The organism is Citricoccus parietis, from assembly GCF_042433045.1.
Taxonomy (GTDB): domain Bacteria; phylum Actinomycetota; class Actinomycetes; order Actinomycetales; family Micrococcaceae; genus Citricoccus; species Citricoccus parietis.
In genome coordinates this window covers 1-53,337 of record NZ_JBHLWH010000048.1, presented here as the reverse complement: position 1 = coordinate 53,337, position 53,337 = coordinate 1, and the positions used below count along the sequence as shown (strand labels likewise).

The following is a 53,337-nucleotide window of genomic DNA, read 5'->3' as shown; positions in this document are numbered from 1 at the left end:
CCGGTGCCGGGCCGACCGCGATGATCGGCGACGGCATCAACGATGCCCCGGCCCTGGCCGCCGCCGAGGTCGGCATCGCCATGGGCGCCACCGGCTCGGACGCGGCCATCGAATCCGCCGACGTCGCCTTCACCGGCCACGACCTGCGCCTGATCCCCCAGGCCCTGGCGCATGCCCGCCGCGGTCGGGCCATCATCAACCAGAATATCGTCCTGTCACTGTTGATCATCGCCGTCCTGTTGCCGCTGGCTATCACCGGCGTCCTGGGTTTGGCCGCCGTGGTGCTGGTCCACGAGGTCGCCGAGGTCATCGTCATCCTCAACGGCCTGCGCGCTGCCGCCAGCCGGCGCACCACCCTGGAGCCCCTTGCTGACCGGCAGGCTCAGCCCGCCACCGTGGGATGAGCTCCCACCGTGCCTGCGGAACAGAGACTCCGCAGGCACGGTGGGAGCTGACATGTCGGGCCATCCGGAACCCTCCAGTGACTCCACAGGTCGCGCGGAGGGCAGCAGATCCACTGAGTCGCCGGGAAACGGGCGCATCGCGAAAGGACACGAATGAACCACCAGCGCAGGTACCCCCTGGTGCTCTTGACCATTGCGATCGGGGCCGGCGTAGCGGTCCTGGACCAGGGGACCAAGTGGTGGGCGGAGAGCAACCTGTCCACGGGGGAGCGAGTCCCGCTCCTCGGGGACCTGCTCGGGCTCCAGCTGGCCTACAACCCCGGCGCGGCCTTCTCACTCGGCACCGACGCGACCTGGATCTTCACCATCATCTCAGCTGTGGCAGTCGCCGCGGCGATCTGGTTCACCCTCCGGGTCCGTACCGTGCTCTGGGCCATCGTGATCGGGTGCCTCGGCGGCGCGGTGACCTCCCACCTGGGCGACCGGCTCCTGCGCCCACCCTCGTTCGGGCAAGGCCACGTCGTGGACTTCATCGCCTACGGGAACTGGTTCATCGGCAACATCGCGGACATCTTCATCGTCGGCGGGATGCTGACCGTGGCCCTGCTGACCGCCACGAGTCCCGACCGCGACACCGCAGAAGCCCCACAGTAACCGCCAACTGGACGCCCCTGCGCCCCCTGCAGCGGCCGGCAACCCCACGGAGCCAGCCCGTGGGCGTCGGATGGGGCTACAGGGATGTCTTGTCTGGGCAGGAACGGTGTGACAGGTTGGGGGCATGCCTCGTACAACGCGGAGCGGCGATGAAGCAGAAGTGCCGACCCTGGGCGCGGTAGACCACCTCCGCGTCCTGACCCGGGTGCTCCTGGGCCCGGTGGTCAAGGGGCCGATCGTGCGCAGGCCGACAGCCGTCGGCCTGGCCGAACGCCTCGATACCGATGCCGCCGGCGTCGCCGAAATGCAGCGCCTGCGGTCCCGTTACGGCACCGGCCCGGTCCAGCTGCGGATCCCGGGCCGCCGGATCGCGCTGCTGCTGGACCCCGCCGATGTGCACCGCGTGCTCAACGACAGCCCCACCCCCTTCTCACCGGCCACGCTGGAAAAGCGCGGGGCGCTGAACCACTTCGAGCCGGCCGGCGCCCTCGTCTCGACCCCGCAGCAACGGCTCTCACGCCGTCCGTTCAACGAACAGGTCCTGGAAACCCCGCGCCCCGTCCACAGCCATGCCACAGCGATGACGAAGGTCATCACCGAAGAGGTCTCCGCGCTGCTGGGTCACGTGGACTTCACCGGCACCCTGGACTGGGAGGCCTTCGCGGTGATGTGGGGGCGCCTGGTCCGGCGCATCGTGCTGGGCGCCAGCGCCCGCGATGACGACCAGGTCACCGACGACCTGCGCCGGTTGCGTCAGCGCGGCAACTTCTCGTACCTCATGCCGCAGAACCGCCGCCTGCGTGAACGTTTCCTGCGCCGACTGCAGCACTACATCGAGCTGGCCGAGCCCGGCAGCCTGGCCGCCCTGGTCGCGCAGACCCCTGCCCCGGACGAGGCCGTCCCCCACCAGCAGGTCCCGCAGTGGCTCTTCGCCTTCGACGCCGAGGCCTGGGCCACGTTCCGGGCCCTGTCGTTGCTCACCAATCATCCGGGCGCTGTCGAGACGGCACGATCGGAGATGGCCCACGCTCCGGACTTGCCGTTCCTGCGCGCCACCGTGTTGGAGTCCCTCCGGCTGTGGCCGACCACCCCCCTGATCCTGCGCGATAGCACCGCGGCGACGCACTGGCGCAACGGCACCCTGCCACCGGGCACCGCGCTGGTCATCTACGCCCCGTTCTTCCACCGTGACGACGAGAACCTGCCCCAAGCCCACCGCTTCAGCCCAGAGCTGTGGTCTCAGGACCGCGAGGACAGCGACTGGCCGCTGGTGCCCTTCAGCGCCGGCCCCGGCATGTGCCCGGGCCGCAACGTGGTCCTGCTGACCTCGTCCCTGGTGCTGGGCGAACTGCTGCGCCAACACGACTTCACGGCCCAGGAACCGCTGGACACCAGCCAGCTGTCCGGCACACTGAGCCCGTTCTCCTCGCACTTCACCGTGCGCCACGACTGAACTGGCACGTCCTCGGATCCCACCGCCCAGGGCCGGCGCCTGTGGTGCCGCGCCGGGGGGCCGGTCGTCGCTGATCAGAAACTAGTCGCCATTTCGGTGCTGTTAGCCGGCTTCACCCCGGTCACCTGCTCACCGCGCTGATCCTGTCCCGGCCGCCGCGCCAGCGGACCGGCCCCGGACCGGATCCGCCTCCCGACAGGGGTGGGCCTCACCGGTATGGTTCGCCGCTGCCCTACGAGGGCAGGCCGGCGTAGGAGTGCAGGCCCGGGAAGTAGGTGTTGACGATGGTGAAGTTGAACACGATGCAGGAGTAGCCGATGATCGAGAGCCAGGCCGCCCGGTCCCCGGTCCAGCCGCGGGTGGCGCGGGCGTGCAGGTAGCCGGCGTAGACCACCCAGATCACGAAGGTCCACACCTCCTTGGTGTCCCAGCCCCAGTACCGGCCCCAGGACGCCTCGGCCCAGATGGCGCCGGCGATCAGCGTGAAGGTCCACATCACGAAGCCCACGGCGTTGATGCGGTAGGACCAGTTCTCCAGGCTCAGCGCGGACGGCACCAGCCGCATGAAGACCAACCCGCCGGTGGTGCCGGCGCGGGCCTTGGCCTCGCGGCGATGCTGGAGCAGCTGCAGGATGCTCATGGCGAAGGTCAGGGTGAACAGGGCCGAGGCCAGCACGGCGATGGAGACGTGGATGATGATCCACGGGGACTGCAGCGCGGGCTGCAGGTGCGCGATGGGCGTGGGGAAGCCGATGGTGGCCGCGGCCATCATGATCACCACGAGCCCGGCGACGAAGGTGCCCAGGAAGCGGATGTCCTTGCGGGTCAGGAACAGCAGGTACACCACGGAGACCAGCATCGCGCCGGTGGTGCAGAACTCGTACATGTTGCCCCACGGCACCCGGGAGGCGGCCACGGCGCGGGCGATCACGGCGAAGGCGTGCAGGGCGGCGGCGATGACCATCAGCGCCACCGCGACGTTGGCCACCGGGCGGGCGGTGGTGCCCAGGTAGTCCATGTCCTCATCCACCAGCTCGCTCCCGTCGGCACCGGTGTCGGCGCCGGTGCGGTTCGGGCGGGCGCCGGGGACCGTCGTCGAGCCCGTCCCGGCCTCCCGGGCCGAACTCCCGCCCCCGGCGCCCACCAGGTGCTCCCGGAGTACCGGGGATTCGGTGGTGTCGGTGGTGTCGATGTCGCGTTCTCGGGCCAGATCGGTCTCCAGGGCGCGGATGGTCTTGGAGGAGGTGGCCAGGTCCAGGGCGAAGAGGATGAAGGCGGCGGCGTAGACCAGCGCGGCGATGAGCATGAACAGGTCGCTGTAGCCGGCCAACTGATAGTTAATGGGTTGCATGGGTTACTCCGGTCGGTTCTGAACGGCACGGGCGGGGTGGTCCGGGGTGGTGCTGGGACTCCCTGCGGTGGCTGAGGCAGTGGTGGACGACGTGCTGGAGGCCGTGGGCGTCGAGGCGGTGGAGGATGAGGACGGCCCGGGTTCCTGTGGCGCGGTGACGGGCCAGAGCTGTTCGAACTTCCGGCGCAGGGCGAGGTTCTCCTCGCGCAACCTGAAGTCCTCGCCGCGGGCCAGCAGCCCGTACTCGACCACGGTGGAACCGTCGGGCCCGGTGGCGCCCCGGACCCAGACCCGGCGGCGGCGCACGAACAGGCTCACCACCAGGGCGATCAGGGCCAGCACGGCAAACACACCCACGCCCCACTTGCCCGGATCGTAGAGGATGTCCAGGCCGACATAGGGCTTGACCCCGTCGAAGGAGATCGAGCCCTTGCCTTCGGGTAGCTCGTAGGATTCCCCCACCGACAAGGTGACTCCCCCGGTGTCGAGATCGCGGTTGTTCAGCTCGGTGAGGTTCTCGGTGTCCAGGACGTAGACGTTCTGCGGCTTCCCCTCGTCCAGGCCCAGGTCCCCGTGGTAGGAGTTCAGGTTCAGCTCCGGGTTGAACAGCTCGGGGTCGATCGAGACGGCCACCCCGTCCTCTCCCGTATAAGAAGTCGGCAGGAAGAAGCCCACGAACCCGAGCTGGTCGGGTTGGGCGTCGGGGACCTTGATGGTCAGCAGCGAGGTGTACACCTCGTCCTGGACCTGGCCGACCACCGGGCCCTGGAAGGCGATGTCCCCGTTGCCGTCCCGCACGGTGACCTCCGGGGCGTAGCCGTTGCCGACCAGGTAGACCCGGGTGCCGCCGAACGCCAGCGGGTGGTTGACCTTCAGGATCCGCTCCTGGGGCTCGCCACCGGTGCCGTCCTGGACCTCCATGACCGCGGTGAAGTCCAACGGCTGGCCGTAGTGGGTCTCCGACTCCCGGTCGAAGACCTTCTCGAAGCTCTTCAGGGACATCGAGAACGGCACCAGGCTGTCCTCGGAGAAGGCACCGCCGGGGGTGAAGGCGTCGTAGGAGACGAGGGTGTTGGCGAAGCCCTCCTCCCCCTCCACGAGGATCTTCTGCCCGGAGTAGCTCAACAAGCCGCCCACAGCCATGAAGGCCAGCACCCCGATCAGGGACAGGTGGAACACGATGTTCCCGACCTCGCGGACGTAGCCGCGCTCGGCCCCCACGGAGGCCCCGCCGCCGGGCTCCTGTCGGACCTCGACCCGGTAGCCGCGCCTGCGCAGGTACGCCGCGGCCTGGTCCACCGCCGCGGCCGGGGACGGGCCGGAGGGATCCAGCAGCACGGTGCCGTATTCGGGCAGCCGGGACAGCCGCCGCGGGGTGCGCGGCGGGGCCGAGCGCAGCACCTTGGCGTGCTTGACGGCCCGCGGGGCCACGCAGCCGATCAGGGAGACGAACAACAGGATGTAGATCGCCGAGAACCACACCGAGGAGTACACGTCGAACAGCTGGAACCGGTCCAGCCACTCCCCCAGCACCGGGTTGTCCTCCAGGTACTGGTTGACGATCTCCGGACCCGCCGGGCGCTGCGGGAACAGCGAGCCCGGCACCGCGGCCACCGCCAGCAGCAACAGCAGCATCAGCGCGGTGCGCATGGACGTCAACTGCGTCCAGGCGAACCGCAGCGTGCCGGTGACACCCAGGGCGGGCAGCTGGACCTCGGGCTGCTGGGGCTGGTCGTGCCGGGACGGCTCGGTGCGGGCGTCCTCGTCCCGGGCCACCCGCACATTGTCCTGCTGGCTCACCGCGGCCGCCTCTCGTCACTGGACTGCTTCTGGGCACTGTGGCACGGAGCCGGCAGTTGCACCGCCCGGGTGTGCCCGGCCCCGGCGGCCCCCCGGCAACGGGCGCGCGCCCGCGGGGCCGAGCCGGCAGGGTGGTTCTCGTCGCTGGGGTCCTCCGCCGCCGTCCCGGTGGCGGCCAGGGGCAGGGTCCGGTCGCTCACGGGCCGCTCAGGCCTGTTCATCCAGGACGGTGGCGATCAGGGTGCGCAGCGTGGAGGGCTCGGCGATCCCCAGGATCCGGGCCGAGACCCGCCCCTGTCGGTCCAGCACGATCGTGGTCGGCACGGCCTGCGGCGGCACGTAGTCCGTCATCGCCAGCAGCACCTGCCCGCCGCGGTCCTCCACCGAGGGGTAGGTGATCCCGAAATTGCGTTCAAAGGCCTCGGCGGTGGCCACCGTGTCCCGGACATTGATGCCCAAGAACCGCACCCCCTCGGGGGCGAACTGCTCGTGCAGGGCCTGCAGGTCCGGGGCCTCCACCCGGCACGGGGCACAGGCGGCATACCAGAAGTTCAGCACCGCCGGGTCCCCGGCCAAGTCCTCGGTGCTGACCGGCTCCCCGGAGAACAGGGTGGAGCGGAACCGCACCGGCTCCCCGCGCTCGGCCGGGGCGATCTCCAGGACCGACCCGTCACCGGCGATGTAGTTCTTGCCATCGGCGTTGCCGGCCTGGGCGGCCAACGGGTCGTCCGAACTGCAGGCCGCCAGCAGCGGCAAGGACACGACCCCGGCCAGCCCGGCCAGAACCCGACGGCGTGAGGGGGTGGACAACGGCGGACGGGAGGGCATACGGCAGGCACTACTTTCAGAACTCGATACCGGGACCACGGCAGGGATCGGGGCTTCCCGGATTCTACCGGTTGTAGAAGAACGGGCCGAACTCCGGGCTACACCGCCGGCAAGGCTGAGCGATGACAGCCCGACGGGGCTTCCGGTCGGCGGATTGGTGGCACGGGCGCTGAGTCTGCTCAATGGTCAAGGCGCGCAACGCAATTTGCGGCACGGGGAAGGCGGGGCCGAGCCGCTCGGGGTGAATGCCCGGCCCCGTAGCTCAGAGCCCGAAAGCTCCACCGCTGATGAGGATGAAGACGCCCAGGCCGATCAGCACGATGGGGAACAGGATGTGCTCCCAGCGTTCCAGCACCTCGGCGATGGGCCGGCGGGTGGCGACAAATTTAGCCAAGCCCACCAGTACCGCCACCAGCGCGAGGAACACGATGCAGTAGGCGACCACGGCGCCCGGGCCGACGCTGAGGAAGACCGGGACGTAGACGCCGATGTTGTCCCCGCCGTTGGCGAAGGTCACCCCGGCCACGGTCCAGACGCCGACCTTCTTGCCCTCGATCTTGGCATCGTCATCGTCATCGTCGTCCCCGCGCCAGGCCTTCCAGGCTGCCCACAGACCCAGCCCCAGCGGGATCAGCCCGAAGTACGGGATGACCTCCGGGGGCAGGAACGCCCCCGCGCCCAGGGACACGAGCACGGCCGCGCCCAGGATGCCGGCAAAACCCAGGTACTGGCCGACCAGGATCCGGGCGGTGGTCCCCCGTTGACCGGCGCCGCGGGCGAAGAACAGGGAGAGCACGATGATGTCATCGATGTTCGTGACCAGAAACAGGCCGATCGCCTGCAGGACTGAAGACAGGATCATGCCGCAGCCTCCGTATCGTCGCAGCCTGGCACCGAGCACGCCGGGTCCAGGCACGGGGCGCTCTCATCCACCGCCAGGGCGATATCGACCAGGCCGGTCAACGCCCGCGTCAGGTGCGCATCGGCGAGCTCATACCGGGTCTGGCGGCCCTCGGCCACCGCGACCGCCATCCCGCAGTCCCGCAGGCACGCCAGGTGGTTCGACACGTTCGAGCGCGTCAATCCCAGGTCCCGGGCCAGCTCGGCCGGGTAGGCCGGGCCCTGCAGCAGGGTCAGCAGTATCCGTGACCGGGTCGGGTCGGCCATCGCCCGCCCCAACCGGTTCATTACATCCAAACGAGAATTTATAATCATCACTCGCTGAACTATACAGTGCGCACTGAACCGACCCCGGCGGGGGGCGGTGCGCGGATCACGGAGAGGCGTCTCTTTGTCGAAGCCCGGGGTCGCCACCGGGATCACCCTGCGCCCGGGGGCAAGGCCGCAGGGCCGTCTCCTAGGGTGGAGGGGTGAACGACTCGACGGCAGCGGCGTGGATGGAGCGGCACCAGATCGCCCTCTACGTGGCGGCGATTGTCGTCGGCATCGCGGCCGGGTGGTGGGCCCCCGGGGCCTCGGCGCTGGAGGCGGCGATCAACCCGGTACTGGGTCTGTTGCTGTTCGCCACATTCCTGGCGGTGCCGTTCACCGCGATCGGGCGGGCCTTCACGGACCTGCGGTTCCTGGGTGCGGTGCTGGTGCTGAACTTCGTGGTGGTCCCGGCGATCGTCTTCGCCCTCTCCCGCATTGTCGCCGACCATGAGGCGCTGCTGCTGGGGGTGCTGCTGGTGCTGCTGGCCCCGTGCATCGACTACGTGATCGTCTTCGCCGGGCTGGCCGGCGGGGCCCCCGACCGGTTGCTGGCCGCGGCCCCCTTGCTGATGCTCGTCCAGATGGTGCTGCTGCCTGTGTACCTGTGGGCCTTCGCCGGGACCGAGACGGTCGCGCTGGTGGAGATCGGCCCGTTCGTGGAGGCCTTCGTGGTGCTCATCCTCCTCCCCCTGGGCGCGGCCGCGTCCGTGCAGTGGGCCGCGCCCCGCAGGACGGCGGCCCGGACGGTGGAGTCGGCGATGACCGTGGCGATGGTTCCGCTGATGATGGCGACCCTGTTCACCGTCATCGCCTCCCAGGTCCGCGGGGTGGGTGAGCAGTTCGGGGCGCTGGCGGCGGTGGTGCCCCTGTACGTGGCGTTCCTGGTGGTGATGATCCCGATCGGCATCCTCACCGCCCGCACCGCGCGCCTGGACGTGCGCTCCGCCCGGGCGCTGGTGTTCACCGGGGCCACCCGTAACTCCCTGGTCGTACTGCCCCTGGCCCTGGCCCTGCCGGCCTCCCTGAACCTGGTGCCGTTGGTCGTGGTCACCCAGACCCTGGTGGAACTGATCGGCATGGTCATCTTCGTCCGCCTGATCCCCCGCCTCCTCCCCGAACCCCAGGCCACCCCCAGCACTGCCTGACCACCGCCGCTCGACACAGAGCTCCTGTCGGCAGCCCGGCCACGCGCCCCTATAGGGTGGCGGCGTCAGCCTTCCCCGCCGCCCGGAAGAGAAACCATGCCCGCCCCTGATGACGCCACGCGGTCCGCCCACGCTGCCGTGACCACCCGCCTGGTTGAAGAGGTGCTGGTCGGCGGGAACCTGGGGATGCTGGACCGGCTCTACACCCCGGCCCTGGCCCCGGTGGCCCACCGCTGGATCGCCCCGTTCCACACCTCCTTCCCTGACGTGCGCATGCAGATCGTGCAACTGGTCCGCGAGGAGGACACGGTGGCCGCCCGGTTCCGCTGTTCCGGCATCCAGCTGGGCCCGTGGCGCGGCCACGCCCCCACCGGGCGACGCTTCGAGAACATCGACGAGGCGTACCTCTTCACCTTCCGCGAGGGGCTGATCGCCAAGGCCTGGGGCCTGGCGGACACCCTGGAACGCTTCCGCCGGCTCGGCCTACGCCCCTAACACGGCAACACCCTCACTGTCGGATGGAGCCGCTGATCCGGCCGTCCATGGTGCCGGCGATCCGGGTGGACTTCCACCCCGGCATGAGCCCTGCTGCTGGCTGTGGCCAGCGCCGGCGCCCGACGCTAGAGGTACTGGCAGATCGTGTCCGGCGGGCAGTCGGCCGGGTCCAGGGCGGCCGCGCGTTGCCGGAGGTCGGTGACGGCCTGTTGCAGTGCCCTCAGGTCGGCGATCTGACGATCGAGGGCGCCCAGGCGGGCGTCCAGCAGGTCCGCGACGTGCCCACAGGGGGCGGACCCGCCGTCGCGCAGGTCCAGGATCTGACGGACCTGGGCCAAGGTCAGCCCGGCGGCACGGCCGCGGCGGACGAAGTCCAGGCGCGCCAGGACCGCCGCGGGGTCGGGGTAGTGCCGGTAGCCGTTGACGGTGCGCTCAGGGGCCGGGAGCAGCCCGGCGTCCTCGTAGAAGCGCAGCGTCTTGGCGGTGGTCCCGCCGGCCTGGGCCAGCTCACCGATGCGCACCCCACCACCTCCGCCTCTCGGGTCCGGGCCGGTCGGTCTTGACCTTACCCCGCACTGGAACGTTCAGGATGGTGACCAAGGAAGCAACGACGAGAAGGGCATCGCACAACATGGACGAGAAGTACGAGGTCGATCTGGCCGTGGTCGGTTCCGGGGGCGCCGCGATGTCCGCGGCGATCGCCGCCCGGCAGGCCGGGCACACGGTGGTGCTCATCGAGCGCGGCGTGCTCGGCGGCACCTGCGTGAACATCGGCTGCGTACCCTCCAAGACCCTGCTCGCCGCGGCCGGCGCCCGGCACACCGCGCTGGCCAACCCCTTCGGCGGGGCCCCAACCGGTGCCGGGCCGGTTGACCTGACCGCCCTGGTGCGGCAGAAGGACGAACTCATCGAGCACCTGCGCGGGGCCAAATACGCCGACGTGGCCGCCGCCCACGGCTTTGAGATCCTCCCCGGGCAGGCCCGCTTCCTCGACGGGCGCACCATGGCCGTGGACGGTAGGCCTCTGCGCGCCCGAACCTACCTGGTGGCCACCGGGGCCGAGCCCGCGGTGCCGAACCTGCCAGGCCTGGAACAGGTGGAACCACTGACCTCGACCACGGCCATGGAACTGGACCAGGTGCCCGAGTCCCTGGTCGTCATCGGCGGCGGGTACGTGGGCCTGGAACAGGCCCAGCTGTTCGCCCACCTCGGCGCCCGGGTGTCCCTGGTGGGACGGGTCGCGCCCCGGGCCGAACCGGAGCTGGCCGCCCGGCTCCGGGAAATCTTCACCCAGGACGGCATCACCGTCATCGAGGAGCACGCCGGATCCGTCGCCACCGAGGGCGGGCAGGCGGTCGTGACGACCGTCTCCGGCCGGCAGGTCAGGGGCGCCCGGGTGCTGCTGGCCACCGGACGGGCCGCCCGCACCGACGGGCTGGGCCTCCAGTCGGCAGGGGTGGAGGTCGACGCGGCCGGCTTCATCGCCGTCGACGCACACCAGCGCACCACCAACCCGCGCATCTACGCCGCCGGGGACGTGACCGGCGCCCCCCAGTTCGTCTACGTCGCCGCCGCCACCGGCCGGGTCGCCGCGCGCAACGCCCTAGCCACCGACGCCGAGGACGCCCTCTCCCAGGTGGACTACGCGGGCCTGCCCGCGGTGGTGTTCACCCGCCCGCAGCTGGCCTCCGCCGGGCTGACCGAGGCCCAGGTACTGGCCCGAGGCCGGGCCTGTGAGTGTCGGGTCCTGGACCTGTCCGAGGTGCCCCGGGCCCTGGTCAACCACGACACCCGCGGGGCGGTCAAGATCGTCGCAGACGCGACCACCGGCACCGTCCTCGGCGTGCACGCCCTGGCCGACGGGGCCGGGGAAATCATGTTGGCCGCCACCTACGCCATCAAGGCCGGCATGAGCGTCGACGACCTGGCCGACACCTGGGCCCCGTACCTGACCATGGCCGAGAGCCTGCGCCTGACCGCCGGCCTGTTCCGCAACCAGATGCCCACCTCCTGCTGCGCCTGACGCTTCAGGCATCAGCGTCAAGACATGATTGTCAGACACGGGTACACCCTCTTTTACACCTCTCGCCCTGTCATTTTCAGAAGTTGACTGCACTCTCGGGCCCGTCAACCCGGGGGTGGTGTCGTCGACTTCTGAACTCTGGTCGTTCAGTAGTCGTGTGCACTAGGGTCGCGTCTGCTCAGTAGTCCTGTTCTCTATGAGGAGGCGGGCGTGGACGGCGACCAGGATGAGATGGCTGGACCGGGCGTGCTTGCGGTGCCCGAGCTTGAGTGGGAGCAGGCCCGGTTGCGGGCCGGGGTGATCGGTCGACTGGCCGAGCACGATCCAGTGGGACTGGCTGCCGTCGACGAAGCCGCGGTGGAGCTGGGGATCTCCCGGCGCCGGGTGTACGTGCTGCTGGAGCGGTACCGGCAGGGCTCGGGCCTGGTCACTGATCTTGTCCCCCGGCGATCGGATGGTGGCAAGGGTGGGGGCCGGCTGGCGGAGCCAGTGGAGCAGATCATCCGTGAGCTGGTGCGCCAGCGGTACTTGACCCGGCAGAAGCGCAGCATTGCCTCGCTGCATCGGGAGATCACGCGGGCCTGCGCCGTGCAGGGGCTGCCGGCTCCGGCACGGAACACGGTGGCCGCGCGGATCGCCCGGATGAATCCGGTCGAGGTGGGCCGGCGGCGCGAGGGGGCCGAGAGCGTCCGGCCGTTGCAATCGGCCGGCGACGAGGTTCCGGTTGTCGAGTCGATCCTGGACCAGGTGCAGATCGATCACACGGTCATAGATTTGATCGTGGTCGATGACCGTGACCGCCAGCCGATCGGACGGCCGTATCTGACGGTGGCCATCGACGTGTGCAGTCGGTGTCTGGTTGGAATGGTGGTGACCTTGGAGCCGCCCTCGGCGGTGTCGGTGGGGTTGTGCCTGGCCCATGCGGCGGGTGACAAGCGGCCCTGGCTGGAGCGGCTCGGAATCGACGCGGCCTGGCCGATGAGCGGCAAGCCGAAGGCACTGTATGTGGACAATGCCCGGGAGTTCAAGAGCGAAGCGCTCACCCGCGGGTGCGACCAGCACGGTATCAGTCTCGACTACCGCCCGCTGGGCCGGCCGCATTACGGCGGGACCGTCGAGCGGGTCATCGGCACGGCCATGCAACAGATCCACGAGCTGCCGGGGACCACGTTCTCGAATCCAGTCGAGCGTGGGGCGTACGACGCCGAGAAGATGGCCGCGCTGACCATGGCCGAGTTGGAGCGGTGGCTGGTGTTGGCGGTGGCGACCTACCACGGCACGGTGCACTCCACACTGGGCCAGACCCCGGCCGGACGGTGGGCCGACGGGGTCGCAGCGACCGGTACCCCGGTGCTGACAGCTAACCCGACGGCGTTCCTGGTGGATTTTCTGCCCGTGTTCCGCCGCAAGCTCACGCGCACCGGGTTCGTCATAGACCATGTCCACTATTTCGCCAACGCGCTCAAGCCGTGGATCGCACGCCGCGAGGCCCTGGAGCGGTTCCTGATCCGTCGGGATCCGCGCGATATCAGCCGGATCTGGGTGCTGGACCCCGAGGGCACCGCATACATCGAGGTCCCGTACCGGACGATGTCGAACCCGACGGTCAGCGTGTGGGAACACCGCCAGGCCCTGGCCCGGCTGCGCGAGCGTGGGGCCACCGAGGTCGATGAGGCGGGCCTGTTCCGGATGATCGAGCAGATGCGCACCATCGCCGAGACCGCCCAGAAGACCACCAAGCGCACCCGCCGCGAGAGACAACGCCGCGCCCAAGCCGGGACGGCCAATACGAGGCCGACGCCCCCGGTGCCGGAACTGCCTGTCGTACCGGCGGACTCGGAGGCGGCCGGTCGATCGGTGGCCCGGTTCGGGGAGATCGAGCAATGGTGAACGCCGACGAGTACGAGCCGCTGGAGCTGTCCCACCTGCACCCGGCCGCGCAGCCGGTGGCGCGACTGCCGGCGGCCGAGCGCATCCAGCGGATCCGCGCGGACCGCTGGATCGGTTATCCGAGGGCGGTCGAGGCCGTCGAGCGTCTGGAGACCCTGCTCGGCTGGCCGCCGAAGCAGCGCATGCCCAACCTGCTGCTGGTGGGCCCGACGAACAACGGCAAGTCGATGATCATCGAGCGCTTCCGCCGGCAGCACCCGCCCAGCTCCGAGCTGGACCGGGAACAGGTCCCGGTGGTGTGCGTGCAGATGCCCTCGGAACCCTCGCCCTTGCGGTTCTACACCGCGATCCTGTCCGCCCTGGGCGCACCATTGCGGCCCCGGCCCCGCGTGGTGGAACTCGAACGCCTCGCTTTGTCCCTGCTGCGCGAGGTCGGGGCGCGGATGCTGGTCGTCGATGAGCTGCACAACGTGCTGGCCGGCCGCGGGGACACCCGGCGGGAGTTCCTGAACCTGCTGCGATTCCTGGGCAACGAACTGCGCATCCCCCTGGTCGGGGTCGGCACCCGCGAGGTCTACCTGGCGGTGCGCTCGGACGACCAGCTGGAGAACCGCTTCGAGCCCTTCGTGCTCCCGCTCTGGGAGGCTGACGACCAGGCAAGGTCCCTACTGGCCAGCTTCGCCGCCTCCTTCCCGCTGCGGAAACCCTCGGTGATCGACACCGAGGACATGGCTCGCTACCTGCTGGCCCGCAGCGAGGGCACCATCGGGGAACTGGCCCACCTGCTCACTGCGGCCGCGGTGGCCGCGGTGGAGTCGGGCCTGGAGGAGATCGACCACCGGACGCTGACGATGGCGGACTATCTCGGCCCGGCCGGACGCCGACGGGTCTTCGAACGCGAGCTGCTGTGAGGACCCGGTGGCCGGTGCATCCGGCCCCGGTCACCGGTGAGGCACTCACCTCCTGGCTGCGCCGAATCGCCCACCGCTACGGGGCCGAGGTCGAGGACCTCGTTCTCGATACCGGGTTCTGCTTCCCCCGTCCCGGGGACCTGGACGTGGCTGCCCCGGAGGGGTTCATCGACCAGCTGGCTGCGCGCACCGGGGCCAGAACCGACACCATACGGGCCATGACCTTCGGAGGGCAGACCCCCTGGCTGCTGGACCAGCTCGAGCCAGCGGCGGAGGCCTACACCACCTACACCCGACAGCTGGCGGTGCTGCTGCCCCGGGGAAGGAGACGGGACCGTACCGTGGAGGACTGGCGGGCCTGGTTGCCGACGGTTGCCGGTTGGCGCCATCGGGCCTGTCCGCGCTGCACCACGGAATCAACCCCGCCGTGCCCGTACCAGCTGGCGTGGCTGGTGCCCCTCATGCTCTCCTGCCCCGTCCACCACTGCCGACTCGAACTCCACGACGGCCCGTTGGGATACCACGACTTCTGGCACACCTCGTCGGGTGGGCCCGAGCCGCGACCGGTCGGGGAGGCGATCCGGAGCATGGACCAGCGGACCTGGCAGGCCCTGACGACCGAGGCTGTAGAACTCCCCAGGCATCGGGTGCACGCTGGGACCTGGTTCCGCCTGCTGCGGACGCTTCTCGATGAGCTCGGCGCGACCATCACCGAGAGCGGCGCACCCGGCCGGCTGACACGCCAGGTGTGGGACCGCACCGGCCATCCGGTCCGCGCCGGACAGGGCCCGTGGCGCCCCTACGAGGAACTCTCCGACCAGCGCCAACTCCAATCCCTTGAAGCCGCCGCCACCGCGATACACCTGCTCGAAACCCGGGCCATGGCCTGCTTCGGACGCGAAGCCGAGGTGTTCCTGCCCCAGCCGGACTTTTCCCGCGACCCCGGTCGCCCCGACCAGACCACGGACCCCACCGCCCTGCGGTGGCAGGAGATCAAGGAGAGCTTTCAGGCCGTCGTCGAGGAAGCCCAGACCACCCCGGAGACCGCCCGTCAGCTTTTCAACTTCTGCACGATGTACCGTCGCGACAACGACGAAGTGGTCCAAGGCGTCCGGGGCAATTTCGTCGAGCTCGGCATACCTTCGGACTACCTGTCACCATAGCTGCGTCACGACCGTCTGCGAGACGTAGAATAGATGGCGGGATACGTGACAGTTTTTCTCAACACCTCGTATGACTTTCAGAGATAAGTGGCGGCATTCTGTGGAAGCTAAATGACGGTACGGACTGTCCAGAAGCGTCGCCATCTGTGGACCCAGGCAAGGCGCCCCGAGACGGCGAACGTCCGAAGCCCTTTCCGGGCCGGGGCCGCGGGGTGCCGAACTCAGGCGTACTGACATCCGTTGGGCGCGGCCGCCGGGGGCCCTTATGTGTTGGGGGCTTCCTGGTTCCCGGACAGTTGTTGCTGGTGCCGATAGAGGGTGGCCCGGCTCCAGCCCACGAGCCGGGCGGCGTCGGCGGCGGTGCGGCCCTTGGCGCGGGCGGCGTTGACGATGGCAAGTTTGTCGGCGATGTCGGTCGGGTCGAGGGGCGGGCGGCCGAACCGAGTGCCCCCGGCGCGGGCGGCGGCGATACCGGCATTGACGCGTTCGACGATCAGTTCGCGTTCGTACTCGGCGAGGGTGGCGAGCATGTTCAGCATCAGCCGGCCCGTGGACGTCGAGGGATCGATGCCGTCGGCGATGGACTTCACCTGCACGTCCCGGTCGCGCAGCAGATTGACGGTGTTGAGGACGTCAATGAGGGACCGACCGAGCCGGTCCACGCGCCAGACCACGACGGTGTCCCCGGGCTCGGCGTAGTCGAGCAGCTTGCGCATGCCAGGCCGGTCCACCGCGTTCCTGCTCCCGGAGGTGACTTCGGCGAAGATGTCTCGTTTCTGGACCCCTGCGGCGAGGAGTGCATCGACCTGGAGTTGGGCGTCCTGGCCGGCGGTGCTCACGCGCGTGTAGCCGAGTTGTCTCACAAACCCATCTTGCCTCACAAAGGGGGTCTCGGTGGGATTTCGAGACACTACGCGTTGAGACGACTTATCGAGACACCGCGGGGGCCAGGATCCCGGTCTTCGATGGCGCACGCCGGGAGGCAGATCCGGTGTCTTGGAAAGCTGTCCATTAATAAGACACGCATCGTGGCCTTTGCCCAAGGTCTGAGATTGCGTGAGGGCACGCTCCGGGGACACGCTGCTGGTGTGGAAGCTCGAGCGGCTCGGTCGGGATCTGCGCCACCGGGTCAACATCGTCCACAACCTCACCGAGCGGGGCGCGTGCCGTACGGCGCCCCGTCACCGGACAAATCACCGGACGGGGGCTACGGGACGCCCCCCGAGGCGTGCTTGAGCGTGCCCAGGTCACAAGCGGTGTGTCCGGTGGGGGTTCCCTTTACGGGATCCTGCTCAGTGACCGATCTGGGGCCCTTTGTCGATTTCAGAAGCCGGCGACACGGACGTCAGGAGTGGCCTGCACTAATTTCCTAGGTGAGGCCACGGTTGCCATTAGCGGACGATCCCTCGGTCAGTCCCATGTCGGCCTGAGTTGTTTCATGTGGATGGCGGTGCACGCCGCTGTGTGAGCACCCGCACTTCAAGCGTTCTCTGCAGGCAGGTTCACCACCGGGTATGCCCGTCCCGCAGGAGTGTCCAGCGACCTGGTGTGCTGCGGACGGACGTGTCCAGTCCAGGACGCGTCGTGGTGCCAGGCAATGGCCGGGTCCACACCGCCGCCTGCGCGGCATCCGGGCACTGGCGGTAAGGCGACGGGCGTAGGGGCGCCCGTCAGGTTCAGTGGACCGGGTCGGAGTCCGGGCGTGCGGGGCCTGTGCGGCCGAGGCTGGCCAGGGCGGCGCGCAGGCGGGTGTCGGCGTCGTCGGCGACCTCGCGGACCTGGGGGCTGTCGCTGAGGCGGACCATGGTCTGCGGGTCGATGGCCTCGATGAGGGTGTGCTGGTCATCGGACCCGCGGCGGACCACGACGTTGCAGGGCAGCAGGGCGCCGAGCTGGGGTTCGGCCGCCAGGGCGCGGCTGGCCAGTGTCGGGTTGCAGGCTCCGAGGATCACGTAGTCGCCGAGGTCTGCGGCGGCCTCGGGGCCGAGCTTGGCGGTAAACGTGGCGGTGATGTCGGCCTCGGTGAGGACGCCGAAGCCCTGCTCGGCCAGGGCCTGACGGGTGCGTTCCACGGCCTGCTCGTAGGTCAGGGGGACGGTGATCGAGTGGGTATAGGCCATTCTGAGCTCCTTCGTGAACGATGAGGGGTGTTCTCAGCCTGCCCGAGACAGGGCCGGTCAGGCCAGGGAAAGGAAGAGCTTCTCCAGGTCCTTCTTGTCCAGGTTCTCTTCCGGGTTGGCCAGGCACTGCTCGAGCCCGCTGGCGATGATGGCGAAGCCGGCGCGATCCAGGGCCTTGGACACCGCCGAGAGCTGGGTGACGACGTCCTTGCAGTCCCGGCCCTCCTCGAGCATGCGCACCACGGCGGTGAGCTGGCCTTGGGCGCGCCTGAGGCGGTTGAGTACGGGGGTCATCTCGGTGGCGTCCAGTTGCACGTGGTCTCCTGAGGTCGGGGCGTGCCATCCATTCTATACCCCAGGGGGTGTCTTGCATACCCCTGGGGGTATCGTGCATACTGAGTCGAGACAGGCTCTGCCTGTGACCGGATACCTGCTGGACAGCCCGGCTTTGGCCTAAGCGCCACGGATCCGTCCCCTTTGATGTCCCCGATACGTTGAGGAGTAGTCATGTCCGAGATCACCGTTGCCCAGGCCGATGAGCGCCGAGCCCAGGACCAGATTCTGGATGTGCGCGAGGATTTCGAGGTAGCCGAGGGGATGATCCCCGGCGCCCTGCACATTCCCATGGACCAGCTCGGTTCCCGGCTGCAGGAGCTGGACCGGTCCCGCCCGGTGATCGTGGTGTGCCGCAGCGGCAACCGCAGCGCCCGGGTGGCCGAGGCGCTCAATCAGGCCGGCTACACCGCCGACACCATGACCGGCGGGATGGTCGCCTGGCAGGGCGCCGGACTGCCGGCCCACTGAGCCCGGCCTCCGACCGATGACTGCTGACCGCCGACTGACAAGGACGCTGCCATGACGCTCACCCTTCTTCTGACCCTGCTGCTCTCGGTGTTGATCGGGCTCTCCCTGGGCCTGCTCGGCGGCGGCGGATCGATCCTGACCGTGCCGATCCTGACCTACGTCGCCGGTCTGGATCCCAAGGAGGCGATCGCCGCGTCCCTGTTCGTCGTCGGAGTCACCTCCGCCTTCAGCGCCATCACCCACGCCCGCAACCAGCGGGTCAAGTGGCGCACTGGGCTGATCTTCGGTGCCGCCGGCATGGCCGGGGCCTTCGGTGGCGGCCTGCTGGGCGGATACATCCCCGGTACCGTCCTGATGATCGCATTCGCCCTGATGATGGTGGCCACCTCGGTGGCCATGATCCGTGGCCGCAAGAACAAGGCCGCGACGACCCACGAGGGCGAACTGCCGATCCTCAAGGTCCTGGCCGAGGGCCTGGTCGTCGGTTTGGTCACCGGCCTGGTCGGCGCCGGTGGTGGCTTCCTCATCGTGCCCGCCCTGGCCCTGCTGGGCGGGTTGTCCATGCCCGTGGCAGTGGGCACCTCCCTAGTAGTGATCGCGATGAAGTCCTTCGCCGGACTGGCCGGGTACCTGACCACCGTGTCCCTGGACTGGGTGCTGGTCGGGGCTGTGACCGCCGCCGCGATCGCCGGATCGGTGCTCGGGGCCCGGCTGGCCGGGCGGATCCCGGAGGCCGCCCTGCGTAAGGGCTTCGGGGTGTTCGTGCTCATCATGGGCGTCTTCGTCCTGGTCCAGGAGTTGCCCGGGGCCACCGGAATGATCGTCGGGGCGGTCGCCGCCCTGGCGGCCGTGGCCGCCGCCGTGTGCTGGTTCGCCGTGCCCAGCTGCCCGATCCGCACCGCCGGCACCACCAACCCCACCTGAGCGTCCTCCACCCCTTCCTGTTCCCGTCGGTCTACACCGACCGCAGACGACCGATCATCACTGACAAGGAGACCCCCATGGCCACCATCGACGTCACCGACCAGGACTTCGCCGGCACCATCCAGGAAAATGACATTGTGCTCGTGGACTTCTGGGCGGGCTGGTGCGGGCCCTGCCGCCGGTTCGCCCCCACCTACGAGGCCGCCTCGGCCCAGCACCCCGACGTGGTCTTCGCCAAGGTCGACACCGAGGCCGAGCAGGCCCTGGCTGGCGCTGCGGGCATCAGCTCCATCCCCACCCTGATGGCCTTCCGCGAGGGCGTGCTGGTCTTCTCCCAGCCCGGCGCCTTGCCTGCGCCTGCCCTCGAACAGGTCATCACCGCCGTGAAGGACCTGGACATGGTCCAGGTCCATGCCCAGGCGGCCGCCCAGTCCGACCGGACCGAGCAGGCCTGACCGACACCGACCGGACCATCACTGCCCACGAGAGGGAGAGTACGGCTGCGTGAGGACTCCTAGCGCTACGGGGCGCCGCCCGGACCCCCGGCCCGTGCTGGGTCTGCGGCAGAACCTGGCCCAGTTCACCCTGTTGGTGGCCGTCAATGCCCTGGTCGGCGGGACGCTCGGACAAGAGCGTACGGTGCTGCCGCTACTGGCCACCGACGTGTTCGGCCTGGATCTGTACACCAGTTCGCTGACCTACATCCTGGCCTTCGGGGTGGCCAAGGCCGCCACCAACTACCTGGCCGGCACGCTCAGTGACCGCTACGGGCGCAAGCCGGTGCTGGTGGCCGGTTGGCTGATCGCCCTGCCGGTGCCGGTGCTGCTGATCTACGGGCCGTCCTGGGACTGGATCGTGGCCGCCAACGTGTTGCTGGGCATCAGCCAGGGGTTGACCTGGTCGACGACCGTGGTGATGAAGATGGACCTGGTCGGCCCGCATCGCCGCGGGGCAGCCATGGGCCTGAACGAGGCCGCCGGCTACCTCGGGGTCGCCGCCACGGCCATGGCCACCGGCTATCTGGCCGCCGAGTACGGGTTGCGTCCGGCCCCGTTCCTGCTCGGCGCGGCCTACATCGGACTCGGGCTGGGACTGTCCGTGCTCACCGTGCGTGAGACCCGGGACCACGCCCGCCTGGAGGCCGCCGGTCACCTCGGCACCCGTCCCGAAGCCCACGCGGGCCTGAGCAGCGCCCAGGTCTTCACCCTGACCAGCTTCCGCGACCGATCCCTGTCCTCGGTCAGCCAGGCGGGGATGGTCAACAATCTCAACGACGGGCTGGCCTGGGGGCTGTTCCCGGTGCTGTTCGCCGCGGCCGGGCTGTCCCTGGGCCAGATCGGAATCCTCGCCGCGGTCTATCCGGCCGTGTGGGGTGCCGGACAGTTGGCCACCGGTGCCCTGTCGGACCGGTGGGGCCGCAAGGGGTTCATCGTGGCCGGGATGCTCACCCAGGCCCTGGCCCTGGCCCTGATCGCTGCCGGCTCCGGATTCGGGGCCTGGCTGGTGGCCATGGTGCTGCTCGGGGCGGGAACGGCGATGGTCTACCCCACCCTGCTGGCCGCCATCGGCGACGTCGCCCACCCGGCCTGGCGGGCCCGGTCGGTGGGCATCTACCGGCTCTGGCGTGACGGGGGCTTCGCCGCCGGCGCCGTGATCGCCGGCCTGGTCGCCGACGCCTTCGGTATCCCCACCGCGGTCACCGTCGTCGCCGCCCTGACCGCGGCCTCCGGCACCGTGGTGGCAGTGCGCATGCGGGGCCGCGACCACACCCCCGGACTTTCCCTGCCCACCGCCACCCGCCATCTCAGGAGCCCTCACCCATGACCACCACCGTCCCGGATCTGCACGCCGTCCAATCCCGGACCGTGCGCACCCTGTCGATCGCGCAGGTCTTCTCCGGACTGGGCAACGGCTCGACCCTGGCCCTGGGCTCGATCCTGGCCGTGGACCTGGCCGGCTCCGAGGCCTGGGCCGGATCGGTGAACACCGCCCTGACCCTGGGCACCGCCGCCACCGCGATCCCGCTATCGCAATTGGCCCTGGCGCGCGGACGCCGAGCGGCCCTGACCACGGGGCTGAGTGCGGCCATCATCGGGGCCGGGCTGATGGTCGCCGCCGTCCTCACTTCCGGGTTTCCCCTGTTGCTGGGCGGAGCCTTCCTCGTCGGTCTCGGATCGGCGGTCAACCTGCAGGCCCGCTTCGCGGTCACCGATCTGGCCGTCCCGGCTCGCCGCGGCCGGGATTTGTCCCTGGTGGTCTGGGCGATCACCATCGGGGCGGTAGCCGGGCCGAACATGGTCGGCCCCGGAGCCGTCCTGGCCGGTTGGCTGGGCATCCCCGCCCAGGCCGGCCCGTTCGTGATCTCCGCGGCCGGCATGGTCCTGGGTGCGGGCATCATCGCGGTGTTTTTGCGTCCGGATCCGCTGCTGACCTCCCGGACCCTGGACGGGGGCGCCCCCGCGCGCTCGGGGCCCACCGCCAGCAGGAACCCCTGGCGGGCCGGCTGGCAGATCCTGCGTGCCCATCCCACCGCGGCCGCCGCGGTGACCGCCGTGATCGCCGCCCACGCGGTAATGGTCGCGGTGATGTCGATGACCCCGCTGCACATGCAGCACCAGGCCGGGGCCACGGCCGGGCACCTGGACACCATCGCGCTGATCGGGTTCACCATCTCCCTGCACATCGCCGGCATGTACGCCCTGTCCCCGGTGATGGGATGGCTCACCGACCGCCTCGGTCCCACCCCCACCGTGCTGACCGGCATGGGCACCCTCATCACCGCCGTCGCCCTGACCGGACTGGCGCCGGGGCACATGGGGGCGGTCACCGCCGGACTGGTCCTGCTGGGGCTGGGTTGGTCCGCAGTCACCGTGGCCGGCTCCACCCTGTTGGTGTCCTCCCTGGCCCCGGCCCAGCGGGTCCCGGCCCAGGGCTTCTCCGACGCCACCATGTCCCTGGCCGGGGCCGTCGGGGCTGCGGCCGCCGGGCCGGCCATGGGCTTGATCGGCTACCCCGGTGTCAACGCCCTGGCCGCTCTGTTGGTCATCGCCGCCACGCTGGTCCTTCTCGGCCTGAGCCGCGCCAGTCACTGAGACCCCTGCCGCCGCCTTTGCGGACGGGTCGCTGCCCCTCGAGGTCCACAGGAGGTATATCGAGACGCCTAAGGTGAGATCAGGCGGGCCCCCACCTGGCCGCAGCCTCATGCCCGTAGCGAAGGAGTGCTCATGCATCGCACCGTCGTACATCTCAACGACGCCGATCCGACGAAGATTCAAGCTGTATTGCAGAACGTCACCAACCTCTATACGGCGCTGGGCCCCGATCTGCAGGTTGAGCTGGTGGCCCACGGTCCCGGCATCGCCGTGGCCACCGAGCCGGTCGGCGAGCTGTTGCCCGGCCTGTTGGAGGCCGGCCTACAGGTGCGCGTTTGCCAGAACACTCTTACCGCCCGCGGCCTTACGCCAGATCGGATTCACCCTCAGGCCACTGTCGTGCCCTCCGGGATGGCCCATCTGGTAATCCGCCAGAGTGAGGGGTGGTCCTATCTGCATCCGTAAGCCGGGCCCGGTGATGGCGTCATCGGGTGCGGCCTTGGCCGCTGCGAGCCGGTCCTGTGCGACGGGCTGTTGCGCCGGTGTCTAGTCCTTGTTGACCGCACCGGGCTGGGCTGGGAGAACTAGTGGCTGGTGCGCCCTCGGGTGGAGGTGAGCACCGGGGCCAGGGCGCGGTCGGCGATCATGCCGGTGGCCACGGAGAACACGGCTTTGTGCAGGACGTCGACCACCTGCTCACGCACCGGCCAGGTGGTCGGCGGGGCACCGACCCCGGTGGCGTTCTCGATGGTCTGGTCGAAGCCCAGTCTCACGACGGTATGCCAGGCATTGGCATGGGCCCCGCGGATCCCGGTGACCGCCCAGATTCCGCGCAGGGCACCGAGGGTGGCGGCGGTGGAATAGTGCATCAAATGGTTCCACACCACCGGCCGGTCCGTGTCGCCGGGGTGCTGCCCGACCAGGGTCAAGAGTGCCCGGGCTGGCACGTAGGAGTTCGGTCGGTGGGTGATGGCCTGTTCGATCTTCTCACCCACCACCATCACTACCCCTCCGGCCAGGCCGGCCGCCGCACCGGTGCCAGCCGCCTGCAGGATGCCGCTGAATCGTGATGACATGCTCATTCCTCCGCTTCGTTCAGTGTTCTCTGTCTACCTGGAGATCTCGAGTGCTCTGGGGTCCGGATGGAGAGTCCGCTACGGATTTGGGTCGGGTGGCTGAGTACCACCCGGCGAAGAGCAGCACGATCAACACCACGTCGACGGCATCCCCGCCGTAGTACATCAGTTGCGCCCCTGCCTGGCCGTCCGTGACCTCGACTCCGGCCGGCGGATGGGCGTAGAGCCATTTGGCCAGGATCGGGTGAGCGGCGATGAAGGCGATCAGCACCGCTGAGCGCACGGGAACCGAGGCCCGGTGCGGGTCCGGGTCCACCCCCACCAGGGAGGCGGTGAAGAGGTAACCAGCTAGGAAGATGTGGGCGTGCACCAGCCCGTGGATCAGTGCCGAGGTATGCATCAGTTGATACAGCTCGGTGCTGTAGAGCACCCACAGCCCACCGGCATTGAGCACGGCCGCGACCATCGGGTGGGTGATGATCCGGACGTAGCGGCTGCGCAGCAGCCGAGTCAGTGACCGGGCCCGGGCCACCGGCACAGCCCGCAAGATCAGGGTGACAGGCGCGCCCAGGACCAGCAGCAACGGGGCTAGCATCCCAAGCAACAGATGCCCCAGCATGTGGGCAGTGAAACTGGTGTGAGCGGCCGCGGCGACCGGGCCGAGGAGCCTGGCCCCGGCGCAGACCAGACCGGCGTACCAGGCCACGGTCCGGCGCACCGGCCACGGGCTGCGGCCCCGGGCCGCCCACAGGCAGGCCGCATAACCAACCGCGGCTGTCACCAGGGCGAGGACGACCACAGCATCAAAGAGCGCCCACCCCCAGGCCTCGGTCCCCAGGACCGGGCCATGACCGGCGCCACTGTGCCCGCTACTGTGGTCGTGATCCCTCACAAGACACTCAGTCCGTGACGCCGGTCGGCCGGGTGCGCCAAAGGATGAGAACCCCGATCATCAACAACAACACCGCCGAGCCGATCCACGCGATGTCATAGGGCAGCAGGTCCACTCCGTAGCGGACCTGGTGGATTCGCAGCACCTTGTGATCGACTACCCCATCGAAGAGCTGAAAGAACCCGACCCCGGCAATCACTGCCCCTGTCCAACGCTTCCAGACCACCTCGGTCCGACGTCGAACGTCGGCCAGCAGAAACAGTCCCCAGATGGTGATGAACCACCCGAAGGCGTGGAAGAACCCATCTGCGGTCAACGCCACCTGCGTGGTGGACAGATCGTAGAAGTGATGCCACTGCAGGCCCAGGTGAAAGATGAACAGGTCGATCATCGACGCCGCGATCCCACATCCGAACAGGAACCCCGAGGCCACCGTGCGCCGGTCCAGGGTGGTCCCGGATCCCCGGCGCGCCTCGGGTGCTGCACCCCGGCCTGCACTCGTCTCAGCAGCAGACATCCAGACCTCCCAGCATCGCGGCCCCTGTGGCCATTGTTCCCTTACCAGTGGGCCCCTCAACAACTCCATCGCTTCTTCACTCCCCTGCGCATGGCCGCGCTCAACGCGTCGCCCCGCGCAGGGCATCCTCGGGGTTCACTTCTTTGGTGGACGCCACGAAGTCCCCGCGGAGGGCTTTGAGGGCATACTTTTCCAGCTCGATCTCCTTACGGGTGCGTACCCTCAGGCGGCGGAAAAGGAACACAGGCGGGCACCACCCCTGGATGGCATGCTGGAAAAGGAACGGTAAGACAACACCAGGCAGCAGCAGCCACTTCCGGCTGACGGTAGCGCCGAGCACGGTGCCCACGAAGGCCAGGGACGAGGCATTGAGCTCCAGCACTCGCTCGATGTCCCATTCGCGTTCCAGTTCGTCGATGCGCACGGAGATTTCCCCGGCGGACGCCTCGGCGTAGGACTCCACGCGCTGCTTGATCTTCCGGTCCAGGCCGACCTGGGTGCCCTCCGGAGTGACTGCGCGCACCGGGTCGGACATCTCAAGGGGCGTGTGCTGATCCGCCATGGCCGTCCTTTCACTCGATCATCGCCCTTCGCTTGGGTAGGACTTGACGGAGATCGCAATTACGGGGTCGGGACAGCTTCAGCACCGCTACCGCCTCGTACCGTCAGGTATCGGCCACCCTACCCACCGGCTCCTCCCGGGTGAACTCCCGGTCACCAGCAAATCCCTGGCGAACGGGGCACGCCCGCTAAGACGCGCGTTCGACCGCACGCCCCCACTTGCATACCCAGGGGGGTATGCAATACGGTAGGGGGTATCCGGAACGCCGGAACCCGAACTTTCGCTCCCGACCCGCAGGAGGAATCATGCTTCTCGAGCGCATCTACGACGAGGACCTGGCCCAGGCCAGCTACCTGATCGGCTGCCAGGCCACCGGCGAGGCCCTCGTCGTCGACCCCCGCCGCGACATCCGGCAGTACCTGGAGCTGGCCGCCCACCACGGCATGCGGATTACCGTCGTGGCCGAGACCCACATCCACGCCGACTTCCTCTCCGGCACCCGCGAACTCGCCGCGGCCACCGGCGCCACCCTCTACGTTTCCGGCGAGGGCGGGGAGGACTGGGCATATGGCTTTGACGCCGAGCTGCTGCGTGAGGGCGACACCATCGCTCTGGGCAACATCACCGTCAGCGCCCGCCACACCCCCGGCCACACCCCCGAGCACCTGTCTTACCTGGTCACCGATGGGGCCTTCACCGACGAGCCCGGCTACTACCTGACCGGGGACTTCGTGTTCTCCGGTGACGTGGGTCGCCCGGATCTGCTGGACGAGGCCGCCGGGGCCCAGGACACCCGCTTCGCCGGGGCCAAGGACCTGTTCGCCTCCCTGAAGGAGGCCTTCCTGACCCTGCCGGACCACGTGCAGGTCTACCCCGGCCACGGGGCTGGCTCGGCGTGCGGCAAGGCCCTGGGCGCCCTGCCGTCCACCACGGTGGGCTATGAGCGCAAGTTCGCCTGGTGGGCCACCTACCTGGCCAACAACGACGAGCAGGGCTTCATCGACGAACTGCTCGAGGGCCAGCCGGACGCGCATGCCTACTTCGCCCGGATGAAGCGGCAGAACAAGGTCGGCCCGGCCCTGCTCGGTGAGCGCTCGGCCCCGCGCTCCTTCACCGCCGACGAACTGGCCCGAGGCCTGTCCGATGGCACCTTGGCCCTCGTGGATACCCGCCCGGTGGATCAAGTGCACGCCGGCACCGTGCCCGGAGCCTTGAGCGTCCCGTCGCTGGGTAAGGCCGCCACCCACATCGGTTGGGCGTACGACCCGGAGGCCGATGACGCCGGCCTGGTCGTGCTGGCCGAGGATGCGCAGGCCGCCGCCGAGTACGGCGACCACTTCGTGCGCGTGGGCGTGGATGGTCTGGTCGGCTACACCCCGACCCTGGAAGGCCTGCCGGCATCCATCCCGCAGACCGTCGCCCCGGCCGAACTGGACGCCTTCCTGGCTGAGCATGACTCCGCCGTGCTGGTGGACGTGCGCAACCGCACCGAGCACTCCGAGGGCCATGTTCCCGGCTCCCGACAGCTCAACGCCGGCAAGGTGCTCTTCTACCAGGACGAGCTGCCCGCGAAGGACGCTGGCCCGTTGGTGACCTACTGCCAGTCCGGGGTGCGCAACGCCGTGGCCGCCGCCGCCCTGCGCCGGACCGGTTACGACGTCGTCGAGCTTGAGGGCAGCTACGCCGCCTGGTCCGCCTGGAACACCGGACAGGACACCGCCCAGAACACCACCACAGTGCAGAACGAAACCTCAGGAGCCGCCCGATGACCGTAACCGCCACCGCACCTAAGACCCGTTCGGTCACCCCGGACGAGCTGCGCCAAAGACTGAACCAGGACCAGGACCTGATGGTCGTCGACGTTCGCACCCCGGGCGAGTTCGAGACCGTGCACATCCGCGGCTCCTACAACGTGCCGCTGGACCTGCTCACCGAGCACACCGATGACCTCGCAGAGCGTCTGGCCGGACACGTCGTGCTGGTGTGCCAGTCCGGCACCCGCGCCGGCCAGGCCCGGCAGAAGCTGCAGGCCGTCGGTTTCGAATCCGCAGAGGTGCTCGAGGGCGGTGTCGCCGCCTACGAGGCGGCCGGCGGAGACGACGTCGTGCGCCGGGGCAACCGGTGGGCCATGGACCGCCAGGTCCGCCTGACTGCCGGCACCCTGGTGCTGGCCGGCACCCTGGCCGGCCAGCTGGTGCACCGCCGCCTGGGCCTGGTGGCAGGGGCGATCGGCGCCGGCCTGGCCTACTCCGCCGCCTCTGACTCCTGCGCGATGGCCTCGATACTGTCCCGCATGCCGTGGAACCGCGTCGAGGCGGTTCCATCCCTGACCTCCTTCTTCGACCAGGTCCCCACCGCCCTGCAAGCCCGCTGAGCCGAGGTCCGGAAGGTTCTACCCATCCCTTCCAGACCCTCACCCCTAGACCCCCGACCGCGGGGGCACGCCCCCCTTCATCGCCCCCGCGGCCGGGCCCACCGTCTTCATCTGGGTCACCGATCCTCCCCGCCCGACCCCGTGCCTTCCGCCGGGCAGGAGCGCCCGCTTCGAAAGGAACCGACCATGTGCCGATCCGTCACCTGCCGCGTCTGCGGCAAGACCACCTGGGCCGGCTGCGGCCAGCACATCGACCAGGTCAGGCGCACCGTCCCGGCCGGGAACTGGTGCCCTGGCCACGACCGCACCGAAGCGCCGACCAGCACCCGGCGCCCCGGCCTCCTGGCCCGCCTGTTCGGGCGCTGACGCCCCCCAGCACCCATGCCGCCCGCGGCTGAGGCCCTACCGGCTGTGTCCGGTAGGGCCTCAGTCGCCGAAGAACCCGTGGTGTACCCGGTGAAAAGATGCCTATCGGCGGGCAGGGTGCCCCCGGTCACTTTCAACCAGAGGCGCCCGGTTCAGGGACGAGGGTGACGATGAGGTGACGTGACCCCTTGCCCACAAACAGCGCGGCCCCCTCTGCGGTGAGGTGCGCCGGGACGAGGATGGTGCCGGTCCCGGTGGGGTCGTAGGCGTCGGCGACCTCGCCGGTGATGACGTTGTGCACCCGGACTGCTTCGTCGTCCCGCAGGTAAACCAGGGCCCCGCCAAGCGCGGCGAGACGAGTGTCGCTGGCGACGGTGAATGACCACAATTGCTGACCGTCCCGGGTCGCATGCAGGCCGGCCTCGTCCAGAATGACGACGGCGCCCGTACCAGGGTCCGCGGCGGCGTCGCGGGCCGTGTCGCTGAGGATGGCGCCGTTGCGCAGATCAATGAGCAAACCCCGGGAGTGCTCGGTCTCCAGCAGGACCAGCCCGTTCGCGGCGGCTGCAGTCCCGGAGGAGTCCACGGCGGCGATGACCTCACCGTGCTCGGCCAACGGGATGCTCCAGAGTTCTTGGTCATCGGCGATGTCCAGTGCGGTGAGGGTGTGGTCTCCGCTGACGAGCACCGTCCCGTGGTATTCGCCGACGACCCGGTCGGAGGAGTCGGATATCGAGGGCACGGCGCGGCCGGTGGTTGAATCCAGGACCGTGCGCGACCTCACCCTCGCCGCCGGATCCTCGGATGGTCGAGCGAAGACGAGGCCGGGCCCCACCTGGGGACCGGGAACCTCCACGGGACCCCACACGTGTTCCCCGGTAGCCAACACGTAGGCCGTCGCGGTGACCGTGTCGGGCTCGGTGCCGGATCCCTGGTGGGCGTCCGTGAGCACGGCCAGTGAACGCCCGTCGGCGTCGGCGGTGAGCGCGAACCCGGTGTCCTCAGCGGGGCGCTCGGCCACCCACCGCACTTGACCGTGGACATCGACAGCGGAGAACCGCCACAGAGCCTCCTGTTCTGCGACCCCCACGAAGATGCCGTCAGCGTATTGCGGGGCGCTGGTCCACCCGGGGTCCACCACCCTCAACCCCGTGAAGGGTGTGGGCAGCCGCAGGGCACGGGTATCCACCGCGGGCAGCGGCTCCTCGGCCGGATGCGGGTCCCGCACCGGCTCCGGTAGCCCACCAGCGCACCCGGTCAAGGCCAGAACCACGGCCATGATGAGAGCCAGGGCCCGGAGGCCACGGATCATGATCCGCCCACTGGGCGGGTGCCTGCCGTGGAGCGGTCGCGCCGTCGTCGCCGCGCCCACACGATGAGCACCGCGCAGACCAGGACCAGGATGGCAAGGATGTCCACGACCGGATTGGCCAGGACCGCCGACCCCTCCTGCAACCAGGCCTGGGCCTCCAAAGGCAGCAACTCCGGGGCGGTGACCAGGCCGTTGGTGGTCCAGAAGACGACGCCCACTCCGATGAGGATGAACCCGGTGAGCATGGAGGTGCTGTGCAGTTCGCGGCCGAAGACCGTGAAGGCCCGGCCACGCAGCACCCGCCGGCCCCGGGCCCCCAAGCGGCCCCAGAGTGCGGCGATCAGCAGCAACGGGGCGACCATACCGGCCCCGTAGACGGCCAGCAGTGTCCCGGCGGAGACCATGTCACCTCGGGCGGCGGCCAGAGTGAGCACGGCGCCAAGGATCGGGCCGGCGCAGAAGCCAGCAACCCCGCTGGCGGCGCCCAGCAGCAGCGTCTTGGCCCATCCGGTGGCCGTGGTCGCCCGCTCTTGCAGATGGGCCGCGCCGGGCAACAGCCGGGCCGGGTCGAACCCGAACCCGAGCAACTGCACTACGCCCAGCACCACCAGCAGCACCGAGGCACTGAGCACGATCACCTCGCGGTGCGTGGCGAAAAGAGTCCCAATGGCCCCCGCGCCCACGCCCAGGGGCACCAGCACGAGCAACAATCCGACGTAGAAGACCGCCCCATGGGCGAGCAACCGGGGCCCGGCCCCGACGGTGGAGGCGAAGAACGCGGGCATCAACAGGGCCGCGCACGGGCTGAGCAGGGCCAGGACCCCGCCCAGGAAGGCGCTGAGCAATCCAATATCCATACGGACTCACTCCGATCCGGTCAGGGCCTGGTCGAAGGCGTCCTGGAACACCTGCGAGGGCTGGGCGCCGACGATGGGTTGGCCTCCCAGCACAAACGTCGGGGTCGAGTAGGCGCCCAGCCCCAGCCCCAGCTGTTCATTGGTGGCGATCTGCTCGGCCGTCTGAGCCGAGTCCATGTCCTCGGCGAACTGGTCGGGATCCAACCCGAGTTCCTCGGCCAGGGCGGTCAGCGCCTCCTCGCTCAGCTGCCCCTCGGACCGCTTCTGCCCGTCCTGGAACAGGGCGTCGTGGTACTCCCAGAACGCCCCCTGCAGTGCGGCCGCATAGGAGGCGCGGGCGGCCCGCTCCGAGGCCGGACCAAACACATTGACGTCCCGCCATTCGATGCGCAGGTCACCGGCCTGAACGTGCTCCATCATCAGCGGAAGGGTCTCCTCGCTCCAGCGCGCACAGAACGGGCACTGGTAGTCAGAGAAGACCACGAGCGTCACCGGCGCTTCCACCGGGCCGGCTGCGAGCAGGTCGTCGGGGTCGTGGCGTTCGGCCTCGGATAGATCCGGCGGTCCCTCGACCTGTGTCGGCGCCGACTCCACCGGTGTCGATGGTGCAGCAGCGCCGTCGGAGCCTGAACCGCCCAGGGCGGACATCATCACTGTCCCGACCAGGAGGACCGCGACGGCCACCAGGACGGCGGGCACCATCCAGGCTCTCTTCTTCGTTGAACCGTTCTGTGCGTTCATGCCTCGGGGCCCTTTCCTCGCTGACGCTTTGATGCCACGATCGACTATCTTACATAGTCGACTATGATTCATAGTCATCCTCGGGCAGGATGGAGCCATGAGGACTGCACCGCGCCAACCGACATTCGCGACCCGGTCCATCACCGAGGCCGTTCAGGCGCTCCGATCATGGACGGGGCGCCAGGTGCTGGTCGCGACAGCAGCGGCACTGGTGTTCGGCCTGGTGCTGGGGCTGGCGACGGTATTGATCCCCAACACGTTCTTCACCCGCGAGATCCCCCCGGTGTGGTGGAACTACCCGGTATGGGTCCTCACCTCCGTACTGTCCGGGATGCTCGTGGCCACCTACGTGCGCGGGCGCGTCGACACCGCCGGCGCGGCCGCCCCGACGAGCCGCGTTAGGGTGGAGGACGGCAGTGATGCTGCGGAACAGCGCACGAGCCGGCTCGGTGTCGCCGGGGGCCTGCTGGCATGGTTCGCCGTGGGATGCCCGGTGTGCAACAAGCTTGCCCTGCTAGCGCTGGGCTACTCCGGGGCCATCACCTGGTTCGCCCCCATCCAGCCGTACCTCGCCCTCGGCGCCCTGCTGCTGACCGGCATCGCCCTGCTGGGCCGACTCCGCGGACAGTTCGCCTGCCCAGTCCCTACCCCGAGGATGGAGACCGCCCGATGACCACGCCTGGACTCGCAGCAGAACCACCCCGCCTGGGTGCCCTGGAAGCACAAGTGATGGACGCGCTCTGGGATCACGGTCCCGGCACCATCAGGGACATCATCAACCGGCTGTCTCACGACCCGGCCTACACCACGATCGCCACCGTGCTCCGCAACCTCGACGGCAAGAAGCTGGTCACCGCCCTGCGGCAGGGCCACTCCACGCGCTACGAGGCGAGGATCCCCAGGGAGGAGCATGTCGCCTCCGTGATGAGGCACGCCCTGGAATCCAGCCGCGACCGTACCGCGTCCATGCTGCACTTCATCGACACGATCCCTCCCACCGACCTCGACCTGCTGCGCAACTACCTGCGTGCGCGCACGGATGGAGCGGACGGAGGGGGGCGGTGATCGCGGAGAGTCTCACCGTAATGCTGGTCCTCGCACTGACCGTCTCGGCGCTGGCCGGCCCGTGGGTGCTCAGACGGGCTGCTCCCGCACTGGTCCGCGCACCCCGGACCTCCGCGGCGCTACTCACCGGCAGCGTTGTCAGCTGGGTCATCACCGCCCTCGCCCTCGGGCCACTGCTGGCGTGGATCACCTCCGGCCCGGTGCTCTTACCCGGCAGCGCCGCCGACGTCTGCCAGCGCTGCCTCGCCGCCGCCAACCCGTTCCCCACCGCAACCATCGACACCGGGATTCCCGCTGCGGTGTTGCTGGCCCTGTCTGCACTGGGTGCTGCCGGCCTTGCCATCATGGTCGGCGCCGAGGCCCACCGGCAACGCCGGGCGACCACGCGCACCGCGCACCGGCTGCGAGTCTGGGCCGAGCCCCGACAGATCCTCGGTCACAGCGTGCTCATCATCGACGACTCCCGACCGTTCGCCCTGACACTCCCGCGGCGCCACGGCGGAATCTTCATCTCCAAGGGGGCGTTACGAGCCCTGACCCGCGATGAACTCGCCGCAGTCCTGGCCCACGAACATGCCCACCTGTATCAGCGCCACCACCTGATCACCACCACCGTGGCCAGCATCTGCCGGCCCCTGCGCTGGCTGCCAATAATGGCCGCCGTCGAGGACGCGCTCGGGCACTACCTCGAGATCGCCGCCGACGACGCCGCCCGCCGCCGCGTCGGAACCCCCGCCCTGGCCAGCGCCCTGCTCACCCTCGGCGAGCACGCCCACCACGCTGGGCATGAGGCACCCCTCGACGGAGCCTTGCACGCCCTCGGTCCCGACCGGATCCGCCATCTCGTGCAACCGCACACCGGACCGGCCGGATTGCTCGCCGCGCTCACGACCACCTCCTACCTGGCCACGCTCGTCCTACTGGCCACGATCGTGTACCTGCCCTACCTCGGTGCCGCCCTGTCCGGATGCGCCTGACCAACTCCAGCGAAAGGCAATCAACAAGCCTGTGAATTTCGGGGATAAATGGCGGTCATCTGTGGTGGCGGCTCCGACCATGGGCTCAGGCATGTCCGCTGGATGATCGTCTTTCGGGACGCTCAGGGCGACCTGACGGATCGGCCGGCACATCGGGCCCATGGCTCAGCAGCCTTGCTCGCGTGGAGGAAAGCCACCTGCGTGCTGTAGCCGAGGACCTCGGCAACGAGCGAGGGCGGGCATTCGAGGACGAGCTCACCGATGGCTCGGTGGCGGGCGCTGAGGGGTTGACGCCCAGGTCGCGCAGCCGCTCTATGACGGTGTTGGGGTGCAGGTGATGGCCGGCCAGTGTGCTGGGGAGGCTTGCAGAGTTGATTCCTCTGATCCAATACTCAGGCCACCTCGTGACGTCATCTGAATTACAGGCCGGGTGTCCATGCAGGTGGCCACTAGACACTGGGTCTGGCACTGATCGGGGGGGGCGACTATCTGGTGCCTGGGGGGGGGCGCGCGGTATTGACAGGCCCGGGTTGATCTAGTCAGCGGCTCGTGGTCAGGACGGACGGGGGGTTGTGCCGCTGCTTTGTCGGCCCTTACGCAGCCCGATTTCGTATGCGGTGAAGGCGATCAGCGTCACTGTGATCAATGGGAGGACAAACCATGCCATCACGGCGGTAAATCCTTCCAGTGCGTCGTGTGCGGTGGCAGCCAGGATGAGATACCCGAGGTAAACCAGATACAGGGCTACGAACAGGGCGCCTTCCCATCGCGCCACCGTGAAGCCGGTGAAGGCTACGGGCAGCAAGGCGATCGCGGCCGCCAACATTACCGGGATATCGAAGGCCAGGGCGGCGCTGGATACGGGAATGCCCTCGAGGGAGATCATGGCTGGCAACCCGAGCACGACTCCGATGTTGAAGATGTTGCTGCCGACCACGTTGCCAATCGCCAAGTCACGTTCGCCACGGCGCACGGCGATGAGGGAAGTCGCCAGCTCAGGCAGAGATGTGCCGATGGCCACGACGGTTAAACCGACCACTAGGCTGCTCACCCCGAGCGTGGTGGCGGTGTTCACCGCGCCCTCGACGAGGAGCGTGGCCCCGGTTACCAGGAGAGCAACTCCGAACACCACGAGCAGAATCGACTTTCCGCTCGAGGCCACAGGCAGTTTCTGGGCCTGGGCGGAGGTGCCGATACCCGGGGAACCCTCAGCCAGCTGCATAACAGGGGCCTTGGACTGTGTCCTTCTGCGGCCGATGGTGACGGTCAGCACGGTGTGAGCGACCACGGCACCGAACAGGATTAGCCCGTCTACCGCGCTGATCACCCCGTCGAGGCAGACCAGCAGCAGCGCCGCGGACAGAGAAAGCATCAGGGGGAGATCAAAGCGCACCAACCGTTGTGTCGCGGCCAGCGGCAGAACTAGAGCGGAGAGGCCGAGAATGAGCAAGACGTTAGCAATGTTGCTGCCGACCACATTGCCCACCGCCAGTCCGGGTTCGTCGCGCAGGACCGCACCGATACTCACCGAAAGCTCGGGCGCCGACGTGGCCGCCGAGACCACGGTGAGCCCGACCACCAGGGAGGAAACCCCCGCTCGACGAGCCAGGGCGGAGGCCCCTCGCACCAGTACCTCCCCGCCCAGCACCAGCAGCACCAACCCGACAATGATCCGCCCCAGGTCTAGAAGGTCCATAAGTAGGAGTCTACGGATCACAACCCGAATCGCGATGATCACTCCATCGACCCGGTTGAGCACCCGCATGAGGATCCCCCTACGGAACACCTCCGACGTCACCATGGCGATCCGTGAAGGCCACTTCTGATATCAGTGCCGTCGACTTCTGAAACTGACACCGCCACAATGGAGCCACGCGTCACTCCCAAAAACTCCAAGAGGCACCCTTTGATGCGGCCAACCTGACTGATACCCGTTATTCAGGAATTTCACGGGCTGAGAACTCGCGGATGACGGGATGGGCTGAAGCGGGAATCGCTGCGGTGCCGGGACTCCCGTCTATCGATCGTTTATCGCGAATCATTTAGATGGTGGGTTGGGCTTGAATCGAATCGCGACCCTTCCTGGGCGGTCACTACTCGCAGCCGACTCCATCACCAATGCCATCCAGATGGGGCGCATACCCAAGCGAATCGGCGTGGACCGGGGCCGCGCCAGCCTCACGGGCAGCTGTGCAGTTCTCGAACGGACTGAACGGCTCGGGCGGTGACGTTGATGAGGCTGGTGAGCTGGCCGGGGACCTCGGGGTCATGCTGGGCCCTTTTGCTCATGCGCTGCGCCGGCGGACTTGTCCGTCAGGCCTTGAGATCCAGCTCACTTACTGGAAATATCCAGATAACCACCAGGTGGTTACTCTCACTCGCAAACAAACACAGCCTGGGACTCATTACGCACCTTGGAGAGACAAGAATGACACCCCTTCGCAAAGCGCTTATTCCTCTATTCACCATCCTCGCGCTACTTTTCTGGGCACCGCCCGCTACTGCGGCCGTCAAGTCCGCGTCCGGCTCCCTGACCTGCCCCTCGACCAATCAGAGAATCATCGTGACCGGATACATGACAACCCCCGGCACCATTAGCCTGACGTTGAACGGCCTTCCGCAGGACACGCAGTACAGCACAGGGAACTACTACCTCAAGACTGCGCCAGGGAAGTACAAAGGCAACTGGAAAATATCGACGCCAAATGGAAATATCGCCACCGTCTCGGATTATTGCAGCGATGCGGGCCCCATGCTTCGAGATACTCCGTAGTCCATTGACACCGCACAAAGAGGGATGCGCCATGGCGGAACAATACAAACGCGTCACTTTACAGATACCCTCTGATGACGTCGAAAACTCCATAACTCCCGAAGCGTACATGCGTAGGTTTTGGCAAATCCTTGATGCCTTGAATATACCTGCCACTCTTGATGGCACACATGTACGCTACGGCGACATGAGCGAAGCTGAAGGCGAACTCACTGCAGAAATCCTGAAAGTCGTTGATGCGCGATTCCCGATAGTTGAGTGCAACGACCAAGGCGTGACTGGATCTTAACAGTGAGATGCTGGCAATCAATGGGGTCTATAGCGCGGCCAGGATGATCCGGGCTTCCTCTTCGGCAGCCCCGTTGATGCCGTATTTGATTTCGATCCAGCGGACGACGTAGTCCCCGAGTTCGCTGGCCCTGGCGTTGTAGCCGGCTTGGTAGCCACGCAGTACAGCTTTCAGTTCTCCGGTGTCGAATGTGCGGCATGCCTCGAGTGCGAGCTGGCCAACGTGTCGAGGCGGAAAGCAAGGTAGATACCATGGCTGATCAAAGCCCAGCAACACCTAGTGGATCGCTGAGAACATCTTGGTGGCAGTCATGGTTGTGGGCACCGCTCGTGTGGGTCGCAGCGAACCTGTGAATCGCCCTGGGTCTGATGGAGACTCGTTCTATTGGATTCCGACCAAGGTCTGGTCGGTCCGCTTCGTAGCGTAGAACGTTTCCTCGAACTCTGTTGGCGGCACGTCATTCAGGTAGCCGTGCAGGCGGGTCTGGTTGTGCCAGTGGACCCAGCTGAGGGTGGCGAGCTCGACGTCCTCGACGGTCTTCCACGGGCGCCCTTCGCGGGCGGGCCCGCGGATCAGTTCGGCCTTGTAGTAGCCATTCACGGTCTCGGCCAGGGCGTTGATGCTCCTATAGTTGTCAACTCGCGATTTCGCCCGTTCTTGGGTCGGTTTTGACGAGGTGGTAGACCTCTCGAATCACGTAGCGTTTCAGGCAGCGGATGATGTCGCGTTTGCTTTTGCCCTCGGCTGTGCGGCGGGTGACGTAGGCGATTGTTGGCTCGTGGAATCTCATCCTGACGATCACGGTTCTGTAGATCGCGGCATTGAGTTGACGGTGCCCGCCGTGATTGATGCGGTGCTTCCCGCTGGTCATCCCGGAACCTGCCGGCACGGGGCTGATCCCGGCGAGCTTCGCGAATGCGGCTTCGCTGCGGATCCGTTCAGGATTGTCCCCGGCGACGATGAGGATCTCTGCGGCGGTATCGACGCCGATGCCGAACTCGTCCAGCAGGTGCGGGGCGCGTTGGGCGACGAGTTGCTCGATCTGCGCTTCAAGGTCTTTGATCTCCTCGTTCAAGGCAATCCAGCGTCTGGCGATCGATCGGAGTGCGTGCCGGTTCGCGTCCTCTGGCGTCTCTAATCCGCGTGGGCGGAGCGCGGCGCAGTGACGGGCGATCATCTTCTGCGTTTTCCGTGCCGTCTCGCGCCGTAGCTCTTCGTCCGAGTGGACGAGCAGCGCCTTGAGCGTCACCATCGCCCCGGTGCGGTCTTTCACCGCGGTATCGTGGGCGACTTTCAGCTGCCGGATCATCTCCACCACCCCGTCAGCGGTCTTCGGGACCGCAGTCGCGAACCCGGCAAGTACTGCCCTGGCGGCGTTCTCCGCGTCGAGCGTGTCGGACTTCCCGTTCAGCCGGCGCAGCCGCCGATCGGGCCGGGAGACCTCGACGACCTTGTGTCCGTTCCGGCGGACGAACGAGGTCAGCCCGGCACCATAGGAGCCGGTGCCTTCGATTCCGAACGCGATGATCTTCCCGAATGACGACGCCCACTCGAGCAACTGCTTGAACCCCGCAGTGTCGGTCGCGATCGTGAGGGTCGCCAGGACCCCGCCGATCGAGTCCATCACCGCGGCGACATGAATGTGCTTGTGGGTATCGACGCCGATCACGACGTGCCCGGAACGGGCGGGCTCGATCTGTTCCATGGGGTGCTGTCTCCTTCACCGGTTAGCGTGGTCTCACGCTGTCGCCGGCGGGTGGACAGGACTGTCATGGGGACGCTTTGACGAGGCTCCAGGCTCCTATCAGGTCACGCCCGATCCGGCGGCAGCGGTACTGCGCCCGGCCGGAGGCTCGACAGATCAACGCCAAGGCACCCTACGGGCCAATCGTAAGCAAGGGTCAGAACACTCCGGCCAGGACTACCTCATCCTTGCGGGACGCGGCAGAAACAGACTGACAATCGTAGCTGTCGCCGACGGTGCCGATCGAGGGCACCGCCCCGATCTCGGCCAGCCGCTCCCCGTAGCGAATCGATGTGAATTGCGATCCTGCATCGCTATGGCAGCGCAAGCCGGTCAGTGTGGTGCCGCGGGACCAGCGGGCCATCTCGATTGCATCCAGGACCATGGAGGTCCGCATGTGCGAGGCGACCCGCCAGCCGACAATCGCGCGCGAGCAGGCGTCGATGATGAAGCACACGTAGGCGACGCCGGCCCAGGTCGGCACATAGGTCAGGTCGGTGACCCACAGCTGGTTTGGCGTCTCGGCGGTGAACTGTCGGCCCACCAGGTCAGGGTGACGGGGCGCTTCAGGATCCGGGCGGGTGGTCCGTACCCTCTTGGTTCGTCGCACTCCTTCGATTCCCTCGGCACTCATGAGACGGGCCACCTGGTCCCGTCCGATCTGGTGGCCGGCGCGCTGGGCGGCCTTCCAGATCTTCCGAGCCCCGTAGACCCGGTAGTTCTCCTCCCACAGCTGCCGCACGATCGGGGCCATCACCGCATCCCGTTTCGATCGCACGGAGGGTGCACGGGACTTCGCGGAGTAGTACGTGCTCGGAGCCACCTGCACTCCTGCTTGGCGCAGGGCGGTGCAGATGGGCTCGACTCCGAGCTTGTGGCCATCGAAGAACTCGTGCCGGTTGGCGTCGATGAAGGCGACTATCTCTTGTGTTGGCGGTCGAGCTCCGCCCCGAAGAAAGAAGCAGCCCTCTTGAGAATTTCGTTGGCGCGGCGCAACTCGCGATTCTCCTGCTCCAAAGCCAGCATTCTCGCGGCCTCATCGGTGGTGACGCCCGGAGTGTGGCCGTCATCGACGTCGGCCTGCTTGACCCAGGTCCGCACCGACTCCGTCCCGTAACCGAGCTGTTCAGCCACCCGCTTCACGGTGCCCTGAGTGGTACCCAGCTCAGCGCGCAGGGTACGGACCATGCGTACCGCCGCGGCCTTCTCCTCCGCGCTGTACCGACGCGTGGTCGGCTGATCCTGCGAGATGTCCTTCGGCATAACCCCATCCTCGTTTCCAAGGTCAGGAGTCTCCAAGAAACCCAGGGCGATTCACTGATGTTCGGGCTGGTGAGTTATGTTCCGTTGGGGATGGCCTATCTCGCCCTGCTTCACTATTTCGGTCCTATCGGTTATCGCCAGTTGGATTCCCCGGGTCTGGGGTTGAGTATCGGCGCAGCATGGCTGCTGATTCTTGTGCCCGTCTTCATGTGGGTCAATCTGATGTTGGCCCGGCGCCTACCTCTCCCCCGATGGGTCACGTGGACTGGGGCGAGTATCTTTCTTCTCGGTCCATTTGCGTTCGAGCTTTTGCTCTCCTGACCATCTTCTGTCTGGTGCTGACCATTGGAGGACTGTAGCGGCCGTTCTTTCGAGAGGGATCGCCACAGTCCTCTAGTGGGCGGCAGCGGTCCAGGTTGTTGACTGTTCGTGGCGTTCCAAATGTTGATCGCACTACGCGGGAGCTCAACGGTTAGGCACTGGCCTTCGTCGATAGGATGCGGTCCGTGACTGATCCCGCTGAGCTCGCCCTGCCCGATGATTACCCGGCCTTTCTAGCCTGGCTGAAGTAGCACGTCCGGGGCGCCCGTCTACAAACTTTGCGTCGGGTCAACACGGACCTGCTCGGGCTCTACTGGAGGATCGGGCGGGACAGCCTGACCCGGCAACAACACCAGGGCTGGGGTAGCGGGGTCATTGGCCGGTTGGCCCAGGATCTGCGGGCTGAGTTCCCCCAGATGACGGGTTTCTCCCGCAGCAACCTGTTCTACATGCGGGCTTTCGCCGCGGCGTGGCCGGACTGGGACCCAAATGTCCCACAGCCTGTGGGACATTTGCCGTGGGGCCACGTCCGCGTCCTGCTGGATAAGCTCGATGCCGTGTCGGCGCGGGACCGTTATGCTGCCGCGGCCGTGGAGCATGGGTGGTCGCGGAATGTGTTGATGAACATGATCATGAACCGGTCCCTGGAGCGTTCCGGCACCGCCCCGTCGAACTTCGGCACCCATCTGGCGGCCCCGGATTCCGAGTTGGCGCAGCAGGTCGCCAAGGACCCGTATTCCTTTGAGTTCTTGGGCTTGTCCGGAGCTGTTGCAGAGCGTGATCTGGAGCAGGCCCTGATGGACCGGATCGCCGAGACGTTGTGGGAGCTGGGGCACGGCTTCGCTTTCGTGGGGCGTCAGGTGCACCTCGAGGTGGACGGAGATGACTTCTACATCGACCTGTTGTTCTTCCACGTCGAGCAGCTGCGTTGCTTCGTCATCGAGCTCAAGACTGGCAAGTTCCAACCGGAGTATGCCGGCAAGCTGAACTTCTACGTCGCCCTGGTTGATGACCTGCTCAAGCGCGAGGCTCACGCGCCCACGGTGGGGATCCTGATTTGCGGCAGCAAGAACGACCACACCGTCCGATACGCCTTGGGTCGGTCAACGTCACCACTGGCGGTTTCCGCCTACACCTACGATCAACTGCCGGCGGCCGACCGGAATCTGGTCCCTGCGGAGGACCAGCTCATCGCCGCTCTGGACGCGTTACCTGACGAGGAATCCTAGGCCCCGGCTTCGAGGAACTCCGGGGGCGCTCCCCCGTGGTGGCTGCTGTGTCTTGCAAGGAGTGGCCGCAGTGTCACCGGGTCTATCGCATGGCCGGCCCCGGGCGACGAAACCCGGGGCCGGTGGTGGCCCTTGTGGGGCCGGTACCCGTGGAGGGGTACGGAGGGTTGAGTTTAGTTCGTGTGGTGGCGGGTATCCCATGGTGGGGCGGTGTGCCGCTCGGCGGTAAATAGATCCACCCGTGTCGCGGCGGCGGGTGACGTTCCCTCGAGCATGGCCGTTAGGTGCGCCTCGACTTGGCTCCCGGTTGCGCTCGGGTCTGGAGCGAGACTCCAGTACCCGATGGGCTTGGCGTTGGGGTCGGTGATCGTCACGGCGTGACCGTTACTGTCAGTCCACGCGATCCAGTCTGGTAGGGCGGTGATCGCCAAGGGGCCAGCCACTATCGCGAGGTTGATGAGCCCGAGGGGAACGGCCGCCCAGGGTTGGTCGTGGGCGGCGGCGTAGCCGGCGGCCAAGAGAGTTGCGATCGTTGCTTCCAGGCGTAGCGCTAGGCCGGTGCGTGCCCGTGCCCCGGAGGGGCGTCGGGCCTCGCGCAGTTCGGCACGGTAGATCGTGATGGCCGCCAGGGGCAGCTCGCTGACGCGGGCGGCGGCCATGCCTGCCATGGTGTGGGGGGTGGCGCTCATGGGGGCTCCTGGTGTGGGTGGCGCTTGGCAGGGAGTCCCGCCGGGAGGGCGGGGGGTCCCTGCTAGTGCTCCTGCTGTTGGGCTGTTCCCAGCGTAGGCAGGTTCCCGGTGGTCGCGCCCGGGGACGGGGTCATCCTGTGGATAACCCCGCCCCCGGGTTACCGGGTTGGGATCACTGGGGCCGGTTCGTGGACCATGCCCGGTCTCGGTCGCGGGCGACCGGGGCCAGCTTTCCGGCGTTCGTCAGGTGGGAGATCAGTCGGGCGAACGTGTTGTCTGCGTCGGATTCGCAGGCTCGATCTGCGGTTCGTCCGGCGGCGGTGCCGCGTCCCTGCATCCAGTAGATGTGTGCCAGCAGGGCCAACAGGTGTGCGGCCTCAACGGTGTCGGCGTGCGTGACCAGCAGGCGCAGGGCGGCCTCTCCGGCTTCGACCTTCCCCCATACCACCGGCTCGCCCGGGTCGCCGGTGAAGATCGCTTCCCACCCGGGCCCGTCTCCGGCCCCGTAGGTGTCTGCGTGCAGGCGGTCCCGGGACTCGTAGAGGCTGAACGCGGCCCGCAAGGTGCGGATCTGGGCGGGGGTCGGCTCGGCTCCGGCCAGGACGGTAGCCCACAGGCCCCGGACTTCGGTCATGGCTTCCGCATGGTCCGTGCGCACCAGCCGGGCCCGCTCGGTCAGTGCGGGCTCTGCCGCCAACCCTGCAGGGGTGGGCAACTCGGGGATCTGGTCGCGTTCGTCCCGGTTGTAGGCGGTTTCCAGGCCGATCGCGGTCTGTCCGGGGTTCCATTCCCCCTCGGTCCCGTGGAACGCGGTGTAGTGGTTGCCAGCCACGTGGATCGTTTCGTGGATTGGCAGGCCGCGCTTGGTCATGGCCTCGGCCACGGCCTGGACCACGGCCGGGTCCGCGTCGAACCCGATAAACAGCGCGCCATCTGCGAGGGCGTGAGACAGGTTCTCGATGATCGAGTCCGCCACGGTCTGCGCCGGAACGTCAGTGCCGGGGGCATCGGTGCGGAGCACCGGGCCCAAGGCGTTGTCCTGCATCGGCAGCACGACCAGCGAATGGGTGGGCCGTAGGCCGAGAACTCCGGCGGCGTAGTCGAGAACATCAGCGATGGTGGTAGCGGTAAAGGTGGTCATTTCTTCCTCCACGGATAGGTGAAGGGGGTCGCGGTGCCAGCCCCGCGCTTCGTCGTTCCCCCGTATTTTTTTGCCTGCTGGCGAAACGCAGTGAGCTGCCCCGGACGGAGCCGGCATCAACCCGTAGGGCGGTGGAGGAGGAAAGTTCCGGGAGGAAAGAAGCGACCGAGGAACGAGGGAGCGCCGACCGGAAGTTTCCGGGGGAACCGGCCCCGACGCAGGAGGGGCTTGTGCCGGTGGAGCCGGGGCGCATCATCCGAAGGACAGCAGCAAAAAACGAAGAAGATCCGGCCCGTCAGGGCCGGCGTCCTGGTCGACGCCGTTCCGGCGGACCAGGACAAAACAGCCGGCCGCTTGCGGCCGCCCGCCTGTGGTGTTCCGAGCAGGCGAGGAACCCCACCGGCCTTGACTCGGATTCGCCTGTCGCGGACGTCAGCGTCGGACTATTATCGACTGCTTATTGTCGCGTCGGTGAGAACCCCGTGGGGGTAATTATTTCGTTTCAGGCATGTTGGACTGCGCCCGATTCCCGTCCTCGCAGCTCGGCGGTCTCGAGCTGGATGGTGGCGTGGTCGAAAGAGACTGGGAAGTGTTCCCGCAAACAGGCCTGCATCGTTTCCAGGACCTGCGGGGCATGTCCGGATTCGAAACACCGGTCATCGACGACGACGTGGGCAGTGATGACTGGCTGGCCGGTGCCGATCATTGAAGCGTGCAGATCGTGGACCTCGCGGACGTGGTCCAGTTCCAGGATGTGGGTCCGAACCTCGTCCAGGTCCACCCCCTTGGGGGTGAACTCCATGAGCACCCGCACGGTCTCTCGCAGAAGCATGAAGGCGCGGGGAACGATCAGGGCGGCGATGAACAGGGCAGCGATGGTGTCGGCCTGTTGGAATCCGGTGGTGTTGATGACGATGGCAGCGATGATCACCCCCAACGACCCAAGGGCGTCGTTGAAGACCTCTAGGAACGCGGCGCGCATGTTGAAGTTCGCACCCCGGCTGGTTGCCAGCACCGCGATGGCGGCGATGTTGGCGACTAGCCCAACGATGCCGAAGACCAGCAGTTCGGTGCCGGGCACCTCCTGGGGTTCGAAGAGCCGGCGGATGCCTTCGACGGCGGCATAGGTGCCAACCACGAGCAGCAAAGCTGCCTGACCGAGAGCGGCGACGACCTCGATCCGGGCGAATCCCCATGTCCGGTTGCTGTTCGCTGGGCGCAGCATCATGGTCGCGGCGATGACGGCCACCAGCAGCCCGGAGGCGTCGCCCACGGCATGGGCGGTGTCGGTCAGGAGGGCCAGGCTGCCGGTGACCACGCTGCCGACGGCCTGGGCCACCACGATGACCGCAGTCAGGCCGAAAGCGACGAGCAGCCGGCGGCGCATCCCCCGGTCGGCTCGCTGCGGCACCTGGCCATGATTGTGTCCGGCGCCCATCAGCCCTCCCCGGCGGCCAGTTCATCGTGATCGTGATGGTCGCGCAGCGATAGTGCGACACCTGAGGCGCTGAGCAGCTCGTCCGCAATCGCCATGAGTTCGGCCAGCCGGCCCGGATCGGCCAGGCGGAACCACGAGGACCGCCCCTCTGCGCGTACCGTGACCAACCCGCAGTCCCGCAGGCAGGCCAGGTGCTTACTCACCGTGGACTGAGCCAGATGCATGTGGTCCACGAGGTCCCGCACCCGGTGCTCACCGGTGGCCAGGTGCTCCAACAGTGCCAGACGGGTCGGCTCAGACAGGGCGTGGAACAACGCCGCATAGGCACCACGGTCCTTCAAGCCCGCAGACTCGGCATGCAGAGGATAAATCGTCATACGACGATGATATCCCCGTACGGCGTTACTTGGAATCGTCGTGCCGAACCGACAGACCTCTGGGGCTTTCGGATGCTGGTCCCATGGAAGAACCGGGAAGGCCACCTCTCGCTGTAATGGTGATGCAGGACCGGTATGCACCCGGGTCGCTTCAAGAGGTCGAGCTGGGTGCGCTTTCATGGCGTGGGGCCCGATACAGGATCAATGCGGTCAGCAGGAAAGCCATCGGGGCGAACCCAGCCACCAGCACCGAGATTCCGGCCAGTTGCTGGTCCAGGGTGACCGGTGGCCCCCACGTGCGTGCCATGTTGACGAACCAGTCGGGCTCCAGCACCGGGAGGACTCCGGCGGCCAGCACGATGGCCCAGAGCAACAGCGCACCGGCCAGGATCGCTGCGGTGCGGATCTGAGCGGTTCGCGGTATCGGACGCCCGCTGGAGGGTGCGATCACCGAGGTCATGAAGCAGAATCCCACGGCGAGGAAGTACAGGTTCGCGACTTGGTGGACGATCCAGTATTCCAGCACCAGGCGGAAGAGTGGGGTGTAGTAGACCAGCCCGAGCGAGGCAGCCAGCACGACGGCATTGAGGGCCGGGTATGACAGCGCTGGGCGTACGACGTCCACCCATTCGCGGGCGCCCCGGATGCCGTCGGTGCGACGGGCGACCGTGCGGGCCATCAGCTGCAGGGGCGCACCGAGGACCAGCAGCAGCGGGACGAGAACGGCCAGGGCCAGCAGCATGAGGGAGTGGGCGCTGAAGAGGACCATGCCGTAGATGGTTGGTGCCGAGCAGGTGACGTAGAGCAGCACGGCCAGTCCCGTCATCCAGCTGGCGGTTCGTTGCCACGGCCAGACCTGGGCCTTGCGCACGCCGAGGAGGTAGACGGCGGCAGCGACGGCAACGAAGGCCACCCAGAGCCAGTCCCAGCGCCACTCGGTGAGCCACCGGTCCCAGCTCAGTTCGGGGGGCAGCAGGTAGCCGGTGAGGACCTCGGCCGGGGTGATCGCCGGTTCGATCTCCTGGGGCACCGGTGGTGCGGTCCGGCCCAGGGCCGCGGTCACTCCGATGATGCTGGCCATGATGCCCAGCTCGACGATGACCAGTCGCCAGGCCGTCCGGCCGGCCGAGACGGTCTCGAGCCGTCCGATGGCCCATCGGCGGTGGGCTAGGCCGATGGCTCCCAGCAGCAGGGTCGCGGCGGCTTTGATCAGGATCAGTTGGCCGTACCGGGTAAACAGCCCCTCCCAGTCCCCCAGGCGCAACACGGAGTTGACCACCCCGGAGGCGAAGACGAGGAAGAACGCCACACCTGCCAGCGTCGAGAAGCGTTCCAACACCGTCCTGGCCAGCGGGACACCACCGGAGGTGTTGGCCCCGGCCTGGGAACCGGTCAATGCCGGGACCACGACCACGAGGGCGGCCACGCCACCCACCCAGACCAGGACGCCGAGCCAGTGCACAACCAGGGCGCCGACGCCGGCAAAGTGGTCGTCGCTGCCGGCTGCGTGCCCGACCAGGGAGATCGGGATGGCCGTGGATAGGGCGAGAAAGGTGGTGGCGACCAAGGCGACTGGAGACCGGACCAGAAAGGTCAGGGTACAGACGGTGAAGGCGATCGCTACGACGGTGGCCCAAGCCTGGCCGACGAGCAGGTCGGTGCCGAAGTAGACCAGCTCGCGGGCGAACGCCTCGCTGCCGGACACCGGCTGCCCGGAGAGATTGGCATAGGTCAGCACGAAGACGGCCACCGCAGAAAATACCCAGACAATCGAGACGGCGGAGGCAGTGGCCATGGCGCGGGTGAAGGCTGGATGGGGATCCTGCCGCTGTTCTCGGTCACCGGCAGCGCCTGCTGCCCGGTCACGCCAGGGCGGCAGGAGGGCGACCGCGAAGAGTAGGCAGCCGGCCACCACTGCGACCGCGAGATGATGGACGGTCAGAACGATCGGCAGGGCCCACCGGGCGAAGGCGCCCGGGTCCAGGGTCTCGCGTTCGGCGACGGCCCCGGAAAACGCGGCGCTGGCGGCGACGACGGCCGTGGCGAGGACAAAGGCCGCCACCAGCCAGATCCAGGCCCGTCCCGATCGGCGTTGCTGGGCTGCGGATTCCGGATGATCAGCGCTCGACGGTTGACCCATGGAAACCCCGGCCGGCGTGTCGGTAGTCATTCACTGGACCCCGGGCCGTCCGTTCGACCTCGACGGGCCAGGACAGTCACGACGACGACCGCCAGAGCGAGAAGCAGCACGCCCAGCGCAATGACGAAGCCGATCGGGAAGCCCGGTCCGGCATCCTCGGAGGCCGGTGCCGCCGTGTCGGTCATCGGGGCCGTCGTGGGCTCGGTTGTGGTGGCGGCAGGCGGCGACTGGCTCGAGGCCGGCGTGCTGGGGGTTGAGGATGGGTCGGCGGCGGCCCCGGCCGCAGTGAAGCTGAACGTGCCTTCGATCGGGTGGGAGTCCGAGGACACCACACGCCAGGTCACGGTGTACTCACCGGCGGGGGTGTCGGGCTTGAGTGCCTGAGAAGCCGTATTGCCGGAGATCTCCACTTCCCCGGCAGCCCAGTTCTCGCCCTGGTCGTCCTCGACCAGGATCTGTGAGCCCAGAGACAGCGGGGTATCGGTGAAGACGATGTCGATGGCCTCCGGGACCGTCTCCAGATTCTGCCCGTCGTCAGGATTCGTTCCCGTCACAGCATCATGAGCCGAGGCCGGGGAAAGGGGGGCCAGCAGGACCAGCATCAGCACTGCCAGGAAGGCCAGGATGGGGCCAAGTGGCCGCACGGCCTGTCGTCGCAACAACTTCTACCTCCTGTAGAAAACGCCCTTAGCGTACCAACGGATCGCGCCAGAGTCGGAAAGCATGAGCGATCACGAGTCGAAGGGCGGGCCGGCGGATAGTCCAGGCCGGAGAAGGGCTTTACCGCGATGGGCCCGGAGGTGTTCCGGCGGCGAGTTGTTCGAGGTAGGCGTTGTACGCATCAAGCTCCGGGGTGCCGTTGAGGTCGGCTTCGGCATCGGCACGGCGGGCTTGGCGGGTGTCCGCGCGGAACCACTGGTGGGCGATGAAGACCAGGATCAGCACGGTGGGCAGTTCGCCGTAGGCCCAGGCCAGGCCACCGGCGATCTGCTGGTCCTCCATCGGATCGAGGCCCCAGCTGGCCGGGGGCGTGGCGAAGAACTCCACGATCGGGGTGGTGGCCATCATCAGGACCACCCCGAAGAAGGCGTGCAGCGGCATCTCGATGGCCACATCGAACATGCGGCCGCCAAAGCCCTGCCTGGCTGGCAAGGGGTCGCTGGATAGCAGCGGGATGGTGAACAGGACCCCCGAGGCCAAGAACAGCAGTTCCAGGCCCGTGTGGCCGTACCAGGTGGGCAATAGTCGGTCGTCCAGCCCACTGAGGTAGATCCCGTAGTACGTGATCAGGAACAGCGGGATGGTGAATCCCGGGTGAAGGGCGATCCGGCCCAGCCGGGAGCGCAGGCCGGCTTGGGCCAGTCGCAGCACCGCCCTGCCAGGTCCGCGGTGAGGGGTGGCCCGCAGTAACAGGGTGCCCGGGCTGCCCAACACCAATAGCGGGGGGATGGCGATCATCAAGGTCAGTTGTTGGAAGATGAACACGGAGAACATCTTCAGCCCGTAGCCTTCGACTCCGGCGCCCATGGTCACCGCGATAACCGCGCACCCCAGCAAGAAGCACAGGGTCCTCCACACCGGCCACCGACGTCTGGCGCTCCAGAGCCGCAGCGCCCCGGCCAGATACAGCAAGCCCAGCACCACGGCGATGGCGGGGATCAGCGGGATCGGCTGCAAGGTGGGAGCGAGGAAGTTCTCCAGGCTGGGGGGCTCCGTCGGGATCCAGACCGGTCCGTCCATGCCGGCCTCATCCATGGTTGCAGGGAGCCTTGGCTGTCATCGGCCTAGTCTTCCACGCCCGGGAGCGGGACCCCGTAATCCGGGTTCCGCCTAGATGGACGCAGGTCCTCGAAGACCTGCGGATGCCGCCGGGCTGACCCAGATCGCTTTGGTTTCCTCCGGGGCCAGGACCAGCGGGGCTTGGTCGTTGCCCGGGAGGCTGATGGTCAGTTCACCGGCCTCACGCTCACCCACCCGGACCGTCTGGCCAGGCCGCAGGCCGTGGCCGCTGAAGCGATTCAGGCGGGCGGGATCGGCATCCGAGACCCTCGCGATGCGGTAGATGTCGGGGGCGGCGTCGGCCAGGCGGATGGCGTGGGCCGGTCGGTGGGTGTGGCCCTCCACGGTCGGGATGGGGTCTCCGTGCGGGTCGCGGTCGGGGTGGCCGAGCAGGGCGTCGATACGTTCGATGAGCGTTTGGGAGGCGGCGTGTTCGAGCCGATCGGCCTCGTCGTGGACCTGGTCCCAGGAGTAGCCCAGGGTGGTGACCAGGAAAGTCTCGAGAAGCCGGTGGCGGCGGACCATGGCCACGGCGTAGTCCCGTCCGGCTGCGGTGAGGTTGACCGGTTTGTACGGGCGGTACTCCACCAGCCCCTGGGCGGCCAGACGTTTGACGGTGTCGGCGACGTTCGGGGCCGTGGTGCCGAGGCGGGAGGCCAGGGCGGTGGTGGTGATGGGCGGGTCTCCCCATTCGGTGGCCGACCAAATGACCTTGAGGTAGTCCTGGGCCACGGGGGTGAGCTCGCTCGGGTCCATACCGGCCACGCTACCCAACCCCGGGGTCTCAGCCTTGCCGGTGGTCATCAGCCTTGGCCGGTGGCCATTAGCCCGATCAGGGCCAGATTCAGTGCCACGATCAGGCCCACGACCACCCAGGCCGCCACTTGCAACGGCGCCCGATTGGTGAAGGACCCCATCACCGTGTGGTTGCCGGTCAGGGCGACCAGGGGGATCAGGGCGAAGGGGATGCCCAGGCTCAGCACCACCTGGGAAAGCACGAGCGCCCACGTCGGCTCCACCCCGGCGGCAATGACCGCCAGCGCCGGAATCAGGGTGATGGTCCGGCGGGCTGCCTGCGGGATGTTCCGGTGCAGCAGCCCGGCCATGATGGTCGAGCCGGCGTAGCAGCCCACCGAGGTCGAGGCCAGCCCGGAGGCCAGCAGCCCCAGGCCGAAGGCGATACCGACCACCGGGCCCAGCGCGGTGGTGATCGCTGCATGGGCGCCCTCGATGCTGTCGGTGCCGGGAACCCCGGCCAGGTTGCCAGCGGCCAGCAGCAGCATGGCGATATTCACGGACCCGGCCACCAGCAGGGACAGCACCACATCCCAGCGGGTCGCGGTCAGCAGCCGCGGCAGCGCCGCGGTGGGGAGCGGGCTGCCGTGCCGGTCCCGGGCCAGGGACGAATGTGCGTAGATCGCGTGCGGCATGACCGTGGCCCCGAGCATGCTGGCGGCCAGCAGCACGGTCTGGACGCCTTCGAAGCGCGGCACGATCCCGGCCACCGCCGCACCCCAGGAGACCGGGCCGAAGAACAGGCCGGCGACGAAGCCGAGGGTCACGATCACCAGCAGGCCGATCACGACGAACTCGAAGGGCCGCTGGCCGTGCCGGGACTGGATGACCAGCAACAGCATCGAGACCACCCCGATGATCAGTCCGCCTAGAAGCAGGGGGATCCCGAAGAGGATGTGCAGGGCGATCGCCCCGCCCAGCACCTCGGCCAGGTCGGTGGCCGCGGCCACGGCCTCGGCCTGCACCCAGTAGGCCAGCCGCCTGCCCCGTGGCAGCCGCTTGCCCAGCAGCTCGGGCAGCGAGGACCCGGTGACCAGCCCGAGCTTGGCCGAGAGGTACTGCACCAGCACGGCCATCAGGTTCGCGGCCACCAGCACCCACACCAGCAGGTACCCGTACTGGGCCCCCGCGGTGAGGTTGGCCGCCACATTGCCCGGGTCCACGTAGGCCACCGCCGCCACGAAGGCCGGCCCCAACAGCCAGGGCACCGGCTGGCGCCGGACCCAGCACTGCCCGGCCGCCGCTTCTGAGACGGTCTCGGCCCTTGTCGTCATCCTCGATGGTGCCCGCATGAAAGTTAAGCTACACGAACTTTCGCCGAGGGAGATTGGCTGAGCAATGGCCGACGTGGCCGCGGGTGAGGTCTTCATCCGGCCGGCGCCAACGACCTACGGTCGGTGACAGGGTCGGCCCGAGCCGACCGGCGCCCCATAACAGCTCCACCGAGGAAGGGGAACGTCATGACCGACCGTGTGCAGCAGATGCTGGAGGCCTACCCGAAGGAGGTGGGCAGCATCGACCGGCAGAAACTGGCCGAGTGCATCGCCGCCTGCCTCGAATGCGCCCAGACCTGCACGGCCTGCGCGGATGCCTGCCTGGCCGAGGACACCGTCGCCGAGTTGAGAGAGTGCATCCGCAAGAACCTGGACTGCGCCGACATTTGTGCCGCCACCGGGGCGGTACTGTCCCGCCAGACCGGCACCAACATCGAGACCACCCGGGCGCTGCTGGAGGCCTGCCGGAGCGCCTGCAAGACCTGCGGGGACGACTGTGCTTCCCACGCCCAGATGCACGAACACTGCGGGATCTGCGCCGAGGCCTGCCGGCGGTGCGAACACACCTGCGCGGAGCTGCTCACAGCCATGGGCTGAACCGGCACCAACCACGGCCGGCAAAGTGTCTGGCCGCCGTCCCGCTGTTGCGGGCCTAGGTGTAGGCGGAGATGGCCGCGAAGAGGGCGAAACCGCCAGTGAGGGCGATAGGTTCCCATTTGCTGGTGGGGTGTTCGTGGGCTTCGGTGATCATTTCCTCGACCACCACGCTGGTCAGAGCCCCGCCAGTCAGGGCCAGTACGGCCAGGGTGAAGATCTCCGGGGCCTGGCGCAGGGCGAAATAGCCCAGAGTGGCCCCCATCAGGATGGGGGCCGCGAAGGCGGCCGCCATGAGGATGCGGGTGCGGCGGCGGATGCCGGCCCGTCGCAAGGTGGCGATCGCCGCGAAGCCCTCGGGCACGTCGGCCGGGACCTGGCCGATGGCCAGCAGCAGGCCCAGAGAGGGGTTCAGGACGGTTGCGGTGCCGATCATCACCCCGTCGCTGAACAGGTCAAGGGACACCCCGGTGAAGATCGCCAGCGGCCCGCTGACCTCGCCACCGGCGCCGAGGCGTTTCCGAATCGAGCCAATGAGCCACTCGATGCCCACGAACAGGGCTCCGCCGCCAATGAAGGCCAGGATCGGCACCCATGGGTCCGAGGCGGTCAGCGCCTCGGGCATCAGCTCGAGCCCGACCACGGCCATCACGATGCCCGCGGCCAGGTGCAGGGACAGGGACAGAGCCCGTCCGGAGACCGTGAGCAGCTCGGCGGTCAGTCCGCCGAGGAAGTTGCCGGCCGCCGGCAGTGCGGCCAGGGCCAGAACGAGGACGAAACCCTCCATATTTGCCGCCTTCTCGTGGTGGACACATCAACTCATCCCGGTCTCGGCCCGTACTCGGCCCTAATAGGGCCCTCGCGTGCCGTGGCCGTTTTCACCGCTCCGGTGCGAACGGTTCGAGCCGGGCTGGGCTGATACCAGATCAGAGGTCGGATGCTTCAACGGCCGAGGGCAACGCGGCCATGGCCGTCACGGGTTGTGATGCGGTTGACGTTGAAATCGGCCCCAACCAGGAGCTCCGGGTCTGACTCGGGATATCGCGGTGACCGCCAGCTGGGCTTACGCCGCGCTCACGGGGTCCTGAGATCCTTCCGCGATGTGCGCTATTCGCCCCGTGCTTCTCTGAGATGCGCGACCGGCACACCCCGGCAACAACAAGCCGGATGGCGATTGCAAGCGCGCACGATTTCGCCCCGTTTGACCATGCATCCACAATCAGCACATGACATCTCCATGAGGTCAGGCTATCGAACGGCATCGCGACCTCGAAGAGACAGTCATATGCCGCAGGCAGCCACCGCGAAGATCTTGGTCGCCGTGTGCAAGACAGCGCTGCATCCCTGTGGTCCCGTCCGGCATCGACGGGCTGCTCCGTAGGGCTTGCCGTCCGACGCAGGCGGCGCAGGTGTCCTGGTGGCAGCTACTGCGGGGCTTCTGCGGTGTCGCGGTCGTGCTCCGTGGTGGCCAAGATGAGCACGGCCACCACCCCGCCGACGATGAAGATGTCCGCTATGTTGCCGATGAACCAGTCTCCATAGGCGATGAAGTCCACGATATGCCCCTGCCCGACCGAGGGTGGGCGCAGGAGCCGGTCACCCAGGTGGGAGACCGCCGCGCCACCGAGGCACCCAATCACAATGGCCCAGGACAGAGTTCGGACCCGAAGGGTGAACCAGATCGCCACCCCGACGGCCACAGCCGAGATGATGGTGAAGATCCAGGTCGCGTCAGTGCCGAGCGAGAAGGCCGCGCCAGGGTTATAGATCAACTGGAGCCCGAGCAGATCTCCTAGGATCGGAACTCGCTCACCCAGGGAAAGGGCGTGCTCCGCCCACCACTTGGTCGACTGGTCCAGGACCGCTACGCCGACCCCGATCCCGACAGTCAGGAGCACGAGGGGATACCTGCGTCGGTCTTTCATTCGTTACCTTTCGTGGTGCGCCCGTTTCCCGGCGCAGGGTGAATCGGCTGAACCCCCGCGCGACGCGTGAAGACATTGAAAGGAACTGGAGGGCGCTGGCAGGGAGGCCTTCACCGTGTCTGCGGAGTCTCTGTCCGGCAGGCACAGCGAAGGTTCATCCCACGGTGGCGGGCTGAGCCTGCCGGTCGGTAAGGGGCTCCAGGGTGGAGCGTCGTCCGGTGGCAGCGCGAAGGCCGTTAAGGATGACGATGACCTCGGCGACCTCGTGGACCAACACGACGGCGGCCAATCCAAGGACGCCGGTGATGGCCAGCGGCACCAGGACGGCGATGATCAACAGTGACAGGACGATGTTCTGGTTGATGATTCGACGGCCGCGGCGGGCGTGCGCCAGAGCCTGGGGAATCAGACGCAGATCATGGCCAGTGAAGGCGACATCGGCAGACTCGATAGCCGCATCCGAACCGGAGGCGCCCATGGCGATGCCGACATCGGCGGCGGCCAGGGCCGGGGCATCGTTGATGCCGTCGCCGATCATCGCGGTCGGCCCGGCACCGG

At 67.9% G+C, this 53,337-nt stretch carries 57 protein-coding genes, 4 pseudogenes and 1 other annotated feature; of the genes and pseudogenes, 27 read left to right on the top strand and 34 right to left on the bottom strand.

Translation table 11 applies throughout. The features are described 5' to 3' along the window. The 3 genes and pseudogenes from ACFFIO_RS17235 to ACFFIO_RS17225 form a co-directional block, all read left to right on the top strand. Positions 1-404 (top strand): annotated as a pseudogene (locus tag ACFFIO_RS17235) (heavy metal translocating P-type ATPase); the annotation flags it as partial. Positions 405-557: 153 nt separating this feature from the next. Next, positions 558-1,058, top strand: a complete 501-nt coding sequence (locus tag ACFFIO_RS17230) for a signal peptidase II (RefSeq protein ID WP_159554403.1) — start codon at positions 558-560, stop codon at positions 1,056-1,058. 124 nt (positions 1,059-1,182) lie between these two features. Continuing rightward, positions 1,183-2,511: a cytochrome P450 gene (locus tag ACFFIO_RS17225; protein ID WP_159554401.1), complete on the top strand. Its 1,329-nt coding sequence runs from the start codon at positions 1,183-1,185 to the stop codon at positions 2,509-2,511. A gap of 232 nt (positions 2,512-2,743) precedes the next feature. Here the strand turns inward: ACFFIO_RS17225 and ccsB are convergent, their stop codons facing one another. The 5 genes from ccsB to cmtR form a co-directional block, all read right to left on the bottom strand. After that, the gene (ccsB, locus tag ACFFIO_RS17220) at positions 2,744-3,862 is read right to left on the bottom strand and encodes a c-type cytochrome biogenesis protein CcsB (protein WP_159554399.1); all 1,119 of its coding nucleotides are present in this window, start codon (positions 3,860-3,862) and stop codon (positions 2,744-2,746) included. Between the two features lie 3 nt (positions 3,863-3,865). Continuing rightward, positions 3,866-5,662, bottom strand: coding sequence for a cytochrome c biogenesis protein ResB (resB, locus tag ACFFIO_RS17215; protein ID WP_159554397.1), 1,797 nt, complete (start codon positions 5,660-5,662; stop codon positions 3,866-3,868). A gap of 207 nt (positions 5,663-5,869) precedes the next feature. After that, positions 5,870-6,490: a TlpA family protein disulfide reductase gene (locus ACFFIO_RS17210; RefSeq protein WP_159554395.1), complete on the bottom strand. Its 621-nt coding sequence runs from the start codon at positions 6,488-6,490 to the stop codon at positions 5,870-5,872. 262 nt (positions 6,491-6,752) lie between these two features. Beyond that, complete coding sequence (locus ACFFIO_RS17205) at positions 6,753-7,352, bottom strand: cadmium resistance transporter (protein ID WP_159554393.1); 600 nt, start codon at positions 7,350-7,352, stop codon at positions 6,753-6,755. Continuing rightward, complete coding sequence (gene cmtR, locus ACFFIO_RS17200; RefSeq protein WP_159554391.1) at positions 7,349-7,708, bottom strand: Cd(II)/Pb(II)-sensing metalloregulatory transcriptional regulator CmtR; 360 nt, start codon at positions 7,706-7,708, stop codon at positions 7,349-7,351. Before cmtR ends, ACFFIO_RS17205 begins: the two co-directional genes overlap by 4 nt. Before the next feature lie 179 nt (positions 7,709-7,887). Here cmtR and ACFFIO_RS17195 point away from each other — a divergent pair, with 179 nt between their 5' ends. Then, positions 7,888-8,847, top strand: a complete 960-nt coding sequence (locus tag ACFFIO_RS17195) for an arsenic resistance protein (RefSeq protein ID WP_159555334.1) — start codon at positions 7,888-7,890, stop codon at positions 8,845-8,847. 96 nt (positions 8,848-8,943) lie between these two features. After that, positions 8,944-9,342, top strand: coding sequence for an ester cyclase (locus tag ACFFIO_RS17190; protein WP_159554389.1), 399 nt, complete (start codon positions 8,944-8,946; stop codon positions 9,340-9,342). Between the two features lie 125 nt (positions 9,343-9,467). On the opposite strand, the gene ACFFIO_RS17185 is transcribed toward ACFFIO_RS17190, so the two are convergent. Then, positions 9,468-9,863, bottom strand: coding sequence for a heavy metal-responsive transcriptional regulator (locus tag ACFFIO_RS17185; protein WP_159554387.1), 396 nt, complete (start codon positions 9,861-9,863; stop codon positions 9,468-9,470). A gap of 110 nt (positions 9,864-9,973) precedes the next feature. On the opposite strand from ACFFIO_RS17185, the gene merA reads away from it, so the two are divergent. The 4 genes from merA (at position 9,974) to ACFFIO_RS17165 (ending at position 15,329) form a co-directional block, all read left to right on the top strand. Continuing rightward, positions 9,974-11,365 (top strand): mercury(II) reductase, encoded by a 1,392-nt coding sequence (gene merA / locus ACFFIO_RS17180; RefSeq protein WP_159554385.1) that lies wholly within the window; start codon positions 9,974-9,976, stop codon positions 11,363-11,365. 210 nt (positions 11,366-11,575) lie between these two features. Further along, entirely contained in the window at positions 11,576-13,255 is a 1,680-nt protein-coding gene (locus tag ACFFIO_RS17175; protein ID WP_201301237.1) for a TnsB C-terminal domain-containing protein, read from the top strand. Next, positions 13,249-14,166: a TniB family NTP-binding protein gene (locus ACFFIO_RS17170; RefSeq protein WP_159554383.1), complete on the top strand. Its 918-nt coding sequence runs from the start codon at positions 13,249-13,251 to the stop codon at positions 14,164-14,166. The genes ACFFIO_RS17175 and ACFFIO_RS17170 overlap by 7 nt, the downstream gene beginning before the upstream one ends. A gap of 14 nt (positions 14,167-14,180) precedes the next feature. Then, a complete protein-coding gene (locus ACFFIO_RS17165; RefSeq protein ID WP_159554381.1) occupies positions 14,181-15,329 on the top strand; it encodes a TniQ family protein in 1,149 nt (382 codons plus the stop codon). 263 nt (positions 15,330-15,592) lie between these two features. Here the strand turns inward: ACFFIO_RS17165 and ACFFIO_RS17160 are convergent, their stop codons facing one another. After that, on the bottom strand, positions 15,593-16,192 hold the full coding sequence (locus ACFFIO_RS17160; RefSeq protein WP_159554379.1) for a recombinase family protein: 600 nt from the start codon (positions 16,190-16,192) through the stop codon (positions 15,593-15,595). 193 nt (positions 16,193-16,385) lie between these two features. Here ACFFIO_RS17160 and ACFFIO_RS17375 point away from each other — a divergent pair, with 193 nt between their 5' ends. Beyond that, on the top strand, positions 16,386-16,565 hold the full coding sequence (locus ACFFIO_RS17375) for a recombinase family protein (protein ID WP_159554377.1): 180 nt from the start codon (positions 16,386-16,388) through the stop codon (positions 16,563-16,565). A 440-nt stretch (positions 16,566-17,005) separates the two neighbouring features. On the opposite strand, the gene ACFFIO_RS17150 is transcribed toward ACFFIO_RS17375, so the two are convergent. Both ACFFIO_RS17150 and ACFFIO_RS17145 read right to left on the bottom strand, forming a co-directional pair. Beyond that, on the bottom strand, positions 17,006-17,449 hold the full coding sequence (locus ACFFIO_RS17150) for a DUF302 domain-containing protein (protein ID WP_159554375.1): 444 nt from the start codon (positions 17,447-17,449) through the stop codon (positions 17,006-17,008). A 57-nt stretch (positions 17,450-17,506) separates the two neighbouring features. Next, positions 17,507-17,764, bottom strand: a complete 258-nt coding sequence (locus ACFFIO_RS17145) for a metal-sensitive transcriptional regulator (protein WP_101589005.1) — start codon at positions 17,762-17,764, stop codon at positions 17,507-17,509. Between the two features lie 192 nt (positions 17,765-17,956). Here ACFFIO_RS17145 and ACFFIO_RS17140 point away from each other — a divergent pair, with 192 nt between their 5' ends. The 6 genes from ACFFIO_RS17140 (at position 17,957) to ACFFIO_RS17115 (ending at position 22,734) form a co-directional block, all read left to right on the top strand. Next, positions 17,957-18,253, top strand: a complete 297-nt coding sequence (locus ACFFIO_RS17140; protein ID WP_159554374.1) for a rhodanese-like domain-containing protein — start codon at positions 17,957-17,959, stop codon at positions 18,251-18,253. A gap of 51 nt (positions 18,254-18,304) precedes the next feature. Then, complete coding sequence (locus tag ACFFIO_RS17135; protein ID WP_159554372.1) at positions 18,305-19,177, top strand: sulfite exporter TauE/SafE family protein; 873 nt, start codon at positions 18,305-18,307, stop codon at positions 19,175-19,177. Between the two features lie 77 nt (positions 19,178-19,254). Then, on the top strand, positions 19,255-19,632 hold the full coding sequence (gene trxA, locus ACFFIO_RS17130; protein WP_159554370.1) for a thioredoxin: 378 nt from the start codon (positions 19,255-19,257) through the stop codon (positions 19,630-19,632). Between the two features lie 49 nt (positions 19,633-19,681). Then, on the top strand, positions 19,682-21,001 hold the full coding sequence (locus ACFFIO_RS17125; RefSeq protein WP_229672832.1) for an MFS transporter: 1,320 nt from the start codon (positions 19,682-19,684) through the stop codon (positions 20,999-21,001). After that, on the top strand, positions 20,998-22,269 hold the full coding sequence (locus ACFFIO_RS17120; protein WP_159554366.1) for an MFS transporter: 1,272 nt from the start codon (positions 20,998-21,000) through the stop codon (positions 22,267-22,269). The genes ACFFIO_RS17125 and ACFFIO_RS17120 overlap by 4 nt, the downstream gene beginning before the upstream one ends. 132 nt (positions 22,270-22,401) lie before the next feature. Next, positions 22,402-22,734 (top strand): DsrE family protein, encoded by a 333-nt coding sequence (locus ACFFIO_RS17115; RefSeq protein WP_159554364.1) that lies wholly within the window; start codon positions 22,402-22,404, stop codon positions 22,732-22,734. A gap of 119 nt (positions 22,735-22,853) precedes the next feature. On the opposite strand, the gene ACFFIO_RS17110 is transcribed toward ACFFIO_RS17115, so the two are convergent. The 4 genes from ACFFIO_RS17110 to ACFFIO_RS17095 form a co-directional block, all read right to left on the bottom strand. Beyond that, positions 22,854-23,345: a hypothetical protein gene (locus ACFFIO_RS17110; RefSeq protein ID WP_229672833.1), complete on the bottom strand. Its 492-nt coding sequence runs from the start codon at positions 23,343-23,345 to the stop codon at positions 22,854-22,856. Between the two features lie 19 nt (positions 23,346-23,364). Beyond that, positions 23,365-24,126 (bottom strand): cytochrome c oxidase assembly protein, encoded by a 762-nt coding sequence (locus ACFFIO_RS17105; RefSeq protein ID WP_229672834.1) that lies wholly within the window; start codon positions 24,124-24,126, stop codon positions 23,365-23,367. A 118-nt stretch (positions 24,127-24,244) separates the two neighbouring features. After that, on the bottom strand, positions 24,245-24,754 hold the full coding sequence (locus tag ACFFIO_RS17100; protein WP_159554358.1) for a DUF2243 domain-containing protein: 510 nt from the start codon (positions 24,752-24,754) through the stop codon (positions 24,245-24,247). 100 nt (positions 24,755-24,854) lie between these two features. Next, positions 24,855-25,316, bottom strand: coding sequence for a hypothetical protein (locus ACFFIO_RS17095; protein WP_159554356.1), 462 nt, complete (start codon positions 25,314-25,316; stop codon positions 24,855-24,857). 305 nt (positions 25,317-25,621) lie between these two features. On the opposite strand from ACFFIO_RS17095, the gene ACFFIO_RS17090 reads away from it, so the two are divergent. The 3 genes from ACFFIO_RS17090 (at position 25,622) to ACFFIO_RS17080 (ending at position 28,056) form a co-directional block, all read left to right on the top strand. Next, on the top strand, positions 25,622-27,085 hold the full coding sequence (locus tag ACFFIO_RS17090) for an MBL fold metallo-hydrolase (RefSeq protein ID WP_159554354.1): 1,464 nt from the start codon (positions 25,622-25,624) through the stop codon (positions 27,083-27,085). Then, the gene (locus ACFFIO_RS17085) at positions 27,082-27,690 is read left to right on the top strand and encodes a rhodanese-like domain-containing protein (protein WP_159554352.1); all 609 of its coding nucleotides are present in this window, start codon (positions 27,082-27,084) and stop codon (positions 27,688-27,690) included. The genes ACFFIO_RS17090 and ACFFIO_RS17085 overlap by 4 nt, the downstream gene beginning before the upstream one ends. Before the next feature lie 186 nt (positions 27,691-27,876). After that, a complete protein-coding gene (locus ACFFIO_RS17080) occupies positions 27,877-28,056 on the top strand; it encodes a DUF8730 family Cys-rich protein (RefSeq protein WP_159554350.1) in 180 nt (59 codons plus the stop codon). A gap of 133 nt (positions 28,057-28,189) precedes the next feature. On the opposite strand, the gene ACFFIO_RS17075 is transcribed toward ACFFIO_RS17080, so the two are convergent. From ACFFIO_RS17075 to ACFFIO_RS17065, 3 genes are read right to left on the bottom strand one after another with little or no spacing between them, the layout of a single operon-like run. Beyond that, positions 28,190-29,335, bottom strand: coding sequence for an outer membrane protein assembly factor BamB family protein (locus tag ACFFIO_RS17075; protein WP_344322250.1), 1,146 nt, complete (start codon positions 29,333-29,335; stop codon positions 28,190-28,192). A gap of 29 nt (positions 29,336-29,364) precedes the next feature. Next, positions 29,365-30,225 (bottom strand): cytochrome c biogenesis CcdA family protein, encoded by an 861-nt coding sequence (locus ACFFIO_RS17070; RefSeq protein ID WP_159554346.1) that lies wholly within the window; start codon positions 30,223-30,225, stop codon positions 29,365-29,367. A 6-nt stretch (positions 30,226-30,231) separates the two neighbouring features. Continuing rightward, positions 30,232-30,966, bottom strand: a complete 735-nt coding sequence (locus ACFFIO_RS17065) for a DsbA family protein (protein ID WP_159554344.1) — start codon at positions 30,964-30,966, stop codon at positions 30,232-30,234. A 97-nt stretch (positions 30,967-31,063) separates the two neighbouring features. On the opposite strand from ACFFIO_RS17065, the gene ACFFIO_RS17060 reads away from it, so the two are divergent. Genes ACFFIO_RS17060 through ACFFIO_RS17050 form a run of 3 tightly spaced genes read left to right on the top strand, consistent with a single transcriptional unit; the run spans position 31,064 to position 33,008 of the window. After that, a complete protein-coding gene (locus ACFFIO_RS17060; protein WP_159554342.1) occupies positions 31,064-31,639 on the top strand; it encodes a hypothetical protein in 576 nt (191 codons plus the stop codon). Continuing rightward, entirely contained in the window at positions 31,636-32,031 is a 396-nt protein-coding gene (locus ACFFIO_RS17055) for a BlaI/MecI/CopY family transcriptional regulator (protein ID WP_115931386.1), read from the top strand. The genes ACFFIO_RS17060 and ACFFIO_RS17055 overlap by 4 nt, the downstream gene beginning before the upstream one ends. Next, a complete protein-coding gene (locus ACFFIO_RS17050) occupies positions 32,028-33,008 on the top strand; it encodes a M56 family metallopeptidase (protein ID WP_159554340.1) in 981 nt (326 codons plus the stop codon). The genes ACFFIO_RS17055 and ACFFIO_RS17050 overlap by 4 nt, the downstream gene beginning before the upstream one ends. A 553-nt stretch (positions 33,009-33,561) precedes the next feature. Here ACFFIO_RS17050 and ACFFIO_RS17045 read toward each other — a convergent pair. Further along, positions 33,562-34,704 carry a calcium/sodium antiporter gene (locus ACFFIO_RS17045; protein ID WP_159554338.1) on the bottom strand — a complete coding sequence of 381 codons (1,143 nt, stop codon included), beginning with the start codon at positions 34,702-34,704 and terminating at the stop codon, positions 33,562-33,564. A 397-nt stretch (positions 34,705-35,101) separates the two neighbouring features. Beyond that, on the bottom strand, positions 35,102-35,278 hold the full coding sequence (locus ACFFIO_RS17040; RefSeq protein WP_159554336.1) for an excalibur calcium-binding domain-containing protein: 177 nt from the start codon (positions 35,276-35,278) through the stop codon (positions 35,102-35,104). A gap of 158 nt (positions 35,279-35,436) precedes the next feature. Between ACFFIO_RS17040 and ACFFIO_RS17035 the strand changes: the two genes are divergently transcribed. Next, positions 35,437-35,781 (top strand): hypothetical protein, encoded by a 345-nt coding sequence (locus tag ACFFIO_RS17035; protein WP_159554334.1) that lies wholly within the window; start codon positions 35,437-35,439, stop codon positions 35,779-35,781. A 31-nt stretch (positions 35,782-35,812) separates the two neighbouring features. Beyond that, a complete protein-coding gene (locus tag ACFFIO_RS17030; RefSeq protein ID WP_159554332.1) occupies positions 35,813-36,070 on the top strand; it encodes a hypothetical protein in 258 nt (85 codons plus the stop codon). 27 nt (positions 36,071-36,097) lie between these two features. Here ACFFIO_RS17030 and ACFFIO_RS17025 read toward each other — a convergent pair whose 3' ends face one another. The 4 genes and pseudogenes from ACFFIO_RS17025 to ACFFIO_RS17010 all read right to left on the bottom strand — a co-directional run. Further along, the gene (locus ACFFIO_RS17025; RefSeq protein WP_188807193.1) at positions 36,098-36,346 is read right to left on the bottom strand and encodes a hypothetical protein; all 249 of its coding nucleotides are present in this window, start codon (positions 36,344-36,346) and stop codon (positions 36,098-36,100) included. 105 nt (positions 36,347-36,451) lie between these two features. Continuing rightward, positions 36,452-36,688, bottom strand: a pseudogene (locus ACFFIO_RS17020) (integrase core domain-containing protein); the annotation flags it as partial. 16 nt (positions 36,689-36,704) lie between these two features. Continuing rightward, on the bottom strand, positions 36,705-37,775 hold the full coding sequence (locus tag ACFFIO_RS17015) for an IS110 family RNA-guided transposase (RefSeq protein WP_159555556.1): 1,071 nt from the start codon (positions 37,773-37,775) through the stop codon (positions 36,705-36,707). Between the two features lie 256 nt (positions 37,776-38,031). Further along, positions 38,032-39,077 (bottom strand): annotated as a pseudogene (locus tag ACFFIO_RS17010) (IS3 family transposase); the annotation flags it as partial. Then, positions 38,629-38,778 (bottom strand) — a sequence feature (AL1L pseudoknot). (Overlaps the previous pseudogene by 150 nt.) Positions 39,078-39,664: 587 nt before the next feature. On the opposite strand from ACFFIO_RS17010, the pseudogene ACFFIO_RS17370 reads away from it, so the two are divergent. Continuing rightward, positions 39,665-40,039, top strand: a pseudogene (locus tag ACFFIO_RS17370) (DUF1016 N-terminal domain-containing protein); the annotation flags it as partial. Next, a complete protein-coding gene (locus ACFFIO_RS17365; protein ID WP_236558212.1) occupies positions 40,019-40,627 on the top strand; it encodes a PDDEXK nuclease domain-containing protein in 609 nt (202 codons plus the stop codon). The pseudogene ACFFIO_RS17370 and the gene ACFFIO_RS17365, both read left to right, overlap by 21 nt. 173 nt (positions 40,628-40,800) lie before the next feature. On the opposite strand, the gene ACFFIO_RS17000 is transcribed toward ACFFIO_RS17365, so the two are convergent. The 9 genes from ACFFIO_RS17000 to ACFFIO_RS16960 all read right to left on the bottom strand — a co-directional run bounded on the left by ACFFIO_RS17000 (position 40,801) and on the right by ACFFIO_RS16960 (position 50,260). Continuing rightward, positions 40,801-41,316: a hypothetical protein gene (locus tag ACFFIO_RS17000; RefSeq protein WP_159555355.1), complete on the bottom strand. Its 516-nt coding sequence runs from the start codon at positions 41,314-41,316 to the stop codon at positions 40,801-40,803. Positions 41,317-41,488: 172 nt separating this feature from the next. Then, entirely contained in the window at positions 41,489-42,457 is a 969-nt protein-coding gene (locus ACFFIO_RS16995) for a DUF4192 family protein (RefSeq protein ID WP_159555357.1), read from the bottom strand. 502 nt (positions 42,458-42,959) lie between these two features. Further along, positions 42,960-43,895, bottom strand: coding sequence for a cation diffusion facilitator family transporter (locus ACFFIO_RS16990; RefSeq protein WP_159555359.1), 936 nt, complete (start codon positions 43,893-43,895; stop codon positions 42,960-42,962). Continuing rightward, positions 43,895-44,272, bottom strand: a complete 378-nt coding sequence (locus ACFFIO_RS16985) for an ArsR/SmtB family transcription factor (protein ID WP_159555361.1) — start codon at positions 44,270-44,272, stop codon at positions 43,895-43,897. Before ACFFIO_RS16985 ends, ACFFIO_RS16990 begins: the two co-directional genes overlap by 1 nt. Before the next feature lie 151 nt (positions 44,273-44,423). Further along, complete coding sequence (locus ACFFIO_RS16980; protein WP_229672826.1) at positions 44,424-46,442, bottom strand: bifunctional copper resistance protein CopD/cytochrome c oxidase assembly protein; 2,019 nt, start codon at positions 46,440-46,442, stop codon at positions 44,424-44,426. Beyond that, a complete protein-coding gene (locus ACFFIO_RS16975; RefSeq protein ID WP_229672824.1) occupies positions 46,439-47,071 on the bottom strand; it encodes a copper resistance CopC family protein in 633 nt (210 codons plus the stop codon). The genes ACFFIO_RS16980 and ACFFIO_RS16975 overlap by 4 nt, the downstream gene beginning before the upstream one ends. A gap of 121 nt (positions 47,072-47,192) precedes the next feature. Then, positions 47,193-48,167, bottom strand: a complete 975-nt coding sequence (locus tag ACFFIO_RS16970; protein WP_159555363.1) for a cytochrome c oxidase assembly protein — start codon at positions 48,165-48,167, stop codon at positions 47,193-47,195. A 75-nt stretch (positions 48,168-48,242) separates the two neighbouring features. Then, positions 48,243-48,995, bottom strand: coding sequence for a metal-dependent transcriptional regulator (locus tag ACFFIO_RS16965; RefSeq protein ID WP_236558210.1), 753 nt, complete (start codon positions 48,993-48,995; stop codon positions 48,243-48,245). Beyond that, positions 48,995-50,260 carry an Nramp family divalent metal transporter gene (locus ACFFIO_RS16960; protein WP_378043687.1) on the bottom strand — a complete coding sequence of 422 codons (1,266 nt, stop codon included), beginning with the start codon at positions 50,258-50,260 and terminating at the stop codon, positions 48,995-48,997. The genes ACFFIO_RS16965 and ACFFIO_RS16960 overlap by 1 nt, the downstream gene beginning before the upstream one ends. Before the next feature lie 186 nt (positions 50,261-50,446). Here ACFFIO_RS16960 and ACFFIO_RS16955 point away from each other — a divergent pair, with 186 nt between their 5' ends. After that, positions 50,447-50,857 carry a four-helix bundle copper-binding protein gene (locus tag ACFFIO_RS16955; protein ID WP_159555367.1) on the top strand — a complete coding sequence of 137 codons (411 nt, stop codon included), beginning with the start codon at positions 50,447-50,449 and terminating at the stop codon, positions 50,855-50,857. Between the two features lie 55 nt (positions 50,858-50,912). Here the strand turns inward: ACFFIO_RS16955 and ACFFIO_RS16950 are convergent, their stop codons facing one another. The 3 genes from ACFFIO_RS16950 to ACFFIO_RS16940 form a co-directional block, all read right to left on the bottom strand. After that, positions 50,913-51,641 (bottom strand): ZIP family metal transporter, encoded by a 729-nt coding sequence (locus ACFFIO_RS16950; RefSeq protein ID WP_159555369.1) that lies wholly within the window; start codon positions 51,639-51,641, stop codon positions 50,913-50,915. Positions 51,642-52,278: 637 nt separating this feature from the next. Next, positions 52,279-52,752: a signal peptidase II gene (locus ACFFIO_RS16945; RefSeq protein ID WP_236558211.1), complete on the bottom strand. Its 474-nt coding sequence runs from the start codon at positions 52,750-52,752 to the stop codon at positions 52,279-52,281. 181 nt (positions 52,753-52,933) lie between these two features. Then, on the bottom strand, positions 52,934-53,337 hold a 404-nt coding region (locus tag ACFFIO_RS16940), incomplete at its 5' end, for an HAD-IC family P-type ATPase (protein WP_378043685.1).

What these genes read in the sequence shown, in the direction of transcription:
- ACFFIO_RS17030 (WP_159554332.1), top strand. Translation starts at nt 35,813, where the DNA reads ATGGCGGAACAATACAAACGCGTCACTTTACAGATACCCTCTGATGAC.
- ACFFIO_RS16985 (WP_159555361.1), bottom strand. Translation starts at nt 44,272, where the DNA reads ATGACGATTTATCCTCTGCATGCCGAGTCTGCGGGCTTGAAGGACCGT.
- ACFFIO_RS17205 (WP_159554393.1), bottom strand. Translation starts at nt 7,352, where the DNA reads ATGATCCTGTCTTCAGTCCTGCAGGCGATCGGCCTGTTTCTGGTCACG.
- ACFFIO_RS17230 (WP_159554403.1), top strand. Translation starts at nt 558, where the DNA reads ATGAACCACCAGCGCAGGTACCCCCTGGTGCTCTTGACCATTGCGATC.
- ACFFIO_RS17190 (WP_159554389.1), top strand. Translation starts at nt 8,944, where the DNA reads ATGCCCGCCCCTGATGACGCCACGCGGTCCGCCCACGCTGCCGTGACC.
- ACFFIO_RS17040 (WP_159554336.1), bottom strand. Translation starts at nt 35,278, where the DNA reads ATGACCCCGAGGTCCCCGGCCAGCTCACCAGCCTCATCAACGTCACCG.
- ACFFIO_RS17210 (WP_159554395.1), bottom strand. Translation starts at nt 6,490, where the DNA reads ATGCCCTCCCGTCCGCCGTTGTCCACCCCCTCACGCCGTCGGGTTCTG.
- ACFFIO_RS16980 (WP_229672826.1), bottom strand. Translation starts at nt 46,442, where the DNA reads ATGACTACCGACACGCCGGCCGGGGTTTCCATGGGTCAACCGTCGAGC.
- ccsB (WP_159554399.1), bottom strand. Translation starts at nt 3,862, where the DNA reads ATGCAACCCATTAACTATCAGTTGGCCGGCTACAGCGACCTGTTCATG.
- ACFFIO_RS17120 (WP_159554366.1), top strand. Translation starts at nt 20,998, where the DNA reads ATGACCACCACCGTCCCGGATCTGCACGCCGTCCAATCCCGGACCGTG.
- ACFFIO_RS17080 (WP_159554350.1), top strand. Translation starts at nt 27,877, where the DNA reads ATGTGCCGATCCGTCACCTGCCGCGTCTGCGGCAAGACCACCTGGGCC.
- ACFFIO_RS17015 (WP_159555556.1), bottom strand. Translation starts at nt 37,775, where the DNA reads ATGGAACAGATCGAGCCCGCCCGTTCCGGGCACGTCGTGATCGGCGTC.
- ACFFIO_RS16995 (WP_159555357.1), bottom strand. Translation starts at nt 42,457, where the DNA reads ATGACCACCTTTACCGCTACCACCATCGCTGATGTTCTCGACTACGCC.
- ACFFIO_RS17000 (WP_159555355.1), bottom strand. Translation starts at nt 41,316, where the DNA reads ATGAGCGCCACCCCCCACACCATGGCAGGCATGGCCGCCGCCCGCGTC.
- ACFFIO_RS16950 (WP_159555369.1), bottom strand. Translation starts at nt 51,641, where the DNA reads ATGGAGGGTTTCGTCCTCGTTCTGGCCCTGGCCGCACTGCCGGCGGCC.
- merA (WP_159554385.1), top strand. Translation starts at nt 9,974, where the DNA reads ATGGACGAGAAGTACGAGGTCGATCTGGCCGTGGTCGGTTCCGGGGGC.
- ACFFIO_RS17195 (WP_159555334.1), top strand. Translation starts at nt 7,888, where the DNA reads ATGGAGCGGCACCAGATCGCCCTCTACGTGGCGGCGATTGTCGTCGGC.
- trxA (WP_159554370.1), top strand. Translation starts at nt 19,255, where the DNA reads ATGGCCACCATCGACGTCACCGACCAGGACTTCGCCGGCACCATCCAG.
- ACFFIO_RS17055 (WP_115931386.1), top strand. Translation starts at nt 31,636, where the DNA reads ATGACCACGCCTGGACTCGCAGCAGAACCACCCCGCCTGGGTGCCCTG.
- ACFFIO_RS17115 (WP_159554364.1), top strand. Translation starts at nt 22,402, where the DNA reads ATGCATCGCACCGTCGTACATCTCAACGACGCCGATCCGACGAAGATT.
- ACFFIO_RS17225 (WP_159554401.1), top strand. Translation starts at nt 1,183, where the DNA reads ATGCCTCGTACAACGCGGAGCGGCGATGAAGCAGAAGTGCCGACCCTG.
- ACFFIO_RS17085 (WP_159554352.1), top strand. Translation starts at nt 27,082, where the DNA reads ATGACCGTAACCGCCACCGCACCTAAGACCCGTTCGGTCACCCCGGAC.
- ACFFIO_RS17365 (WP_236558212.1), top strand. Translation starts at nt 40,019, where the DNA reads ATGAACATGATCATGAACCGGTCCCTGGAGCGTTCCGGCACCGCCCCG.
- ACFFIO_RS16990 (WP_159555359.1), bottom strand. Translation starts at nt 43,895, where the DNA reads ATGGGCGCCGGACACAATCATGGCCAGGTGCCGCAGCGAGCCGACCGG.
- ACFFIO_RS17170 (WP_159554383.1), top strand. Translation starts at nt 13,249, where the DNA reads ATGGTGAACGCCGACGAGTACGAGCCGCTGGAGCTGTCCCACCTGCAC.
- ACFFIO_RS17070 (WP_159554346.1), bottom strand. Translation starts at nt 30,225, where the DNA reads ATGGATATTGGATTGCTCAGCGCCTTCCTGGGCGGGGTCCTGGCCCTG.
- ACFFIO_RS17075 (WP_344322250.1), bottom strand. Translation starts at nt 29,335, where the DNA reads ATGGCCGTGGTTCTGGCCTTGACCGGGTGCGCTGGTGGGCTACCGGAG.
- ACFFIO_RS17150 (WP_159554375.1), bottom strand. Translation starts at nt 17,449, where the DNA reads ATGGCCTATACCCACTCGATCACCGTCCCCCTGACCTACGAGCAGGCC.
- ACFFIO_RS16965 (WP_236558210.1), bottom strand. Translation starts at nt 48,995, where the DNA reads ATGACCACCGGCAAGGCTGAGACCCCGGGGTTGGGTAGCGTGGCCGGT.
- ACFFIO_RS16955 (WP_159555367.1), top strand. Translation starts at nt 50,447, where the DNA reads ATGACCGACCGTGTGCAGCAGATGCTGGAGGCCTACCCGAAGGAGGTG.
- ACFFIO_RS17065 (WP_159554344.1), bottom strand. Translation starts at nt 30,966, where the DNA reads ATGAACGCACAGAACGGTTCAACGAAGAAGAGAGCCTGGATGGTGCCC.
- ACFFIO_RS17135 (WP_159554372.1), top strand. Translation starts at nt 18,305, where the DNA reads ATGACGCTCACCCTTCTTCTGACCCTGCTGCTCTCGGTGTTGATCGGG.
- ACFFIO_RS16970 (WP_159555363.1), bottom strand. Translation starts at nt 48,167, where the DNA reads ATGGATGAGGCCGGCATGGACGGACCGGTCTGGATCCCGACGGAGCCC.
- ACFFIO_RS17110 (WP_229672833.1), bottom strand. Translation starts at nt 23,345, where the DNA reads ATGTCATCACGATTCAGCGGCATCCTGCAGGCGGCTGGCACCGGTGCG.
- ACFFIO_RS17140 (WP_159554374.1), top strand. Translation starts at nt 17,957, where the DNA reads ATGTCCGAGATCACCGTTGCCCAGGCCGATGAGCGCCGAGCCCAGGAC.
- ACFFIO_RS17035 (WP_159554334.1), top strand. Translation starts at nt 35,437, where the DNA reads ATGACACCCCTTCGCAAAGCGCTTATTCCTCTATTCACCATCCTCGCG.
- ACFFIO_RS17095 (WP_159554356.1), bottom strand. Translation starts at nt 25,316, where the DNA reads ATGGCGGATCAGCACACGCCCCTTGAGATGTCCGACCCGGTGCGCGCA.
- ACFFIO_RS17045 (WP_159554338.1), bottom strand. Translation starts at nt 34,704, where the DNA reads ATGGACCTTCTAGACCTGGGGCGGATCATTGTCGGGTTGGTGCTGCTG.
- ACFFIO_RS17100 (WP_159554358.1), bottom strand. Translation starts at nt 24,754, where the DNA reads ATGTCTGCTGCTGAGACGAGTGCAGGCCGGGGTGCAGCACCCGAGGCG.
- ACFFIO_RS16960 (WP_378043687.1), bottom strand. Translation starts at nt 50,260, where the DNA reads ATGACGACAAGGGCCGAGACCGTCTCAGAAGCGGCGGCCGGGCAGTGC.
- ACFFIO_RS17090 (WP_159554354.1), top strand. Translation starts at nt 25,622, where the DNA reads ATGCTTCTCGAGCGCATCTACGACGAGGACCTGGCCCAGGCCAGCTAC.
- ACFFIO_RS17060 (WP_159554342.1), top strand. Translation starts at nt 31,064, where the DNA reads ATGAGGACTGCACCGCGCCAACCGACATTCGCGACCCGGTCCATCACC.